General features: G+C 33.4%; 61 protein-coding genes (2 of these 61 only partly in view). 25 read left to right on the top strand and 36 right to left on the bottom strand.

Features of this window, described 5'->3' with window-relative positions:
* On the bottom strand, positions 1-410 hold the 5' portion of the coding sequence (locus tag JJQ60_RS15605; protein WP_201922265.1) for a metal-dependent transcriptional regulator. Its footprint begins 277 nt before the window's first position; only the first 410 of its 687 coding nucleotides appear in the window; its start codon is at positions 408-410; the stop codon falls past the left edge of the window.
* Between the two features lie 51 nt (positions 411-461).
* Here JJQ60_RS15605 and JJQ60_RS15600 point away from each other — a divergent pair, with 51 nt between their 5' ends.
* Genes JJQ60_RS15600 through JJQ60_RS15575 form a run of 6 tightly spaced genes read left to right on the top strand, consistent with a single transcriptional unit; the run spans position 462 to position 5,661 of the window.
* On the top strand, positions 462-1,256 hold the full coding sequence (locus JJQ60_RS15600; RefSeq protein ID WP_201922262.1) for a transporter: 795 nt from the start codon (positions 462-464) through the stop codon (positions 1,254-1,256).
* Positions 1,257-1,313: 57 nt separating this feature from the next.
* A complete protein-coding gene (locus JJQ60_RS15595; RefSeq protein WP_201922259.1) occupies positions 1,314-2,228 on the top strand; it encodes a metal ABC transporter solute-binding protein, Zn/Mn family in 915 nt (304 codons plus the stop codon).
* Complete coding sequence (locus tag JJQ60_RS15590; RefSeq protein ID WP_201922244.1) at positions 2,228-2,965, top strand: metal ABC transporter ATP-binding protein; 738 nt, start codon at positions 2,228-2,230, stop codon at positions 2,963-2,965. Before JJQ60_RS15595 ends, JJQ60_RS15590 begins: the two co-directional genes overlap by 1 nt.
* Positions 2,966-2,970: 5 nt before the next feature.
* Positions 2,971-4,101 carry a metal ABC transporter permease gene (locus JJQ60_RS15585; RefSeq protein ID WP_201922241.1) on the top strand — a complete coding sequence of 377 codons (1,131 nt, stop codon included), beginning with the start codon at positions 2,971-2,973 and terminating at the stop codon, positions 4,099-4,101.
* Positions 4,094-5,254 carry a metal ABC transporter permease gene (locus JJQ60_RS15580; RefSeq protein ID WP_201922238.1) on the top strand — a complete coding sequence of 387 codons (1,161 nt, stop codon included), beginning with the start codon at positions 4,094-4,096 and terminating at the stop codon, positions 5,252-5,254. The genes JJQ60_RS15585 and JJQ60_RS15580 overlap by 8 nt, the downstream gene beginning before the upstream one ends.
* A 38-nt stretch (positions 5,255-5,292) precedes the next feature.
* A complete protein-coding gene (locus tag JJQ60_RS15575) occupies positions 5,293-5,661 on the top strand; it encodes a hypothetical protein (RefSeq protein WP_201922235.1) in 369 nt (122 codons plus the stop codon).
* A gap of 29 nt (positions 5,662-5,690) precedes the next feature.
* Here the strand turns inward: JJQ60_RS15575 and JJQ60_RS15570 are convergent, their stop codons facing one another.
* The 5 genes from JJQ60_RS15570 to recR all read right to left on the bottom strand — a co-directional run bounded on the left by JJQ60_RS15570 (position 5,691) and on the right by recR (position 10,647).
* Positions 5,691-6,596: an SPL family radical SAM protein gene (locus tag JJQ60_RS15570; RefSeq protein WP_201922232.1), complete on the bottom strand. Its 906-nt coding sequence runs from the start codon at positions 6,594-6,596 to the stop codon at positions 5,691-5,693.
* Complete coding sequence (locus JJQ60_RS15565; RefSeq protein ID WP_201922229.1) at positions 6,580-7,275, bottom strand: DNA alkylation repair protein; 696 nt, start codon at positions 7,273-7,275, stop codon at positions 6,580-6,582. Before JJQ60_RS15565 ends, JJQ60_RS15570 begins: the two co-directional genes overlap by 17 nt.
* Before the next feature lie 167 nt (positions 7,276-7,442).
* The gene (locus tag JJQ60_RS15560) at positions 7,443-8,783 is read right to left on the bottom strand and encodes a dihydrolipoamide acetyltransferase family protein (RefSeq protein ID WP_201922226.1); all 1,341 of its coding nucleotides are present in this window, start codon (positions 8,781-8,783) and stop codon (positions 7,443-7,445) included.
* A 90-nt stretch (positions 8,784-8,873) separates the two neighbouring features.
* The gene (locus tag JJQ60_RS15555) at positions 8,874-9,944 is read right to left on the bottom strand and encodes a glycosyltransferase family 2 protein (protein WP_317194020.1); all 1,071 of its coding nucleotides are present in this window, start codon (positions 9,942-9,944) and stop codon (positions 8,874-8,876) included.
* A gap of 82 nt (positions 9,945-10,026) precedes the next feature.
* Entirely contained in the window at positions 10,027-10,647 is a 621-nt protein-coding gene (recR, locus tag JJQ60_RS15550; RefSeq protein WP_201922223.1) for a recombination mediator RecR, read from the bottom strand.
* Positions 10,648-10,928: 281 nt separating this feature from the next.
* Here recR and JJQ60_RS15545 point away from each other — a divergent pair, with 281 nt between their 5' ends.
* From JJQ60_RS15545 to secA, 4 genes are all read left to right on the top strand, one after another.
* Positions 10,929-11,369, top strand: a complete 441-nt coding sequence (locus tag JJQ60_RS15545) for a GNAT family N-acetyltransferase (protein ID WP_201922219.1) — start codon at positions 10,929-10,931, stop codon at positions 11,367-11,369.
* Between the two features lie 48 nt (positions 11,370-11,417).
* Positions 11,418-11,993 (top strand): cob(I)yrinic acid a,c-diamide adenosyltransferase, encoded by a 576-nt coding sequence (locus tag JJQ60_RS15540; protein ID WP_201922215.1) that lies wholly within the window; start codon positions 11,418-11,420, stop codon positions 11,991-11,993.
* 137 nt (positions 11,994-12,130) lie between these two features.
* Positions 12,131-12,352, top strand: coding sequence for a DUF2795 domain-containing protein (locus tag JJQ60_RS15535; RefSeq protein ID WP_008272287.1), 222 nt, complete (start codon positions 12,131-12,133; stop codon positions 12,350-12,352).
* A 244-nt stretch (positions 12,353-12,596) separates the two neighbouring features.
* The gene (gene secA / locus JJQ60_RS15530; protein WP_201922598.1) at positions 12,597-15,953 is read left to right on the top strand and encodes a preprotein translocase subunit SecA; all 3,357 of its coding nucleotides are present in this window, start codon (positions 12,597-12,599) and stop codon (positions 15,951-15,953) included.
* Between the two features lie 99 nt (positions 15,954-16,052).
* On the opposite strand, the gene JJQ60_RS15525 is transcribed toward secA, so the two are convergent.
* From JJQ60_RS15525 to JJQ60_RS15505, 5 genes are all read right to left on the bottom strand, one after another.
* Positions 16,053-16,715 (bottom strand): hypothetical protein, encoded by a 663-nt coding sequence (locus JJQ60_RS15525; RefSeq protein ID WP_201922212.1) that lies wholly within the window; start codon positions 16,713-16,715, stop codon positions 16,053-16,055.
* Between the two features lie 347 nt (positions 16,716-17,062).
* Positions 17,063-17,743, bottom strand: coding sequence for a peptidoglycan DD-metalloendopeptidase family protein (locus JJQ60_RS15520; RefSeq protein WP_201922209.1), 681 nt, complete (start codon positions 17,741-17,743; stop codon positions 17,063-17,065).
* Complete coding sequence (locus JJQ60_RS15515) at positions 17,743-19,071, bottom strand: flavin-containing monooxygenase (protein ID WP_201922206.1); 1,329 nt, start codon at positions 19,069-19,071, stop codon at positions 17,743-17,745. Before JJQ60_RS15515 ends, JJQ60_RS15520 begins: the two co-directional genes overlap by 1 nt.
* Positions 19,072-19,147: 76 nt before the next feature.
* On the bottom strand, positions 19,148-19,543 hold the full coding sequence (locus JJQ60_RS15510) for a hypothetical protein (protein WP_201922203.1): 396 nt from the start codon (positions 19,541-19,543) through the stop codon (positions 19,148-19,150).
* Entirely contained in the window at positions 19,527-20,114 is a 588-nt protein-coding gene (locus JJQ60_RS15505) for an RNA polymerase sigma factor (protein ID WP_201922200.1), read from the bottom strand. Before JJQ60_RS15505 ends, JJQ60_RS15510 begins: the two co-directional genes overlap by 17 nt.
* A gap of 148 nt (positions 20,115-20,262) precedes the next feature.
* On the opposite strand from JJQ60_RS15505, the gene JJQ60_RS15500 reads away from it, so the two are divergent.
* A complete protein-coding gene (locus JJQ60_RS15500) occupies positions 20,263-20,613 on the top strand; it encodes a DUF6249 domain-containing protein (protein ID WP_201922197.1) in 351 nt (116 codons plus the stop codon).
* A gap of 72 nt (positions 20,614-20,685) precedes the next feature.
* On the opposite strand, the gene JJQ60_RS15495 is transcribed toward JJQ60_RS15500, so the two are convergent.
* The 5 genes from JJQ60_RS15495 to JJQ60_RS15475 all read right to left on the bottom strand — a co-directional run bounded on the left by JJQ60_RS15495 (position 20,686) and on the right by JJQ60_RS15475 (position 25,944).
* Entirely contained in the window at positions 20,686-22,242 is a 1,557-nt protein-coding gene (locus JJQ60_RS15495; protein WP_201922193.1) for a DUF5018 domain-containing protein, read from the bottom strand.
* Between the two features lie 199 nt (positions 22,243-22,441).
* Positions 22,442-23,080 (bottom strand): hypothetical protein, encoded by a 639-nt coding sequence (locus JJQ60_RS15490; RefSeq protein WP_201922191.1) that lies wholly within the window; start codon positions 23,078-23,080, stop codon positions 22,442-22,444.
* A gap of 375 nt (positions 23,081-23,455) precedes the next feature.
* Positions 23,456-24,826 (bottom strand): hypothetical protein, encoded by a 1,371-nt coding sequence (locus JJQ60_RS15485; protein ID WP_201922189.1) that lies wholly within the window; start codon positions 24,824-24,826, stop codon positions 23,456-23,458.
* Entirely contained in the window at positions 24,807-25,415 is a 609-nt protein-coding gene (locus tag JJQ60_RS15480; protein ID WP_201922186.1) for a hypothetical protein, read from the bottom strand. Before JJQ60_RS15480 ends, JJQ60_RS15485 begins: the two co-directional genes overlap by 20 nt.
* Positions 25,399-25,944 (bottom strand): RNA polymerase sigma factor, encoded by a 546-nt coding sequence (locus JJQ60_RS15475; protein ID WP_236669145.1) that lies wholly within the window; start codon positions 25,942-25,944, stop codon positions 25,399-25,401. The genes JJQ60_RS15480 and JJQ60_RS15475 overlap by 17 nt, the downstream gene beginning before the upstream one ends.
* A 223-nt stretch (positions 25,945-26,167) precedes the next feature.
* Between JJQ60_RS15475 and JJQ60_RS15470 the strand changes: the two genes are divergently transcribed.
* The 4 genes from JJQ60_RS15470 to meaB all read left to right on the top strand — a co-directional run bounded on the left by JJQ60_RS15470 (position 26,168) and on the right by meaB (position 28,983).
* Positions 26,168-26,389: a hypothetical protein gene (locus JJQ60_RS15470; RefSeq protein ID WP_201922183.1), complete on the top strand. Its 222-nt coding sequence runs from the start codon at positions 26,168-26,170 to the stop codon at positions 26,387-26,389.
* Between the two features lie 83 nt (positions 26,390-26,472).
* Positions 26,473-27,027: a DUF2911 domain-containing protein gene (locus tag JJQ60_RS15465; RefSeq protein WP_201922180.1), complete on the top strand. Its 555-nt coding sequence runs from the start codon at positions 26,473-26,475 to the stop codon at positions 27,025-27,027.
* Positions 27,028-27,096: 69 nt separating this feature from the next.
* On the top strand, positions 27,097-27,810 hold the full coding sequence (locus tag JJQ60_RS15460) for a DUF6090 family protein (RefSeq protein ID WP_201922177.1): 714 nt from the start codon (positions 27,097-27,099) through the stop codon (positions 27,808-27,810).
* 102 nt (positions 27,811-27,912) lie between these two features.
* Complete coding sequence (gene meaB, locus JJQ60_RS15455; protein ID WP_201922174.1) at positions 27,913-28,983, top strand: methylmalonyl Co-A mutase-associated GTPase MeaB; 1,071 nt, start codon at positions 27,913-27,915, stop codon at positions 28,981-28,983.
* Between the two features lie 24 nt (positions 28,984-29,007).
* Here the strand turns inward: meaB and JJQ60_RS15450 are convergent, their stop codons facing one another.
* Positions 29,008-29,286, bottom strand: coding sequence for a hypothetical protein (locus tag JJQ60_RS15450; protein ID WP_201922172.1), 279 nt, complete (start codon positions 29,284-29,286; stop codon positions 29,008-29,010).
* A gap of 338 nt (positions 29,287-29,624) precedes the next feature.
* Here JJQ60_RS15450 and JJQ60_RS15445 point away from each other — a divergent pair, with 338 nt between their 5' ends.
* Together JJQ60_RS15445 and JJQ60_RS15440 are read left to right on the top strand one after the other, a co-directional pair.
* The gene (locus JJQ60_RS15445; RefSeq protein ID WP_201922167.1) at positions 29,625-31,145 is read left to right on the top strand and encodes a BCCT family transporter; all 1,521 of its coding nucleotides are present in this window, start codon (positions 29,625-29,627) and stop codon (positions 31,143-31,145) included.
* Positions 31,146-31,322: 177 nt separating this feature from the next.
* Positions 31,323-33,434 (top strand): transglycosylase domain-containing protein, encoded by a 2,112-nt coding sequence (locus tag JJQ60_RS15440; RefSeq protein WP_317194018.1) that lies wholly within the window; start codon positions 31,323-31,325, stop codon positions 33,432-33,434.
* Between the two features lie 191 nt (positions 33,435-33,625).
* Here the strand turns inward: JJQ60_RS15440 and JJQ60_RS15435 are convergent, their stop codons facing one another.
* From JJQ60_RS15435 to JJQ60_RS15420, 4 genes are all read right to left on the bottom strand, one after another.
* Positions 33,626-34,201 (bottom strand): phosphatase PAP2 family protein, encoded by a 576-nt coding sequence (locus tag JJQ60_RS15435; protein ID WP_201922161.1) that lies wholly within the window; start codon positions 34,199-34,201, stop codon positions 33,626-33,628.
* A gap of 19 nt (positions 34,202-34,220) precedes the next feature.
* Entirely contained in the window at positions 34,221-34,448 is a 228-nt protein-coding gene (locus JJQ60_RS15430; protein WP_201922158.1) for a hypothetical protein, read from the bottom strand.
* A gap of 71 nt (positions 34,449-34,519) precedes the next feature.
* The gene (locus JJQ60_RS15425) at positions 34,520-35,605 is read right to left on the bottom strand and encodes an OmpA family protein (RefSeq protein ID WP_201922155.1); all 1,086 of its coding nucleotides are present in this window, start codon (positions 35,603-35,605) and stop codon (positions 34,520-34,522) included.
* A 100-nt stretch (positions 35,606-35,705) separates the two neighbouring features.
* On the bottom strand, positions 35,706-37,076 hold the full coding sequence (locus JJQ60_RS15420) for an MATE family efflux transporter (protein ID WP_201922152.1): 1,371 nt from the start codon (positions 37,074-37,076) through the stop codon (positions 35,706-35,708).
* Between the two features lie 86 nt (positions 37,077-37,162).
* Between JJQ60_RS15420 and JJQ60_RS15415 the strand changes: the two genes are divergently transcribed.
* Both JJQ60_RS15415 and JJQ60_RS15410 read left to right on the top strand, forming a co-directional pair.
* On the top strand, positions 37,163-37,528 hold the full coding sequence (locus JJQ60_RS15415) for a hypothetical protein (protein ID WP_201922149.1): 366 nt from the start codon (positions 37,163-37,165) through the stop codon (positions 37,526-37,528).
* 184 nt (positions 37,529-37,712) lie between these two features.
* Positions 37,713-38,498, top strand: coding sequence for a hypothetical protein (locus tag JJQ60_RS15410; protein WP_201922146.1), 786 nt, complete (start codon positions 37,713-37,715; stop codon positions 38,496-38,498).
* Between the two features lie 43 nt (positions 38,499-38,541).
* Here the strand turns inward: JJQ60_RS15410 and JJQ60_RS15405 are convergent, their stop codons facing one another.
* From JJQ60_RS15405 to JJQ60_RS15355, 11 genes are all read right to left on the bottom strand, one after another.
* Entirely contained in the window at positions 38,542-38,949 is a 408-nt protein-coding gene (locus JJQ60_RS15405; protein ID WP_201922143.1) for a hypothetical protein, read from the bottom strand.
* The gene (locus tag JJQ60_RS15400; RefSeq protein WP_201922140.1) at positions 38,946-40,334 is read right to left on the bottom strand and encodes a M20/M25/M40 family metallo-hydrolase; all 1,389 of its coding nucleotides are present in this window, start codon (positions 40,332-40,334) and stop codon (positions 38,946-38,948) included. The genes JJQ60_RS15405 and JJQ60_RS15400 overlap by 4 nt, the downstream gene beginning before the upstream one ends.
* A gap of 69 nt (positions 40,335-40,403) precedes the next feature.
* Positions 40,404-41,282 (bottom strand): PPK2 family polyphosphate kinase, encoded by an 879-nt coding sequence (locus tag JJQ60_RS15395; RefSeq protein WP_201922136.1) that lies wholly within the window; start codon positions 41,280-41,282, stop codon positions 40,404-40,406.
* Positions 41,283-41,396: 114 nt separating this feature from the next.
* Positions 41,397-41,918, bottom strand: a complete 522-nt coding sequence (locus JJQ60_RS15390; protein ID WP_201922133.1) for a hypothetical protein — start codon at positions 41,916-41,918, stop codon at positions 41,397-41,399.
* A 210-nt stretch (positions 41,919-42,128) separates the two neighbouring features.
* On the bottom strand, positions 42,129-43,292 hold the full coding sequence (locus JJQ60_RS15385) for a sigma-54-dependent transcriptional regulator (protein ID WP_201922129.1): 1,164 nt from the start codon (positions 43,290-43,292) through the stop codon (positions 42,129-42,131).
* Positions 43,292-44,191, bottom strand: coding sequence for a DUF6268 family outer membrane beta-barrel protein (locus JJQ60_RS15380; protein ID WP_201922126.1), 900 nt, complete (start codon positions 44,189-44,191; stop codon positions 43,292-43,294). Before JJQ60_RS15380 ends, JJQ60_RS15385 begins: the two co-directional genes overlap by 1 nt.
* Before the next feature lie 37 nt (positions 44,192-44,228).
* A complete protein-coding gene (locus tag JJQ60_RS15375; RefSeq protein ID WP_236669144.1) occupies positions 44,229-45,119 on the bottom strand; it encodes a mechanosensitive ion channel family protein in 891 nt (296 codons plus the stop codon).
* Between the two features lie 4 nt (positions 45,120-45,123).
* Positions 45,124-46,422, bottom strand: coding sequence for an ABC transporter permease (locus JJQ60_RS15370; RefSeq protein WP_201922124.1), 1,299 nt, complete (start codon positions 46,420-46,422; stop codon positions 45,124-45,126).
* A complete protein-coding gene (locus JJQ60_RS15365; RefSeq protein WP_201922122.1) occupies positions 46,415-47,344 on the bottom strand; it encodes an ABC transporter ATP-binding protein in 930 nt (309 codons plus the stop codon). Before JJQ60_RS15365 ends, JJQ60_RS15370 begins: the two co-directional genes overlap by 8 nt.
* Before the next feature lie 343 nt (positions 47,345-47,687).
* Positions 47,688-48,794 (bottom strand): molecular chaperone DnaJ, encoded by a 1,107-nt coding sequence (gene dnaJ, locus JJQ60_RS15360; protein WP_201922119.1) that lies wholly within the window; start codon positions 48,792-48,794, stop codon positions 47,688-47,690.
* A gap of 106 nt (positions 48,795-48,900) precedes the next feature.
* The gene (locus JJQ60_RS15355; RefSeq protein ID WP_201922116.1) at positions 48,901-49,443 is read right to left on the bottom strand and encodes a nucleotide exchange factor GrpE; all 543 of its coding nucleotides are present in this window, start codon (positions 49,441-49,443) and stop codon (positions 48,901-48,903) included.
* A 163-nt stretch (positions 49,444-49,606) separates the two neighbouring features.
* Between JJQ60_RS15355 and JJQ60_RS15350 the strand changes: the two genes are divergently transcribed.
* Entirely contained in the window at positions 49,607-50,278 is a 672-nt protein-coding gene (locus JJQ60_RS15350) for a YceI family protein (protein ID WP_201922113.1), read from the top strand.
* A gap of 59 nt (positions 50,279-50,337) precedes the next feature.
* On the opposite strand, the gene JJQ60_RS15345 is transcribed toward JJQ60_RS15350, so the two are convergent.
* The 3 genes from JJQ60_RS15345 to JJQ60_RS15335 all read right to left on the bottom strand — a co-directional run bounded on the left by JJQ60_RS15345 (position 50,338) and on the right by JJQ60_RS15335 (position 52,558).
* The gene (locus JJQ60_RS15345) at positions 50,338-51,252 is read right to left on the bottom strand and encodes a TIGR01777 family oxidoreductase (protein WP_201922110.1); all 915 of its coding nucleotides are present in this window, start codon (positions 51,250-51,252) and stop codon (positions 50,338-50,340) included.
* Between the two features lie 116 nt (positions 51,253-51,368).
* The gene (mnmD, locus tag JJQ60_RS15340) at positions 51,369-52,055 is read right to left on the bottom strand and encodes a tRNA (5-methylaminomethyl-2-thiouridine)(34)-methyltransferase MnmD (protein ID WP_201922107.1); all 687 of its coding nucleotides are present in this window, start codon (positions 52,053-52,055) and stop codon (positions 51,369-51,371) included.
* Complete coding sequence (locus JJQ60_RS15335) at positions 52,052-52,558, bottom strand: DUF4920 domain-containing protein (protein ID WP_201922104.1); 507 nt, start codon at positions 52,556-52,558, stop codon at positions 52,052-52,054. Before JJQ60_RS15335 ends, mnmD begins: the two co-directional genes overlap by 4 nt.
* Positions 52,559-52,737: 179 nt before the next feature.
* Between JJQ60_RS15335 and JJQ60_RS15330 the strand changes: the two genes are divergently transcribed.
* The gene (locus JJQ60_RS15330) at positions 52,738-53,805 is read left to right on the top strand and encodes a branched-chain amino acid aminotransferase (protein ID WP_201922102.1); all 1,068 of its coding nucleotides are present in this window, start codon (positions 52,738-52,740) and stop codon (positions 53,803-53,805) included.
* Positions 53,806-53,878: 73 nt separating this feature from the next.
* Here the strand turns inward: JJQ60_RS15330 and JJQ60_RS15325 are convergent, their stop codons facing one another.
* Positions 53,879-54,265 (bottom strand): pyrophosphohydrolase domain-containing protein, encoded by a 387-nt coding sequence (locus tag JJQ60_RS15325; protein WP_201922099.1) that lies wholly within the window; start codon positions 54,263-54,265, stop codon positions 53,879-53,881.
* 422 nt (positions 54,266-54,687) lie between these two features.
* Here JJQ60_RS15325 and JJQ60_RS15320 point away from each other — a divergent pair, with 422 nt between their 5' ends.
* The 4 genes from JJQ60_RS15320 to JJQ60_RS15305 all read left to right on the top strand — a co-directional run.
* Positions 54,688-55,107, top strand: coding sequence for a hypothetical protein (locus tag JJQ60_RS15320; RefSeq protein ID WP_201922097.1), 420 nt, complete (start codon positions 54,688-54,690; stop codon positions 55,105-55,107).
* Positions 55,107-56,900, top strand: a complete 1,794-nt coding sequence (locus JJQ60_RS15315) for a tetratricopeptide repeat-containing sensor histidine kinase (protein ID WP_201922094.1) — start codon at positions 55,107-55,109, stop codon at positions 56,898-56,900. Before JJQ60_RS15320 ends, JJQ60_RS15315 begins: the two co-directional genes overlap by 1 nt.
* Complete coding sequence (locus JJQ60_RS15310) at positions 56,897-57,523, top strand: response regulator transcription factor (RefSeq protein ID WP_201922092.1); 627 nt, start codon at positions 56,897-56,899, stop codon at positions 57,521-57,523. Before JJQ60_RS15315 ends, JJQ60_RS15310 begins: the two co-directional genes overlap by 4 nt.
* A gap of 106 nt (positions 57,524-57,629) precedes the next feature.
* On the top strand, positions 57,630-57,671 hold the 5' end (the start) of the coding sequence (locus tag JJQ60_RS15305) for a hypothetical protein (protein ID WP_201922089.1). The gene runs 429 nt beyond the window's last position; 42 of the gene's 471 nt are visible here — the first part of the coding sequence; the start codon lies at positions 57,630-57,632; its stop codon lies off the right edge, out of view.

The following is a 57,671-nucleotide window of genomic DNA, read 5'->3' as shown; positions in this document are numbered from 1 at the left end:
CCATGAGGGTCTTTTTTAGGATAATCCATAAATCGATCCAACTCATTGACCAATTTGCGAGATTTAACATGCTCCAATTGTTCTGCGACTTCATGAACCTCATCCCACGTAAAGTTTAAATAATTACAAAGAAAAGTTTCCCATAACCTATGCTTCCGAATTAAGCGTACAGCAATAGACTTCCCTTCTTCGGTTAAATCGAGCTTACCATACTTTTCGCTTACCACATATGCTTTAGCCTTCAACTTTTTAATCATGTTATTCGTTGATGCCGGAGATACTTTAAGATATTCGGCCAATTGGTTATTACCAACCTTAGGAGAATTCCCTTCTATAAGCAGTTGAAAAAGAGCTTTTAAATAGTCTTCTTCACTCTTTGTTAAATTATTCAAATTTAATTTGTTAGTCATAACTAACTTTTTTAGTTTTGCGTCAATAATTAAACAAAATTAATAAACCTAATGCAATTAAGAAGAATCATCTTACTTACTTTTTTAAGTTACCTAACTTTTAACAGTATCTTTTCTCAAGAAAAAACAAACCCCGGAACGCTCGTAACAGATAGACCAGATCAGACAGAGTCTCCGACAGTAGTACCAAAAGGATACTTACAAATTGAAACTGGAGCGTTTTATGAAGATTTGGGAGAAGACATAGTAAAAGAAAAAGCAACCACATTTAACACTACACTTCTACGATACGGTTTGTTAGACAACTTAGAACTAAGAGTAGGCTGGGATTTTACTGAAATCAAGACTGAGAGGAATGGAATAGAAGATGCTAATGTTGCCAGTGGTTTATCACCATTATTATTAGGAGCAAAAATTGGCATTACCGAAGAAAAAGGATTACTACCAGAAATTGGATTTCTAGGTCATTTATATTTACCATTTAGTGCGAGTGGTGATTTTAAGCCAGAAACTACAGGAGTTGATTTTAGATTTTCTTTTGCACATACTTTGAGTGAAAAATCGAGTTTATCATATAATTTGGGTGCAGCCTGGGGTGATGATTCTCCCGAAGCTGCCTATGTATACACATTTGTATATGGGTACAGTATTACCAATAATTTCGGAATCTATGCCGAATTGTATGGAGATCTGCCCGAAGACAGTAGTGCAAATCATCTTTGGGATGCGGGATTCACTTATTTATTAAGTGACTCAATTCAGTTAGATGCAACCGTAGGATCTGGTATAACCGAAGGCCAAAATTTATTATTAAGTGCCGGAATTAGTATACGATTACCTAATTAGTCATTCATTTTAGAGTCATAAAATAAAAAAACATTTTAAATCACAATAAGAAACAAAATGAAAAAAATAATAACAATCCTCATAGTCGCTTTAGCCCTATTTTCCTGCAAAAAAGGAGTTAAGAACGAAAATCAAAAACTCAATGTAGTAACCACCACTTCTATGATCACGGATTTGGTTAAAAATATTGGCGGTGATGCTATCGAAGTTCAGGGGTTAATGGGCAGTGGTATTGATCCACACTTATATAAAGCTAGTGAAGGCGATGTAACTAAATTAGTGAATGCCGATGTAATCTTCTATAACGGTTTGCATCTTGAAGGTAAATTAGTTGAAGTATTCGAAAAAATGGAGCATCAGGACATTAAAACGATAGCCATTGGCGAGAGTTTGGACAAAAGCACGCTAATAGGATCTGATTATTTTGCTTCAAATTATGATCCGCATATTTGGTTTAATGTTGAAAATTGGAAATTAATAACAACATTTATAACCAATCAACTTGTCACTATAGATCCAAAAAATGCCAATGTTTTTAAAGCTAATAGTGAAACCTATTTAGCAAAACTTAGCAAATTAGAAGATCGATTGCAAAAAACAATTGCCACACTGGCAAAAGAAAAACGAATCTTAGTTACCGCACATGATGCATTTAGTTATTTCGGACAAGCCTATGAATTTAACGTGGTAGGCCTACAAGGATTATCTACTGCAACCGAAGCCGGAGTGCAAGATGTGCAGAAATTAGCTAATTTTATTATTGAAAAAGAGGTAAAGGCCATTTTTGTAGAAAGCTCGGTACCAAAAAGAACTATTGAAGCTCTACAAGCTGCGGTAAAATCAAAAGATCATGAAGTAGCAATCGGGGGAACTCTATTCTCAGATGCTCTAGGAAACATAGGGTCTAAGGAAGGCACTTATATCGGTATGTTTGAATATAATGTAAACACTATTGTTAACGCACTTAAGTGATGGAAGATAAAATTGCGGTTCAGATAGACGATCTTACTGTAGCTTATAACTACAAACCTGTTTTATGGGATATTGATCTTGCTATTCCAGAAGGGGTTTTAATGGCAATCGTAGGTCCAAATGGGGCCGGAAAATCCACTCTGATTAAATCGATTTTGGATATCATCAACCCTATTGCCGGTAGTATACAAATCTATGGAAAACCATACAAAAAACAACGATCACTAGTGGCATACGTTCCTCAAAAAGGAAGTGTGGATTGGGATTTCCCTACCACTGCCCTGGATGTCGTTACAATGGGTACCTATGGAAGTTTAGGGTGGATCAAAAGACCCGGTCAAAAAGAAAAAAAAGCTGCTCTTGAAGCTTTAGAAAAAGTGGGAATGCTCGCTTTTAAAAACAGGCAAATCAGCCAGCTTTCCGGAGGACAGCAACAACGTATTTTTTTAGCTAGGGCTTTAGTACAAAATGCCGCTATTTATTTTATGGATGAGCCATTTCAAGGAGTAGATGCCACTACAGAAAAAGCGATTATTAATATTCTTAAGGAGCTTAGGAAAGCAGGAAAAACAGTGATTGTTGTGCATCATGATCTACAAACCGTACCAGAATATTTTGATTGGGTAACCTTCCTAAATGTAAAAAAGATTGCTACAGGACCGGTTAAAGACATTTTTAACGATGATAATCTTACCAAAACTTATGGAATCAATTATAAAGTAGCCGTAAATCAATAGTAGTTATGAATTTACAAGAATACATAGAGCTTGTTTTTACCGATTATACGCTACGTACTATAACACTAGGTACCGCTGTGCTCGGTGCAATCTGCGGTATGTTGGGTAGTTTTGCTGTATTACGAAAACAAAGCCTGTTAGGAGATGCAATTTCGCACGCTGCTTTGCCGGGTATAGCCATTGCTTTTTTGATTATTGGCACAAAAAACAGTTCTATTTTTTTATTAGGCGCTTTAATAAGCGGATTAGTCGGTACCTTTTGGATCAGAGGAATAATAAGAAACACTCATCTTAAATCTGATACTGCCCTTGGACTTATCTTATCCCTATTTTTTGGATTTGGAATGCTATTGCTTACTTATATTCAGAAAATACCAAATGCCAATCAAGCAGGTTTAGAAAGTTATCTTTTTGGACAAGCCGCAACTCTTTTAGAAAGTGATGTATGGCTTATGGTAATTGTTACCAGTATTAGTTTAGCAATTTTATTATTATTCTGGAAAGAACTTAAAATACTTTTATTTGATGCAGACTATACCAAAACACTAGGATTTAACACTAGGTTTCTAGATATTCTAATTACATCATTTATTGTTATTGCCATTGTTCTTGGATTACAAACCGTGGGAGTAGTACTAATGAGCGCTATGCTATTAGCACCTGCTGCGGCAGCAAGACAATGGACTAATAGCCTTGGTATTATGGTGATTTTGGCCGCTATATTTGGAGCATTATCAGGTGTTGTAGGTACCGCAATTAGTGCCAGTCATAACAATTTATCAACTGGACCAGTAATTGTTTTGGTTGCAGGTGTTTTTGTACTGTTCTCTTTTATCTTCTCTCCCGGACGGGGATTATTGTTTAGAGAAATACGTTTCAGAAAAAACAGGAATGATCTTCAACTGCATAAGACCTTATCATTTATGTACAACATTGCGAAAACACATGAAGACATTGCTCATCCTCATGCCATTAAAATTTTAAATAATTTCCAAGGTTTTACCAGAAAATCGCTTCAAAAACTTGAAGATAAGGATTACATAAAAATACAGGGCAATATGTGGTCTATGACCGAATCAGGATATCAAACCGCAGCAAACCTATACAATCAATTAACGAATAACGAAGATGAGTAATGCACAGATAGAAATACAACTGATTGCAAGTTTGGTAGCTATAGCTTGTGCTATTCCTGGGACGTTTTTAGTATTACGCAAAATGGCCTTAATAACTGATGCTATAAGTCATTCTATTTTACCAGGGATTGTCATAGGATTTTTCATCACTCATGATTTATCATCTCCTTTGCTTATCGTTATGGCCGCAGCCAGTGGAGTACTCACGGTTGTTCTGGTAGAATTTATTCAAAAAACAGGATTAGTAAAAGAAGACACTGCTATTGGGCTTGTTTTTCCTGCACTTTTTAGCATAGGTATTATTCTAATTGCACAAAATGCTAATGATGTACATTTAGATATTGATGCTGTTCTACTAGGTGAACTAGCCTTTGCTCCTTTTGACAGACTTATGATACAAGGAACAGATTTAGGTCCAAAATCTTTATGGATTATTGGTGTTATTTTAGTAATAACCCTAGGATTATTAATAGCATTTTTCAAAGAGCTTAAGATAAGTACATTTGATGCTGGTCTTGCATCTGCTTTAGGATTATCACCAGTTGTAGTACACTATGGATTAATGACTGTCTCTTCTATCACTACTGTAGGTGCCTTTGATGCAGTGGGGGCTATTTTAGTTATTGCATTGATGATAGCGCCAGCAGCTACGGCATATTTACTAACCAACAACCTCAAAAAAATGCTTTTGTTAGCCGTTTTGTTTGGTGTATGTAGTGCTATTGCTGGATATTGGTTAGCTCACGGATTAGATACGTCTATTTCAGGATCTATGACATCTGTTTTAGGTTTGGTATTTTTGCTGGTTTATCTATTTGCTCCAAACAGAGGTTTTTTCTCTGTACTTTATCGTCAAAAACAACAGCGTATAGAAGTCTCTCTGCTAACATTTCTTCTTCACCTTGGAAATCATCACGAAGAGGAAGAACGACATGTAAAGCATTTAAACGAACATATAAACTGGCAAAAAGTACGATCGAAATCTGTATTAGATTTAGCCCTAAAAAATAATATGATCACCATTGAAAAAGACATTGTTTCTTTAACTGATAAAGGCAAAAAATTTACAACAGAAGCCATAGATTATATTGTAACCAATAAGAATTCAGAAATTGAAAACATGAAAGATCGGTTCTTTTTGTTCAGAGGATAAAACGTGTATCTTTATAAAACAAAACAATTGAATTTTCTGTGAAGAATCGAAATACACTTATTATATATCTTTGCACCATTTTATTTGGTTTTATTTCGTATTCTCAAGAAAAATCACTTCGTCTGATTGAAGATAAACAGAAAAAACGAACAATACTCTACATCCAAAACGATACCGATACCGAAAAAAGTGTGTTTTTAAAGATTAACCCTATAGGATATCGACGCAGTGCAAACAAACCTATGATCAAAATTATCCCTGCAAAAAGCAAGGTACAAATGCTCATTCTTATCCCGTTAGCAGATGTAGAATCACATTATACGTATAACCTTATTGTTAATGACAAACTTGAAACTATTGACGTAAAACGCAGTAAGGAATTAAAAAAGAAGGATAGTATAGAATAGATATTCGCAAAACAGTTTTATATTATTTCTCACCCCCTTTTTTGAGCTGCTTCTAGTATTGTATTATTTAATTTATAGTCAACACAAAGCTCTCCCATTTTCTTATAAAATGCAGTACTGTAATACTTTGGCATGTTTGAGCTATTATTAAAGAATTTATAGTATTTAGGTAAGAGTTCTGGATAGTGTTTTTTGACCGCATTTAACATCAGTGTTTTACTATCAGAATTTCCATTTCCAAATAAGGTAATGGTCGCCGGAAGTATGTAATCTATATTTTTATTTTTTAGTGTAGAAAACATAAAATCTAATTGCTCCTTAGTATCCGTAATATATGGTAATAACGGCATTAAGCTAACACCTGTCAAGAAACCATGATGTACTGATTTTTCCAAGACCAACAATCGCATAGAAGGTTTTGTGGCACCAGGTTCAAATATTCTAGCCACCTTATCATCAAGAGACGAAAACGAAAACGAAACAATAACTCCTCTATTCAATTCTAGCAAGTCTTTGGGCAGAATTGCTTGTTGATCAATCTCCTTGAGAATATCAAAATCTCTCTCAATTAAATCAGATTTAGTTATGATATGAACCGGAAACCTATGTTTGAGAATTACTTTTAACGCTTTTCTGGTTAACTCATATTTCTCTTCAATTTGTAAATAAGGATCAGTGGCTGAGGATAACACAATTACCCCGTATTGATTTTTCTTAGCTCTATTTGCCAATTGCCGATCTAATACTTCTATCGCGTTAATTTTAACTGATAAACTATTCTCGAGGTTCATTCCGTACTTACTACCACGGATATAGCAATACAGACAATTAAACGAACAACTGCTATACGGATTAAATGTATAATCATCTAAAAACCAATCATCTCTCCTTTTGGTTTTGTTTAAAACGGATTTAACTTCAATCTCTTTTGGCATAATCATTCCTATTTAAACCAATACTTATTTTTGTTCTAAACCAATGAGCAACTCGTTCTTTATTATCAATCTCTTTCTGAAAAAAATCAATGACATCCGGATGAAATTTTGCCGTAGTTTTGGCTGCCCAACCTATCCCTTGTCTTATTTCTTTATCTTTTGTATTTGCCATGGATAGCAAAAGTCTAAAAACAGTTTTAACACTATTTTGATCCAAACCTTTTTTAATCGCATAATGAACTCCTGCTCCTAAAGAGCGAATCACCCAATTACTTGAATGACTAGATAATCTTTTTATTTCTGGAATCGTTTTAGAGGGCCAGTGTAGTAATGCATACCCAAATACGCGCTCTCCTATAATATCACAAACGTACCAAATGTCTGCATTGGATACATATTCCGTAGCTTTTTCAATAGATTGTTTAAAACTATCTTTCAATCGAATTTGCAACATTATTCCTAGAATAACATTTCCTCCTTCGGTATGCAATGCTTCAATCTGATCACAAAAATCAATATGTTCATCTTCAAAAATTTCTTGATAGAGTGTTTTCGCACAAAATTCTAAAAGAGGAAACCTTACTTTTCTATTTAAAACTAAATCATGTAACTCATTTACACACTCTGTTAACCCCTTGCTCTGATACACCAATACACATTGATCAACGTATTTTTTCACTTCAGATTTTCTGGTAACAATGTGCACTTCTATATTTTATAAAATGAGTAGTAGTAACTATTAACGTCGAGTAATACATTAAATTAACACAAAAATCCTTAAATAAAAAAACCACGACTAGCAAGGCATGTCGTGGTTTACATCTTATTTATAAATTTATCTAGCTTTTAAAACTCTCTATTGGCATCAAATGCCTCTAAGTAGTCTTTTACTCGCTGTACAAACTGTCCTCCTAGCGCTCCATTTACTACTCTATGATCATATGAATGTGAAAGAAACATCTTGTACCTGATACCTATAAAATCTCCTTCTGGTGTTTCGATAACGGCAGGAACTTTTCTAATCGCTCCTAAAGCCAATATTCCAACCTGAGGTTGATTGATTATAGGGGTTCCCATAATACTACCAAATGTACCTACATTGGTTACAGTATATGTACCGCCTTGTATATCATCTGGTTTTAAAGCATTATTACGTGCACGATTAGCTAAATCGTTAACTGCTTTGGTCATACCCACAAGGTTTAACTGGTCGGCATTTTTTATAACAGGCACAATAAGGTTACCATCAGGTAAAGCTGCTGCCATACCCAGATTTATATTTTTCTTTTTGATTATAGTATCTCCAGAAACAGAAATATTAATCATCGGAAAATCTTTAATTGCTTTTGCAACTGCCTCCATAAAAATTGGAGTAAATGTCAGATTTTCTCCTTCACGCTTCATGAAATCTGCTTTCACTTTTTTCCTCCAATTCCATATATTGGTAACATCTGCTTCGATAAATGATTGAACATGTGCTGAAGTCTGCACTGATTCTACCATATGATGAGCAATAAGTTTACCCATTCTGGTCATTTCAATAATCTCATCTTCTCCTGATGCAACCACTGGCGTGGGCTTGGAAGCTTCTTTTTTGGCTGGTGTAGCCACAACTGGTGCTTTTTTAACCTCTTCTTTAGTAGTTTGAGTAACTACTTTACCATTTTTTCTATCTTCAATAAATTGAAGAATATCATTTTTGGTAACTCGGCCATCTTTACCGGTTCCAGAAATCCCTTCAAGCTCTTCTAATGAAACTCCTTCGGTTGAGGCAATATTCTTTACTAAAGGTGAATAAAATCTACTCCCTTCAGAAAAATCTGAAGTAGCTGTAGTTACAGTTTCGGTTGCTTCAGTAATTTGTGTTTCGATGACCACCGCTTCTTTAGGAGGTTCTTCGGTTTCAATTGTTGTCCCTGTCGATGCTGCTTCTACTCCACCTTCTCCTTCGGTCTCTATAATAGCAATAGTTTGGCCTACTTGCACCACATCATCAACTTCAAATAGTTTTTCTAATAGCACACCTTCTACCTCACTAGGCACTTCACTATCCACTTTATCTGTTGCTATCTCTACAACTGCATCATCTAGTTCGATAGTTTCTCCAACTTCTTTTAACCAAGTCGTTATTGTTGCTTCTGCAACACTTTCACCCATCTTTGGAAGTTTAAGCTCAAATTTTGCCATATCCGTAATTAAAAGTGTTTGTATGTTAGTTTTTTTGCGAATTTAATTAAAATTAAGCTTAAAAATTAGTTTTTCTATACTAAATTTTAATTAAAATATTTTTATTTCACCTTTCCCATCTTTAAAATCACTACCTAAAATATAATTACAATTTTTAGGTCTAATTTTAAACGTTACTGTATTTCTTTTCAAGAATTGCATTTGTTCAATGATCTCCCCAAAAGTCATACAATTATTGTCAAAGATAATCTCGATATTTTGATCTCCCAAATCTTCTTGATTCACAGTTCTATATATTTCTATATTCTTATCCAATATTTTGGATAAATCTTCACACAAACCCATATCTGAAGATACTAAATAGTATTGGTCTATTTTTCTTTTTTCTTTATCAAAATTTCGTAATGACTGTACAAGAGATATAATTCGTATTGCAGTAGAAACCATAAAATCCAACACCACGTTACTCTTAAAGTGTTTCCTATAAAACACGCGCATTGCTCCATAAAAACGCCGAACGTATTTGGCATTCCGATCTGTACTTTCTCCCTTATAATGAACAGATACCAGATTTCCTAAGTAATAGTTTTGATATCCATTTTTTTTAATTTTATAAGATAGATCAATATCCTCTCCATACATAAAATAATCCTCATCAAATCCATTGATAGACCTATACAGCTCTCTTTTCACAACAAAAAAAGCTCCAACCAAAATATCGACATCTCCTACTTCTGTTTCTGAAACATGATCGGCATAGTAATTTTTGACTTTACTTAATTTGATTCCAAAAAGCCTTCTGAATGAGGTTAGAGGTGATGGGATATTACGTTTACTCTCAGGAAGAAAATTTCCGGTACCATCTATCAATCTCGGTCCAACTAGTCCAGCGTTAGGTAAACTCTCTGCCTGATTTATAATATCAATAAAGGTGTCTGATGCAACAACAACATCAGGATTTAAGATGCATAAATATTCTCCTTTAGCTATAGAAGCTGCCTGGTTATTTGCTTTTGCAAAACCTACATTTTCTTCATTCTTTACAAAAATAACTTCTGGAAATTTACTATTGAGTATCGTATAACTTTGATCAGAAGAGTTATTGTCTATAACTATAATCTCTGCATCAATAGCACGTATAGCATCTTGTACACTTAATATACATTGTTCTAAAAAATATCGAACATTATAACTTACTATGATTACAGATAATTTCAGAAGCAGTTTATTTACAGCTGGTCAATTAAGAATTCTTTAATGCATTTTCAAAAGGAATTCTATTTACAATACTTCTACCCAGTGTAATTTCATCAGCATATTCTAATTCATCATTAACCCCAATCCCACGAGCAATAGTGGATGTCTTAATTTCTACTCCTTCTAACTGTTTATAAATGTAAAAATTTGTGGTATCACCTTCCATAGTCGCGCTTAAGGCAAATATTAACTCTTTCACTTCTCCTGATTTGACTTTTTCAATTAACGAGCTAATATTTAAATTTTGAGGACCAATACCATCCATAGGACTTATTTTACCTCCTAATACATGATACAAGCCTCTATATTGACCCGTACTCTCGATTGCCATTACATCACGAATATCTTCTACAATACAAATCATGTCTCGAACCCGATTTGGGTTGCTACAGATATCACAAATATTTACATCACTTATACTATGGCAATTTTGACAAAATTTAATTTCATTTCGCAATGTTCCTAAAGCCATTACTAAATGTTCGGTTTGTGTTTTGGGTTGTCGCAACAGATGTAGTACTAATCGCAAAGCAGTTCGTTTTCCTATACCAGGAAGCTGCGACATTTCATAAACTGCTTTTTCTAATAATTTTGATGAAAATTCCATAGCACAGCAAATTTAATGTTTTTAATATACTTCACTCTGCAAATACTGAGTTAATCTTATGAAACAATTAAAACCATTTTTCTACTTTTACTCTAAAAGTTAAAAGATAATGTTTGATGCTCTTTCTGAAGAAACCCAGCTTATTTTAATGATTATAGGCATTGCTCTATTATTTATTCTTGTTTCATGGAATACTAAAAGAAATAAAAGCAAACTGTACGGTCGTAAAAAACGTAATTTTAAAAAAAATTACTTTGACAAAAAAGAAAAGAAATGATGCGATGAAAAAAATAACAATCAGAAAGGCAATTCCAGAAGAACTTGAATGGGTTAACGAAAAATACAAAGCCATAGGTTTTACTTCATCAAATTATAATACAGAATATATAGCACTTGCAGAGATCAAAAACACAAAATGTGGATTAGGAAGAGTAGTGGTTATTGATGCTCAAAACGTAGAGTTAGGAGGTATTTATGTTTTTGATGAATTTCAAGGATTAGGAATTGCACAAAAAATAATTCATCATTTATTAGAAAACACGATTCAAAATAAAAAGATATGGTGCTTACCATTTAAAAATCTTGAACATTTTTATAAAAAATTTGGTTTTTTTGATGAGAAAATAGATCATTCAAAAATTCCGAATAAAATTTATGAAAAATATGCATGGTGCAATCAAAACCAGAATTATAAGGAAGAAGTTCTCTTATTATCGAAATAGCTTATTATAAATAAAAGAATCAAAAACTCAAAATACACATAAAACTTAATGAAAATATATACAAAAACCGGGGATAAAGGTACTACAGCTCTTTTTGGGGGCACTAGGGTTCCTAAACACCATATTCGTATTGACAGTTATGGCACTGTTGATGAATTAAATTCACATATTGGATTGATCAGAGACCAAAACATTGATGAAATCAGCAAACAAGTGTTAATCAAAATACAAGATAGACTATTTACTGTTGGCGCTGTACTGGCAACCGACCCAGAGAAAGCCGTTCTTAAAAGTGGTCAGAAAAGACTAAATATCCCTACTATTGTTGAGGGAGACATTGAGCTACTAGAAAAAGAAATTGATCGAATGAACGAATCTTTGCCTCCGATGACACATTTTGTATTACCTGGGGGGCACCAAACTGTGTCATTCTGTCACATTGCCCGCTGTGTATGCAGACGTGCAGAACGTTTGGCTACTGCATTATACGAATTAGAACCCTTTGAAGAAGCTAATTTGAAGTATTTAAACCGACTATCTGACTATCTTTTTGTACTGGCACGAAAGTTGACCCACGATCTTAAAGCAGATGAAATTAAGTGGATTCCTTCAAAGAATTCTTAATAATTTTAGAGCTGCAAAATTAGTAAGGGAAACCCCCGGAAAATCACGTTCTTATAATTATTGTCTAAATAATTAATTTTTTACTTGACTTTTTAAACTAAAAAATTATTTTTGCAAAAAATTAAACCAGTAAACATATGTATTGGACTTTAGAATTAGCATCTTATTTAAGTGATGCACCTTGGCCAGCTACAAAAGACGAGTTAATAGATTATGCAATTCGTACTGGAGCACCCCTGGAGGTTGTAGAAAATTTACAAGCAATTGAAGATGAAGGAGATTCTTACGACTCTATAGAAGAAATATGGCCTGATTATCCTACAGATGAAGATTATCTTTGGAATGAGGATGAATATTAAATATTTAATATAGTATTAAAAGTCTCGAAAGAGGCTTTTTTTTTGCGTAAATTACGCCACCAATATGCTATTAGCCATATAGCATGTTAAGAGTATTGTATAATAAGGCTTTTCATAGCCAGAGATAACATAATCCCTAAATTTAGGGCTCATACAGCTATATACCAATAGCTCAAAACAACCAGGTTAAACTATGAACAATAGTATAACTTGGAAAATCTCGATAAAATATATATCCATAATTATGGGAATTTTAGATTCTGTATTAAAAGTATTTGTTGGGGACAAATCCCAAAAAGACATAAAAGAAATTCAGCCAAAGGTTGAATTAGTAAAAAAAGCCGAAAAAACACTCGAGGGCCTTTCGCATGATGAGTTACGTGCTAAAACTATTGAATTCAAAAATAAAATAGATCAAGTTCGCTCTGAGATTAATTCTAAAATTGAAAAGCTTAAAGAAGAGGCAAATACTGTTGACGATATAGATAAGAAAGAGGATATTTATGTTGAAATCGATAAACTCAAAGATGAAGCATACGAAGCAACAGAAAAAACCTTAGATGAAATTCTACCCGAAGCCTTTGCAGTGGTAAAAGAAACTGCTAAACGTTTTACAAATAATGATACAATTGAAGTTACCGCTTCAACGTATGACCGTGAGCTTTCAGGAACAAAAGATTATATAACACTTAATGAAGATAAAGCCGTTTGGGCTACTAGCTGGGATGCCGCTGGTAAAGAAGTAAAGTGGGATATGGTACACTATGATGTACAGCTTATTGGTGGTATTGCGATGCATCAAGGTAAAATAGCCGAAATGCAAACTGGTGAGGGTAAAACACTAGTTGCTACCTTACCTGTATATCTAAATGCCTTATCAGGCAATGGTGTACACTTAGTTACAGTAAACGACTATCTTGCTCGTCGAGATAGCGAATGGATGGCCCCTATTTTTCAATTCCATGGTTTTACTATAGATTGTATTGACAATCATAGACCAAACTCAGCAGAACGAAGAGCGGCATACAATGCAGATATTACCTATGGTACCAATAACGAGTTTGGTTTTGATTACCTGCGTGATAATATGTCTCATGCGCCAGAAGATTTAGTACAACGCCCGCATAATTATGCCATTATAGATGAGGTAGACTCTGTATTAATTGATGACGCTCGTACACCTTTAATTATTTCTGGGCCTATTCCAAAAGGAGATGTACATGAATTTGATGAGTTGAAACCAAAAATTGCAGATATCGTTTCTGTACAGCAAAAATATCTTACTACAGTTCTTGCTGAAGCTAAAAAACTGATTAAAGAAGGAGATACCAAAGAAGGAGGTTTCAAGTTATTGCAAGTATTCAGAGGAATACCAAAGAATAAAGCATTAATCAAGTTCTTAAGTGAAGAGGGAGTAAAATTACTACTTCAAAAGACTGAAAACTTCTATATGCAAGATAATAATCGTGAGATGCATAAAATTGATGCAGATCTGTATTATGTAATAGAAGAAAAAAATAATCAAATAGATCTTACCGATAAAGGGGTAGAATATTTATCTGGTAAAGATGATCCTGATTTCTTTGTACTACCACAAATCGGGATGGAAATTGCCAAAATTGAAGATTTAGGATTATCTAAAGAAGAAGAAGCTGAAAAGAAAGAAGATCTTTTTAGAGAATATAGCGTAAAAAGTGAGCGCATACATACACTACGTCAATTATTAAAAGCGTATTCGTTATTCGAAAAAGACGTAGAGTATGTAGTGATGGATAACAAGGTAAAAATCGTTGACGAACAAACCGGACGTATCATGGATGGTCGTCGTTATAGCGATGGATTACACCAGGCAATTGAAGCTAAAGAGAACGTAAAAATCGAAGATGCCACACAAACTTTTGCTACAGTTACATTACAGAACTATTTTAGAATGTACCGCAAGTTATCGGGTATGACCGGTACTGCTGTTACTGAAGCTGGAGAACTTTGGGAAATCTATAAGTTAGATGTAGTTGAAATCCCTACAAACCGGCCGATTGCCAGACATGATAGAGAAGATTTAGTATACAAAACCAAACGTGAGAAATATAATGCCGTAATAGAAGAAGTAACCGAACTTTCTCGTGCAGGAAGACCTGTACTTATTGGTACTACTTCGGTAGAGATTTCTGAGTTATTGAGTCGTATGCTTACCATTCGTAAAGTACCACATAATGTCTTGAATGCCAAACTACATAAAAAAGAAGCAGATATTGTTGCCGAAGCGGGTAATACCGGAATGGTAACCATAGCAACGAACATGGCAGGTCGTGGTACCGATATTAAATTGTCTGATGAAGTAAAGGCTGCTGGTGGTCTTGCCATTGTAGGTACCGAACGTCATGATTCTCGTCGTGTAGATAGACAGCTACGTGGACGTGCCGGTCGACAAGGAGATCCAGGAAGTTCGCAGTTCTATGTTTCTCTGGAAGATAATCTTATGCGTTTATTTGGATCAGAACGTATTGCCAAAATGATGGATAGAATGGGATTAAAAGAAGGTGAAGTAATCCAGCACTCAATGATTTCTAAATCCATTGAAAGAGCTCAGAAAAAAGTTGAAGAAAATAACTTTGGTGTTCGTAAGCGATTATTAGAATATGACGATGTAATGAATGCGCAGCGTGAAGTAGTTTATAAACGTCGTTATCATGCACTATTTGGAGAGCGTCTTAGAGTTGACATTGCCAACATGATCTATGATACTGCAGAGGTAATTACTGAAGGGAATAAAATCGCTCAAGATTTCAAAAATTTCGAGTTTGAATTGATTCGTTATTTTTCAATGAGTAGTCCTGTCTCTGAAGCTGACTTTGAAAAAATGGATCAGCAAAAAATTGCAGGTGAAATATACAAAGCAGCCTATCAGCACTATCAAGATAAGATGAAACGAAATGCCGAAGCTGCATATCCAGTAATCAAGCAAGTATACGAAGACCCTTCAAGCAAGTACGAAAGAATTCTTGTTCCGTTTACAGATGGTGTTAAAAGCCTTAATGTAGCTACCGACTTAGAAAAAGCCTATGAAACTGAAGGTAAACAGCTAATTACCGATTTCGAAAAAAATATTACACTCGCCATTATTGATGATGCATGGAAAACGCATCTCCGTAAAATGGATGAATTAAAACAAAGTGTACAGCTTGCCGTGCACGAACAAAAAGATCCTTTATTAATCTATAAGTTTGAAGCGTTTGAATTGTTTAAATCTATGATCCATGACGTTAATAAGGATGTAATTTCGTTCTTATTCAAAGGGGAATTACCAACGGGTAATACTCAGGATATTTCTGAAGCCCGTCAAGTGCGTAGAAAAGAAAAATTAGAAACGACCAAGGAAGAAATTCCGAATATGGATGAGCGTGCCGCACAAAACAGAGCTGCAGGACAAACTCAAGGGCGCCCTCAAGTAACAGAAACCATTGTTCGCGAACAACCTAAGATTGGTCGTAACGATAAAGTAACAATCAAACATGTAATGAGTGGCGAAAATAAAACCATGAAATACAAACAAGCCATCCCGTTAATCCAAAAAGGAGAATGGGTACTTGTCAATGAATAAGATTACATTGAACATCAAGAAGAATAAAAAAACCTGAAGCTATGCTTCAGGTTTTTTTATATTGTTTTAATCTTCAAAACCCGTTTAAGATATATTTTTTTACATTTCTGCAAGATTTTCCTCATACTCTATATCCAGATACTTCTCAACAACTACAGAATCACCATTATTATTTTCGAGCATATACACCCCAACCGGTAATTGACTCATATCAATTACGTTTGTAGTTTTTGATAACACATGAATAGTATCCTTAACTTCAAACAGTTTCAATTTATCTCCTTCTTCAAAATCAACAACAGTGATTATATCTCCTTCTCTTTTTATAGACAATAAATTTTTCTGAGAATCCACATAACTTTGAACAAATTCTTGTTCTACATTTACTTCTTCATTTATAGCTACCTCTTCAATCGGATAATTTTCCTCCCTACCTTCATCAGAAAGATAACTTTCTCCTGCTATAACAACTGCACCTTCTATTATAAGTTCCTCTTCCATACGGTCTATAATAACAGATTTTCCCTGATTGTTTTCTAATATGTAAGAACCAAGAGGCAATTGACTTAAGTCAATACTTGAGTAAGATTTAGACAAGATATGGTCTCCTGTTTCAGCTTCAAATAATTTTAACTTATCTCCTTCTTCAAAATCCACTACCTCAACGATAAGACCATCTTGTTCTACAATATGGCTGTTATCATCACTAGCAAAAACTGAAATTGATAAAAATAAACTGAATAATAGTGCTGTAGTTTTCATAATTTTGGGGCTTTTATGTTAAAAACTTACGGTTTTACCATACAATTATATTGCTTAATAATTACCCTAGCAACTAATAATCAGAGTTTTAGACCAAAAACTCTTAATTCTCGATGAAATACTTAAAAAAATGTTAAAAAAATATTAACTATCTGATTACCAATAATTTAGTTTGTTAAAAAATAAAAAACAACGACCAAATACATGTTTATCATGACCAAAAACACAAATTATGGTCATAATAACCTCGACTTGGTTAACTTGTACATAAAAGAGAGAGAAAGATTATTTTTTTCTTGTAAATCTAATTATAAAGTTATTGTAATGTTCTTCGATACATTATTTGTTTAACACATTTTCAATAACAAATTAGGATCAGGACAATTTTGAAGATAAAAATCTAAATCCTTTTTGTTAGACACTCCAGGATAATCTCCTACCTTTCCTTGCAAATCTTTAATAATTTGAAAATGCAAATGTGGTGCATAATCACCATTTACCGACGCATCCCCCAAATGTGCGATACAATCTCCTGCTTGTATACTTTGATTAATCTCTAAATTAGTTATAGAATCTAAAGTTAAATGTCCATAAAGAGTATAAAAAACAACGTCATTATAAGCATGCTCTAAAATAATTGTTGGTCCATAATCACCATAATTATTGTTGTTTTTAAAACTGTGTACCTTTCCATATAAAGGAGCATGTATTTCTGTTCCGGCATCACACCATATATCAATCCCTAAATGGATATTACGCTCGGTCTCGGGATTTTGTTGATTAAAATGTGTACTTCTGCGATAAATACCTCTAATTTCATTGTATCCACCATAGGCAACTTTTGCATTATTTCTCATTAAGTATTCGGTAATATACTTTTCAAATGCCTTTGAAGACGACACATCTATTTGGTTTAGGTCTTTATTATTTTCTGATAAATCAATAGAAACATACTCTTCTTTGGAGAGCTCTGAAGATATTATCGGTATAAAGTCTTCAGATAAATTTGAAATAAAATCATTCTTCATTATGCACTTTTTGAAATAGGTTTTGGCTCTTTAGACTTCCAGTTTTTAGGAAGTTGCTTTAGCAATGCTTTTCTAAAAGCGTGGTAGTCTACAGTTATAGTATGCCTAGGCGTATTGATCTGTTTATAATGAGGGTTTGTGATTTCTTTTTCGCACAGGCTCTTTATATTGGAAGGCAACTTCCATTCTCCGGTTAAATAATTGGCTACAATTTTGCTCTGCAATTCTGACCCCGGCCAAATACACCCTAATGGCTGAAACATTCCCACAAAAAACACATCGTGATACTCTGGATGAAACATTTTTAAATATAATGGTACGGGTCCATCACTATAATTAATAAAAGATTCATCAAAAAATGAATGTTTAAGAATATATCCTGTGCATGCAATAATTACATCAATACCTTCTTTAGTTCCATCTTTGAAATACACCGTATTTCCGTCCAGTTTTTCAATATCAACTTTTGGGTGCACTTTGCCATGCCTAATTTTATATAACAACTCATCATTAATCGTTGGGTGGGTTTGACCAAACTTTGTCTTCACCTCTTGCAAGCCATACAGCTTATTTTTACCGAGTAATATGTTAAGTAATCGATCATTTAACCAACTTCTAATTTTGATAGGTAACCAAGAAGAACGCGCCCCTACAATATCAGATGGTAATCCAAAGAAGAATTTTGGAATAATACGATATCCTCTCCTCCAACTTATACTCGTTTTTTTACTTACTCTACTAGTCTCTACAGCAACATCGCAGGCAGAATTACCACCACCAATGACTAAAACTCTTTGATCCGTAAAAGGAGCCGCCTTTTTATAGCTATGAGAATGAATAAAATCTCCAGTAAAATCTCCAGGATATTGTGGCATTCTTGGTACGGAGTGATGACCATTGCAAACTACTAAATCTGTAAAAATCTCCTCTCGTTGCTTTCCATTTTGCAGTATCGTTATATGCCATTGATTATCGCCCTTCCTTATGCAATCTTTGACTAATGTTTCAAACTCTATAAATGGGTACAGCTCAAAATGCTTAGCATATGCTTGAAAATATCTTCTAAGCTCATCGTGAGATGGGTAATCTGCTACAGTTTTATCAAAATCATCAAAAGTATAGTCCTCATATTGAGACAATGTTTTAGAACTTATGATATGGGTAGTTTCAAAAACACTAGAATGGCTTTCGTCTTCAGAAAAAATCCAATTACCTCCTACTTCGCTATTGCGATCATAACAAACTACTTCGAGGTTTTTATCTTTTAAATTTTTGAGTGCCGTAATTCCACTTGGCCCTGCTCCAATGATACATACTCTTTTTTGCATACAACAACTTCCCTATAAATTAATACGAATGTAAAATAGAGAATGTACCGCAGTTTAAAAAATATTTTTTATAGTCTTACATAGAAAAGCTTCTGTCAATTCTCTTCTTAAGCAAAGTAACCTGTACAAAAAATAGAAGACCCAAAAACAGAACTCCATAAATTGTAGCTTTTGTTAATACCATTCCAGAAAGTGGATTTTTAATGTTTATAGAGTTTAAAAAAGAAATATCAATACCCTTAGAAGTAGTTCCTGCTACATCTGGTAAAGAAACTAAAGCAAAAATAACTCCTATAGCAATTAAACTAACAACTAACCAAGCGCTTTTAGAAATAAGAGGTTTATATACAAATGCTCTATTAGATTGTGAAGCCTCAACTTGTTTCATTACTTGTTGCAAAAAATCAGGAGAGGGAGTATCCAATCCTGCCTCTCGTACTAATTTATCTATATCTTTATATTGCTCTTCCATTTTTACTACTTAGTTCAGGTGATATATGATGTTGTAATATCGAATATAGCTTTTTTCTACTTCGGTATAATTTTACTTTTACATTATCTATGGTTAAACCTACAATTTCAACTATTTCTTTTATACTTTTTTCTTCAAAATAATACAAAGTTACTATAACCGCTTCATCTTCGGGAAGCTTCAATATACTATCAGAGATAATTTCTTTCCTTTCTTTGGCTTGCAAATAGCTTAAGGCATCATTAACCAGTCCTATTTCTCCTTCATTTATATTGTCTATAAATTCTGAGGTCTTCATCCGCTTATTAGCCTTAATCGCATCCAAGCTTTTTCGATAGGCAATAGTATACAACCATGTCGAAAATTTAGCCTCTCCTCTATATTTACGTAAAGATTCATATGCTTTAACAAAACTATCCTGAGCGACTTCTTCTGCTTGTTCTTTATTTTTTAGCATACGATATACTACCGTATAAACTAAATTTTGATAGCGTTCTACAAGTACCGAAAAAGCATTTACATGCCCTTCAAGGACTTGATTAATATAATATTGATCTGATTGATGGTTCATTTATACATAAGACGACGCTATGTAAATATAGGTTACACAATTCTTTCTAAAAAAGTACATTTTTTTTGTCACTTATTTGTAACCTAATTTAACATGATACCGTCATAATAGAAAAACGAACAGTATTAATCAATAAAAATTAAAATTTATGAGAGCAGAAGGAATATTAATCCCATTAATTGTTTTTGGTTGTATTTTTGGAATCTTTTACCTTTTTGTTACTGCAAGAAATAAAGAACGCTTAGCATTAATAGAAAAAGGTGCTGATGCTTCCATTTTTTACAGCAATAAAGAAAAAAGAGTTACTCCTATTTGGAAAGTACTAATCTTAAATCTATCGTTATTATTAATGGGTATTGGAACAGGTATCTTTATAGCAGGAATTTTAAGTGAAGTTATCGGTGTTGAAGAAGACATCGCCTACCCGGGAACGATCTTTTTAATGGCAGGAGCCGGATTATTTGTAGGTTTCAATATGACCAAGAATTTGGATAAATAGAATTGCCCTAGATTTTCAAAAAAGAAAACACCGGTAGTAAACCGGTGTTTTTTTATTCAACATATTAATGTATTAATCTTCACAAATATCATCCTCATCCAATTTGAGGTTATTTGGATTAGCAAACAAATCGCAAACCTCTCTTGGAATGCGTGTAACGGGGTTATCTCTTAAATCGAGTGTAGCCAAGTTAGTAGTTCTTAAATCCCCTAATGCTCGTGGTACTTCAGAAATATTATTATCATTTAATCTTAAAGACGCTAGATTTACTAATTGTCTATATACTCCTACCTGTATTACTTCGATATTGTTCTGCCCCAAATCTAATAGTGTAAGTTGGTTCAATCCATCTAATATGAATGGTAGCGAAGTCAATTTATTATCTATTAGCGTTAAAAAGTTTAGATTACTCAAATTATTGATCCCATCAGGAAGTCTACTTAAATTTGAAGAAATGATTGATAACGATTGAAGCATAGATAACTTACCTATACTTTCAGGGAGTTCATAAACTGTTACAAGAGCAACAGCCGCAATATTAAATGAAACTACTCTTCCTGAGCTATTTAAGGTAATACCACTCCAATTATCAATTTCGGTAGCATTGAGATCCCAATTCCTAAGATACTCAACTGGTAAGTTTAGATTATCTAGCTTATGATTGGCTTTATAGAATTCTACTAATACGGCCCTATCACTTCTTGGACTATCAGCTTCAAAGATATCAAATCTGTATTCTTGTGTACTACCATCTCTTTTGGTAATTGTATATATACGTACTTCATTAAAATTTTGAACCTGACCACTTGCAGGACTAACAGTGATCCCATTAGAGGTTTCAATTATAGGAGTTAAATTATCAAGTGTAGTTCCTTTTGGTAATTCTAAAGTTACATCTTTACCATTTATTGAAGCACTGTATTCTTGGCCTCCAACAGTGAAAGTAACTGTGGTGATTGCATCCTTATAGCTTTCTATACGATACGATGTTTTTGTTATTCCATCTTGAGCCGTAACTGTGTATATCACAGGATTGGTAAAGTCCTGAGGCACATCAATTCCTGGATTTATTGTTGCATCGGGTGAAAGCTCGATACTAGGAAGTAATGCAGAAATGTTAGCGGTATTAGGAAACTCTACTGTTATGACATTATCTTCTATTATTCCCGGTATATCTTCGCCTAGGTTTGCCGAAGCGTTTCTATCGGTATTGAAACTAAAATTGATGATCTCACTTTCATTACTATCTTCTAATACAACGGTAACCGTATAGACTAACTCTGCAAAACCATCGCCAGTAATTTTATATGTTACAGGCTCAGTAAAGTTTTCTGGGAACCCTTCGTTCGGAAAAATTCTTGCTCCCTCTGAAACTTTAATAGTAGGCCTTAAAAACTCCAAAGATGTATTCGCCGGAAGTACTGCTGTGATCACCTTATTTGTTTGATCTATGATAGCTATTATATCCTCTTGTAAATCATCATTATTATTTGCCAAAAACTCAAACGACAATATTTTGAGCGATTCTTGTTGAATAGAATTGGTGTTACCTATATCATCATCGCTATTACAGCTCGATATCGTAAACCCAAAAAATAAAGCCCCTAAAATAAATAATTGTTTTTTCATTGTGTGATTGTTTTTTATTTCTATAGCATTAGGCAAACGTTATGCCAAAGCTTTAAAACAATCTATTATGCTACGAAAATCATTTCGAAAACTAGAAAAACAACACCTATCCAAACGATGGCCAATTATTATTTAAAGTAAGAGTATAAAAAAAGCCTATCAGAAATTTGATAGGCTTTTCATTATTTATTTTTTCTTATTACATATCTGCAACTTGATCGTTGTCAACAAATTTTTCAACAACTACAGATTCTCCTCTGTTATTCTCTAAAACATATACTCCAGCTGGTAACTGACTTAAATCAACGTAACCTTCAGTTTTAGATAAAATATGAACAGTATCCTTTACTTCAAATAATTTGATTTTATCACCTTCTTCGAAACCAACAACATTTACGATATCTCCTTCTCTAGTGATCTCTAATAAATCTGTTTGAGTATGCTCGTAGTAATTAGCAAATTCTTCTTCTACATCAATGTCATTAGATATATAAGATCTTTCGCTATCTCTTGTTAAAACAAAATCCTCTTCTACTGTATCTAAAACACCATCAATATTAATCTCATCCTCAAATCTTTGGATCACAATAGACTTTCCTTGACTGTTCTCAAGTAAATAAGATCCCATTGGCAATTGACTTAAATCAATTTGGTTATGAGTTTTAGATAAAATATGATCTCCTGTTTCAACTTCGAACAACTTAATCTTATCTCCTTCTTCAAAATCAACAACCACAACTACTAATCCTTCTTTCTCCACTTCAAGAGTTTGGTCATTGTCATTTGCATAACTAGTTACACATAAAAGAAAGCTAAATATATATGCAATTGATTTCATCTTCATAATGGTTTCTTGTTTCCTTATTACGGTTTTACCACACAATAATATTATATAATTACTGTTAAACAAACTAAAAACCAGACTTTTAGATCAAGTGTTTTCGATTTTCGACAAAAGACACAAAAACTGTTAATTTCAACCACATTTAAAGCCAAACAACTAATAATCAGTATTTTATTTTTAATAAATTATCAAAATAACAGACAAAAAGCATATTCTACAGATGAAATAACCACTTCAAATAGTTATTCTTACTTTTTATTCTTAATTAAATGTGAAAAATAGAAATACTAAAAAAGCCTCATTAGTTTATTAACCAATGAAGCTTTCTTATAATTAACACTATAATTATTATGAAAAACTATCTATTTCTTATTTATTGTTTAAAACAACCTCGCTGTATTTAGCATTAATCGTAATCATTTTATCTGTACTTCGAGTTTTCTGAAAACCATTTATGAATACATTACCAAAATTCTTTCTTGTATTTGTCTCAAGGCTCCTAGGTATAGAAATTAAGCTTTGTACTCCACTGTACGATATATTAAAAGCGGTTTGAGGCAATGTCAATTTAAAATCGCTATTCTGTACTGCTAAGTCTAAGGTCGAAAAGGACTCTCCTAAATTTTCTATAGTAATAATACCAAAACTACCTGAAATTGCTCCATTCTCATCTAACTGTTGAATATAGATATTACTTGAATCGGCATTTACTAAAAGATTCTTGGCATTCTGTATTCTACAATTCTTTACATAATTAACCACTAATCTTCCATTGTTCCATTGACGAACAAAAACCGGAGAATATGAAGCTTTTATAAAGGTTTGATTTCCATCTATAACATTAGCCGAAAGTTTGGTGTGCGATAAAGATGCCCTAATATTCTTAGATCGTTCTGCTAATTGTACATCACCATGGCGAATATTAAGTTTTAATTTAGCTCCAACTGGTATGCGCACCTTAATTATTTTATTAACCCCGCCATCAACATTCTTCTTTTTTGAGCTATACCGATATACGGTTACATTAGCGGTTCTCCTTTGTTGGTTTTCTATATCTTTTATTAATTGAGAAGCCCATGCTTCCATTTGTTTTCCATATTGTTGTCCCCATGTTTCTAAACGTATTTCTTTTTGAACAGATATCTTAGGGTTTTCCTCAAATTGTTTCGCCCACAGTTGTTTTTTCTGATCCTTATCATCACTAAACTTTTCGCGTATTTGATTTTCCCATTGTTTAATATATTTTGCTTCTCCAGGATTATTTTTGCGAGCATTAATACTAACATTCGAAAAATCATCAGACAGTGCATTAGGCATTGGATTGTTGGCAATATTTTCCATAATCGGGCCCAACATACTGGCGATAGCCGGTTCTAGCATTCTTAGCTCTTCTTTTGTAACTCTTACATTAGTAGCGGTAACACTTCTAGTCCATAAATTACCAGCAACAGAATTAATTAAGACATCATTACCGTTTCCTGATACATTTACTTTCCAGCTATCCAGAATACGTTGACTATTTTCATCTGTAAGATCATCACCTTCCAAAAAAGCTTCTACCTCAATAGTATTTCTATTCCATGTTTCAAAAACAACATTAGTATGACTTGTATTTAGATTAACCGTTACATCTTTATTAACATCAAATTTTTCTTTCAATTTATGCTGTCTTTCTTGCGCAAACAGGCTTACACAACATAACATACATGACGTAACAATACTAAGCTTGTATTTCATCATAACTTTCATTCGTAATTTTTTCTAATTCTTTTAATTTATCGTTTAATCTATTTAATAGACTTAGTCTTAATTTAAGGTTTTCTATCATCGCCTCTACGCTTTGCTGATTTGGACCAACTTCCATAAGTTCTTTATTAAGACTCTGGTATTCAATATCTAGGTTTTTTAATCGCACCATAAAACTTTCTACTAGCTCTCTATTTGTATCATCTATAGTGATCTGGGACAACTTGACTTTAATAAGTGTTAACACATTATTTTCCATCTCTTCATATTTTGGAGAAATCTCTGCCAAAGGAGAAGATTGTTTGTTTAACAATACGGTAGCGTTTTTGATTTCTGTATTATCAACTATATCTGTTGTATCAGGCACCTTATTTTGAAATTGGTTAAAGGTCATTAATGAAACTGAAAGAATAACAACAATACTAGCAGCTATCTTAAGCCATGAGTAATTAACGCTTTTTGTTGCCTTTATGGGAAGTTCTTTATCTAACCTATCCATAAAACGTTCTTGGTGGCCTTCATTAATACGTTCAGAAGGAAGCTGTTTATCCTGCTTTAATAGCTCTCTAATATCTTGTGCCATCTCTCAAATGTTTTAGTTGATCCTGAAGTTGTTTTTTACCTCGATGAACCAGTGTTCTTGATGCAACCGGGGTAATATCTAGTATTTCGCTTATTTCATTATGATCATACCCTTCTATTAAAAAGAGCATCACCGCATATTTATATTTTTCTGGCAATCGTTCAATTGCACTTTTCACTTCTTCTACTGTAACAGAATCAGACACTGACCAATCGTTTTGCTCCTCTACAGTAGTCATAACTTGCTCATTAATAGCAACCATATTCATTTTCTTGGCTTTTAGCATATCTATGCTTTTATTAATTACAATTCGTTTAAGCCAAGCTCCAAAAGTCACGTCGCCCGTAAATTGATGTAGTCTAGTAAATGCTTTAATGAAAGATTCTTGCATAGCCTCCTCTGCCTCAAAGGGATCTTTAAGGAAACGTAATGCTACATAATACATACCATCACAGTATTTATTATAAAGCTTCATTTGAGCCCTACGATCATTGGCTCTACATTGCTCTATTAGCTCGCTTTGTAACAAACTTTTTAAACTTTTGGTTAGTGATTCTTATTTAAATATTCATTCATCTATAGAGACGATATCGTATTTCTTATGTTGCAAAATTATACATAAAATTCGTTTACATCTAACAAATAACTGAATATCAAATAATTAATACGAAATTAACTTTTGTTAAAGTAAGTTTCCGAACCTAAAAACAACTAAGATAATGACTTATATTAACCATTAACCTGTATTAACCATGCGTAAATTAAAGAAAGATTACTATTGTGGTGATCATGAAGAAATCGAAGGTGTATTTAGTCTTTTAGAGAAAAATGTGGATTGTACCAACCAATTGATCAAACATATTGACAATCTGATTGAGAACAAATATTTTTCTGAACCAGTACACAAGGCACTAACGTTATTAAGAAACACTTGTGCAGTAAATGTAATGAACATTGCCCAACTCACTAATTAACGTTAAGACATTCGATTTTAAGAACACGTAAACATGTTTTTGATATCGAAAAGAACTATCTTTCGATATCAAAAACATGTATTATGCCTAAGCTATTAAAACGAGCCATTATAATTACCATTGGATTAGTAATCATTGGATTTGTAGGTATGTATTTTATGAAACAAAATACTAAAAAGCATAGCCCAGAAGAAACGATTACGCATACCGCCAAAGATGCAACCTTTACTGTATTTTACAATCGTCCATATAAAAAGAATAGAGAAATTTTTGGAAATCTGGTTCCATACAACGAAGTCTGGCGAACCGGTGCAAATGAGGCTACAACATTTACGACGGATAAAGATATACTTATAGATGGCACACCACTTAAAGCAGGAACATATACATTGTGGACCATTCCAAACCTTAGATCCTGGAAAGTTATCTTTAACAAAAAAAAGTATAGCTGGGGCGTACATATGGATGGAACACCACAAAGGGACCCCAGTTTTGACGCGCTAATTGTGGAAGTCCCAGTAATACCTTTACTAAATAGTAAGGAACAATTTTCTATTTATTTTGAGAATGCGAATGATTTTGCCATATTCTATATGGCATGGGATAGGACTGCTGTAGCGGTTCCTATTAAAGTATGATATATTATTTTGATAATTTACTCTAATTTATAATTTTATAACTTCTTAATTTTATTTCTTTCAACTAAAATGCTTCGGACATTAAGAAAAATCAGACAAAAACTCCTGAACGATGGAAGCATCAAAAAATACTTAGCTTATGCTATAGGAGAAATTTTGTTAGTGGTTATAGGAATATTAATTGCATTACAACTCAATAACTGGAATCAAAATAGAAGTAATAATAACGTAGAAATTCAATATTATAAAGCCATTAAAGATCAACTTAAAGAAGACCTTAATAGTTTAAAGTCAGAAATTGATTATAATAAAAATTACTTAGGTGAATTTTCGTACGCAAAAGACATAATCATAAATAATGATCAAAGTAAAATAAACACCCTGGGTACGATTACGTTAGAAATGATACGCTACTCTGACTTTAGACGAAAAAGTAATGTATATCAAACCCTTGTAAATAGTAGTGAAGTGAAACTACTAAAGAATAAAAATGTTGTTCAGAAACTTCAGAGTCTTGAAGAAATGTACATTTACATTAATAGGTTAGAAAGCACTCACCTTAGTGTCATTCTTTCCCAAATAGTACCTGAGATCAAAAAAACTATTAGAATAAGTCCGTTTAAAGTAGAGGATCATGAAGCTATCTATAGCTATCAATTTCAAAATAATTTTGATTTGTTAATTGGACTCATGAAAGAGAAAGAGGACCTGTACAAACAAGCTGAAAATGAAATTATTTCTACTATTTCGTTCATTGATCAAGAACTTACGGATAAAAAATAAACATTGATATTGCTAAATATTAGTTTTGATATTCTATAGGTTTTCATCTATCAAACACCTTATACATAAAAGGAATTTATAACTTTGTCATAAAGCCATTCTGTGTCTAAAGATATTAATCAAAATACTAATTCTTCGAAAACACCTTTGAGCACTAGCCGTCAAGCTATTGATCGATTCAAAAAATTACAACAAAAAGAGGTGTCAACAGACCACCTGCTCCAAGGCATACTAGCTAAGGATACCACAGCTTTAAGTAGAGGGATTACATTAATTGAAAGCACACAACAAAACCACGCCCAAAAGGCTCAACAACTTATAGAAAAGTGTTTACCGCATGCTAACAATTCAATTAGAATAGGTATCACTGGTGTTCCTGGAGTTGGGAAAAGCACTTTTATTGAAGCCCTCGGTAGCCTACTTATCAAAAAAGAAAAAAGAGTTGCAATTCTTGCTGTAGATCCTAGTAGTGCTATTTCGCATGGTAGTATTTTGGGAGATAAAACCCGGATGGAATCCTTAGTCAGATCACCCCAAGCTTTTATCAGACCTTCTTCATCAGGGAGTTCGTTAGGTGGAGTTGCCCAAAAGACCAGAGAGTCTATTATTCTTTGTGAAGCAGCCGGATACGATATCATTATCATAGAAACGGTTGGTGTCGGGCAAAGTGAAACTGCTGTACATAGTATGGTAGATTTCTTCTTACTGCTAAAGTTAGCGGGAGCCGGAGACGAGCTTCAAGGTATTAAACGAGGTATTATTGAAATGGCTGATGCTATTGTAATTAATAAAGCCGATGGAGATAACATAAAACGTGCTCGACAGGCAAAAAATCAATTTAGAAAAGCGTTGCACCTATACCCGCTTTCACAAAGTAGTTGGTCGCCAGAAGTTATGACTTGTAGCGCATTAGAAGATGACGGTATTGAAGAAGTTTGGGAATTGGTTCTAAAATATCTCGATATTACAGCTAAAAATGGTTTTTTTGAAGATAATCGAATTCAGCAAAACAAATTTTGGCTATTACAAACTATTGAAGAACAACTAAAAAGTAACTTCTATAGTCATCCTAAGGTACGTGCTGCGTTAGATTCACAAATTGATGCTGTTCAACAACATAAAATAACACCTTTTGCTGCTGCCAGGTATTTATTAGAATTGAGTAAGCAATAGAGAAAATATCAACCAGATAACAAGTTACTTATCTTCAATTTCCCCTACATCTTCTTTACTTACTCCTGTGGGCACTTCCATAGTTGGGTTTTCAAAGCTTTGCATCGAATCTGCTAATCTTTTACTTATTTTCACCAGATAAATGGTATCAGGAGTCTTTACTTCAACAGCTTCAATAGCTTCGTTATGATGATTTTTAAAAGAAATAATATCTCGATCGGCATAACCATCAGGAAACTTTTCTACAAGAAGGTTTAGAATGTTTCGATTTAATTTTTTGTAGTCAACAATTACTCTTCTCATGGGTTTGCAGGTTTAGTTAGTCATATATCTATCAAAAATGCGTTAAAAACACATTTTACAGTACAAACCTTGGGGTATTAATGTAACTAACCCCAAGTAATTTTCAATCCGGGTATAGTGCATAATCTGTTTGTTATGCTATTACAAGTTTATTTAAAAAAAATGAAACTTTTAAGAAATCAATCTTAAAAAATAAATTATTTTTTAGATTTTTTACTTGTTAAAAAACCCAAAATTTTTGAATCCATAACACTCTATTGTCAAAAGTTTTTTAGACATTTATAATAAATCAAAAGTTTGATGATGAAAACAATCGAACTTTATGAACATAGTATCTCATGAAACTAAACCCTAAGCAAAATGGCTTACTCTACATCTCATTAGGAATTTTGCTTTTTTTCTCATTTTTCTTGTATGTTTTCACCATAGAGACTTATAATGGAATTGAATCTTTTTCTGTATATATTCGACAGCGATTTGGTAAGTTTTATCTATGGTTGGGTTTACTATGCGTATTATTACTAGTAGTTTTAGCTTTTTCTCGTTGGGGAAAGCATCGTTTAGGAAAAGATACAGATAAACCACAGTTTTCACGTTTAGCTTGGATATCCATGCTATATAGTGCAGGAATGGGTGCAGGGATTCTGCTTCGGGCAGTACAAGAACCTGTTTTTATGATGCGCAACCCTCCTATTGATAATCAAACAGACTCAGGAACAATTGCTTTAGAATACACTTTCTATCAATGGGGCTTTACTGCGTGGGCATTTTATGCAGTATTTGCCATTGCCGTCGGGTATTATCTCTTTGTACAATCAAAAAAAGTATTGTCAAGTAGTGCTTTTTCTTCAGTAGAACGAATGGTACCTTCAAAAAAACCTCAACAGCTTATCTTTGGTAGTATCGATATTCTTGCGATTCTGACTACTGTATTTGGTCTTGTGGCTGCAATTGGATTGGGTACCACTCAAATTGAAGGTGGTCTCACCCATTTACTACAAGAAGATTTTGGTCTTCAGGGGACTATCGTTGTACTTCTAATTATTTCGATCCTGGCATTTTTATCTGTTTTTAGAGGTGTAAATAAAGGGATTAAAGTGATTTCTACCTGGAACATCTATATTACTTTAGGGTTACTTTTTTTTGTATTGGTTCAAAGTGATGTCCTCTCTGTATTTACACAATTTTCTACAGCTCTATTTCATTATATAGTTGATTTTATACCCTTAAGCATAGCATACGGACAATATAATCCTGGCGAAGAATTTCTAACCGACTGGACCTATTATTATTGGGCATTTTGGTTAGCCTGGGCTCCCTTTACAGGAATTTTTATTGCAAGGATATCAAAAGGGCGAACCATGCGCGAAGTTATATTGGGCGTTTTACTTGTCCCCTCTTTAGGGACCTTCTTTTGGTTTACAACCTTTGGCCAATCAGCATTTACAATTATAGAAAATTTTGGGAGCTATCAAGGGCAATTTGATAATGTCTTTAGTTCCATTTTTATCTTTTTTGAAAACTACCCTTTTCAAGGATTCATAAATACATTAACCATCTTACTACTCATTAGTTTTCTAGTCACTTCATTGGATTCAGCTATTTTTGTTCTAAGCATGTTTACAGACGATGGAAAACAGGAGCCTTCAAAAAAACATCGCCTTTTATGGAGTATTATTTTAACCATCTTTTCTATTGGAATTATTTTATTAGGAAATGCTAAAGCCGATATTAATGTACTTATTGCCATGCAAAAACTTCTTATCATTACTTCTCTCCCCTTTTCATTACTAATGGTTGTTATGATAGTTTTATTTATATATGATTTTAGAAAACAACAACAAACAATTTCTACTTAATAATATATTACTTTCGACGTTATGTATGTCGATATGATGATTATGATAAAAAAGTTATTACAAAACAAATGGATCAAATGGTCCCTTCTAGTATTGAGTGGAGTTATCTTTTTGTTTCTATGTTTTTATACAAGTATCTATTTTGGTTTTTTTGGAAAACTACCAAACAAAAATGAATTGAGCTCTCTAAAACAAGCCGAAGCTACTCAAGTACTAGATAAGGATGGAAACTTGATCGGTAAATACTATATCTACGATAGACAACCTATCACATATGAAGACTTACCACAACATCTGATTGATGCTCTGGTCGCTACTGAAGATGCCCGATTTTATGAGCACGATGGTGTGGATAATAAAAGTTTATTCCGAGTATTTTTTAAAACCATATTACTTAGAGATAAATCCTCAGGAGGTGGAAGTACAATAACTTTACAACTGGCCAAAAATCTATTTGGTAGGAAAAAGTATCGTATGTTCAGTACCGTTGTTAATAAGCTAAAAGAGTCTTTTATTGCGAAAAGAATGGAAGACATATATTCAAAAAAAGAAATTCTTACATTGTATTTCAATACGGTTCCATTTCCTGATAACACATTTGGAATTGAAAGTGCCTCTCAAAAATTTTTTAATAAACCAACGCATAAGCTAACGCTTTCTGAAGCTGCCATATTAATAGGAACACTAAAGGCAAATCATAGTTATAATCCAAGGCTTTTTCCTGAAAGAAGTCAATTGAGAAGAGATGTTGTATTACAACAAATGGTAAAATACAAATATCTAAGTCCAGATAGAGCGAATCAAACCATGAGCCAGAGCATCATTCTAGACTATCAGTATTTTAATCATGATTTAGGTCTGGCTCCTTACTTCAGAGCTGCAGTAAAAAAAGAGCTTAACGAGATCTTAAAAAAACATAAAAAACCAGATAGTACATTATATGATTTATATAATGATGGATTAATTATCCATACTACATTAGATTCTAAGATGCAATTTTTGGCAGAACAAGCTATGCAAGAGCATATGCAATCGTTACAAAGTGATTATGAAAAATCTTTTGGGAGTACCACCCCATGGAAAAACAATAAGGAACTTGTCGATAATGCAATGAAAGACTTGACTATTTATAAAAATTATAAAAGTCAAGGACTAACCGAAAACCAAATTAAAGACTCTCTCTCCAGAAAAAAGGATATAGAATTATTCGAATGGAAAGAAAACATCACCAAAAAAGCATCTTCATTAGATAGCCTGCAGCATTACCTTAAATTTCTTAATGCCGGGATGGTAGCCATAGAACCTTCTACAGGAGCGGTGCAAGCATATCTTGGCGGTATTGATTATCGATATTTTAAATATGATCATGTTTCGCAAAGTAAGAGGCAAGTAGGGTCAACCTTTAAACCCTTTGTATATACTACGGCAATTGAACAGGGCATGAAACCTTGTTCGTATTTTTCAACAAGAGAAATCACATACACCAACTTGGATAACTGGACCCCAAAAAATGCCTCGGAACAAGAAGATCCCTTCCTAAACTACACCTTAGAAAAAGCATTAAGCACTTCTGTCAATACTATTGCCGTCAAAGTTTTAAATGAAGTTGGTATCTCAAAAGTGGTTGATCAGGTTAGAAAACTAGGGATATCTGATTCCCTTTCAGAAAAACCAGCTATGGCTTTAGGGACAGATGGAATTAAAATAAAGGATTTGGCAGGAGCTTATGCCAGTTATGTTAACCAGGGAAAAGCTGTAAAACCATATTATATATCTAGAATTGAAGATAAAAATGGCAACCTTATTATTTCTTTCGAACCGGAAATTGCTGAAAATCCTGCATATACTGACTATACAAGGCAGGTGCTTTTAGAAATGATGAAATCTACCGTAGAACAAGGCACTGCTGCCCGCATAAGAAGCACCTATCAATTAGAAAATGACATTGCAGGAAAAACAGGAACTACCCAAGACAATAAAGATGGTTGGTTTGTAGGTATTACTCCTAATCTGGTCGCTATAACTTGGGTGGGAAATGATAATTATAATATTGGTTTTAAAACAACAGCTTTGGGTCAAGGTGCAAATACTGCATTACCTATTTTTGCCAAATTATATCAAAAAATGAATCAAGATGTTACTTTTGATCCTATTACAAAAAGTAAATTCGAAAAACCATCTGAAGAAGTCATCCAAGATTTAGATTGTAAGTCTGAAAAAAGAGACAATATCTTGAAGCGACTTTTTGGTAAAAAGAAGAAAAAGAAAAAATTTAAAAAAGGAACATAACCTATTGAGAAGTACCTAAAAGGTTAAAGTTTTAACCCCAAAGCTTCTTCGAAGAACCTCAGAGTTATTTCGGAGAATTTAAAAGGCACAAAAAAGAAGCAAAAAGGTTCTTATAATAACCTTTTGGGTATTAATATGCAGCCAAAAACATCTTCAAAGCACTTAGTAGGTTCTTTGTAATACCAAAAGGGTTAAATAGAGTTGTCACTATACTTCTGTATTAAAAAAGTATGCAATTTAAATGCTCCTAACCCCAATACTATACCAATAGCCATACCTGTGATAATATCGCCAGGATAATGTACTCCAACATAGATCCTACTGTAACTTACAACAACGGACCAAACCACCATAAACGGAAAAATATATTTTAAACGCTTTTGAAGAGCTAATCCAGTAAAAAAGGCTAGTGCCATAGAACTTGCCGCATGTGCAGAGAAATAACCATGACGGCCACAGCGTTCAGCAATAAAACGAGTAAAATCAGCCACACCATGAGCTCTGCAGGGCCTTGGTCTCATAAAAAGTACATTTTTAAACAAGTTTGATAACTGATCAGAAGCCGCAATTAGCGCTGCAACAACTAACAATGTTATTATCGTGCCTCGTATTCCAAAATATTTATAGAAAAAATATAGTAAAATCAAGTACAGTGGGATTTGATATAGTTTTTCGGTCATAAATAACCAAAACCAATCCCAAGAAGTATTTCCTAAATTATTGAGGTATAAGAAAAGATCTTTATCTAATTGTATAAGCTCTTCCATCTGTTAAAATCAACATTTTTTAATCTTCATATCGCTGTATCTCACGGTCGTAAAAATCGTTTGCCGCCTGAAAAAGATTCTCTGCTTCACTTTGTAACTCTTTTTCATCATGTTGATCAAACTCTTCTAACCATTCTACTTCATCATTTTCCAAATTAACAATAAATCTCGGAAACTCTGTATGTACAACGAAAATAGCTTCTGGATAATCTGTATTATCACCTAATAAGAATTTTGGAAAACCCATAAGAATACTTAAAATTAAAAGTTCAAAGGTACTATGTTTTTAGGGCAAACCAGCATATAATTGCCAAACTGTTACTTTATTTTAATCTCTACTCTATTGTTAGAATCAGGGTCTAAGTCAGAACCAGTACTAACAACTGGTGATGTATCACCAGCAGCAACAATTTCAATCAACGATTCGTCAACTCCTTTTTCAATCATATATTGCTTCACGTTACTGGCACGCATAGCAGACATAATTTCATTTTCAAATTTGGAGCCTGCATCATCAGCATGACCAATAATCTTAACAGAATTCACTTTAAATATGGTAGCATACTCAATATAAGAATCTAATGCCTTTTTAATTTCGGTATATGCTTCACTTTCGCCAATTAAAAACTCTATTGGTGAAAACTTAAGAGCCATATTACAAACCTGGTTCGCTACAAGATTTTTAGGATCTCTCATCTCCATAAGAAGCACATCGTCAACAAAATAATATCCTGTGTCATACTTTCCTCCTTTTACTGATTTTCCAATAGGATTATCTGCAAAATATCCAAGTGAAATATACTTTTCAGTACCTTTGGCTTTATACACCCCACAAACACGGGTCCACCCTTTGGTATTACATACCATCTTTGAAGATTTTACATGCAGTGGAAGTTTTGACGTAGTCGTAATTTTTGGAACTCTTGCACTAAAATAAGATCCAATCGATGAAGTACAAGAATTAGATATACCTTCTCCTAACGAAACATACATATGAAAATAGTAGAATTTTCCTGCACCTAAAGGACGTTTTAGTTTAACTGTCACTCCTTCTTTGTGCATTCCGCCAGCTATATACATCCCTACTTTTCCTTCACCAGTTCTTGGTTCTTGGGCTCCAAACTGTTTTAAAAAATTAGGAGACCTATGAATAAATCTAACCGATTCTAATCCAGGATGGTATACATCTGGAGTATTAATTGAAGGTTTCCAATCCTTCATTATTCCAAAATTCTGCATTTCCATATCCAAACGTTTAATCGTTGTATTGATTTTTTCAAAACTAGGGTTTGGAATTAAATTTTGCGCTTTGCTGTGTTCGAAGTTTTGACCTCTACCGCTATGCGAAATTGCTAAAATAAATACAATAAGCAGTAGACAAAATTTAGAATTTGGGACTCTCATTTTTGTAGTTCTGTTTTTTTGGAAAGATAGTTAATTATTCGTTAATACCAAACAAACATTTACCACTGTAAAGCATATTCTTGTTGGAGATATAGAAAAATTAGCCTTTCCGAATTAAACCATTTGTTAATTTATTAAATCTCAAACACAATAACAATGCCGAAGCCGTTAAACCCGCTAATAAACCAATCCAAATCCCTGAACTTTTATACTCGGTATGCAGCCCTAAATGATAACTTATAGGAAACCCAATTACCCAATACGCAATAAATGTGATAACCGTAGGGATTTTTACATCTTGTAACCCACGAAGTGCACCAAGCACAGTAACCTGTATAGCATCAGATATCTGAAATAAGGCCGCTATAATCAAAAGTTTTGCTGCAATACTAATTACCTCGGTATTATCGACCAAATTCTGTGTATCATCAACATCCAAATAAATCATTGGTAGCATCTCATTGCAAATAATAAATATGAGAGCAAAAATGGTCGCTATTATAAAGGATAATAAAAATATTGAAATGGCAATTCTTCGTAAATCTTCAAATTTTTGAAGGCCTTTTTGATTTCCGACTCGCACCATAGCCGCCACACTTAACCCCATAGCCACCATAAAGGTCATTGACGAGAGATTTAACGCAATTTGGTTTGCTGCTTGCGGGTTTTTACCTAAAATCCCAGACAACCAAATTGCAGCTGTAAATATGGCTACCTCAAAAAACATTTGTAATGAGGACGGAAAACCTAACTCAATAATTTTTTTGATCATTTTATTTTCTAGAACGAAAATTTTAATGTGAGTAACATATCCCTTAGACTTTTCTTTCTTTTTTAAGAAAATCCACAAAAACACGACCATTATAAATCGAGAAGCTAATGTTCCTATCGCGGCACCAACTATCCCCATTTGTGGGAACCCAAGCTTTCCAAAAATCAATATATAATTCAATACTACATTAACAACATTAGCTACCAGAGTAGCATACATAGGATATCTGGTCATCGATAATCCATCAGAAAACTGTTTCAATGCCTGAAAGATGATCAATGGTATTAAAGAAAAAGCAACCAAATCCAGATAAGGTATAGCTAATTCTACAACCTCAATAGGTTGTTTCATTAAATACATCAATGGTTTCGCCAACAAAATCATTAAAAACAATACAACCCCTAATGTAGTACATAGAAATAATCCATGTTTGAAAGCCGATTTTCCGTTTCTAAAATTATTTTCGGCGTCTGCTTCTGCTACCAAGGGTGTAATCGCTGTAGAAAACCCAATACCCAAAGACATTGCGATAAACATGAAGCTATTTCCTAATGATACTGCTGCCAATTCGGCCGTACCCAATTGTCCAACCATGATATTATCCACCAAAGCCACAAGCGTATGCCCTAACATCCCCATCATTACAGGTGCCGCTAATTCTAAATTATATCGAAACTCTTTGGTGTACTGGTATAGCATTTTTTAATATTGAAGACGCAAAGGTATTAGAACCAAAATAAACTAAAATATTCTTATCGTATATTTAACGTTCTTAATTCAAAACTATGTCTAAAACCATCATTGAGGAAAAAGAAATCAAAAAACGAAATAGCACCAAAATTTATCTTATCGTCGCAAGTATTATTTTTGGAATTCTAATATTACCATCTTTACCTATGATTATGATGTCTGCAATGATGTTTGACAGCCCAGGTTCTGAAGATAGTATTTCTACAATTACGATAGTAATAAGCATGGTTTCTTATCCATTTATTACATGTATTGGCATTACCATTGGCTGGATATTGTTTTCAAAAAGAAAATATCTTCTGGCAATATTATTTGCTAGCATCCCAGCTCTAAATATATGTATAGGAATAATTGCTATTATATATATGATGATATTTTGTGGCGGTAATTTTGCCTGTTAATGTACATATTCAGGTATGTCTTTTTATTTCTAAAAATTCTAATATAACTTTATATTCTAATCAACCCTTAGTTATGTATATTTTGCACAACCAAAAAACATCGATGCGACTTAAATTCTATATCTCTTTTCTCTTATGCGTACTTTTATTTTCGTGTAAATTTAATTCTACAAATGGACAAGATGTGAAAAAAACTTTTACTACAAAAAGTGAAGGTATACAATGCGAAAAAATCTACACAACCGTAAGTGATTTTCCTGCAATAAGAAATCAGTTTACTTATAAAGAACAGTTAGAATTTCATTTTGATAGTATTCAGGGGTTTGCAGAAGACGAAGGAAAAGTTTTTCCTGCTATAGATCTTTTTATACTTGATAAAAATAATGACACCCTAGTAACAAAAAATATTCTTGATGGTAAACAAGCGTATCGTCCTTCTTTACTAAAATTAACCGTAAAACACATCCTGGAAGATCCTTTGCATACGGGTAATGCATATACCATGAATATCATTGTTAAGGATACTAAAGGACCGGGGGTATTTTTTACAGAATTTCCTTTTGAAATCATTAAAAATGAACATATCAACACCAAGGAAACTTTAGTAAAGTATAAGGAAATATATTTATTTCAGAAAGAGTGGAATGGTAATGAAGTAACTGTCCATCCTAAAAGAGTTATGTCTGGTCAGGAAATTTATTTAGCCATTATTGATGCAAAAGGGTTCTCTGAACAAAACGGACAAACTACTCTCAAATTTTTATTAAAAGCAAAAGATGCATCTGGTAAAGAGATTTTAAATTTTCCTCTTGATAACTTTACTATAGATTCGCGTATGGTGCAATCGAGACTTTATGTCAATTTCAGCTTGCCCGGGGGACATCAAAACCCTATTTCTTTAGATATTGCTATAAATGATGTCAACAGTGGTGCAAAAATTGAAGCAAAGGTAGATCTAAATGTACGTTAACAAACTGAAAATAAATAAATTAACACACCACCTTTTGATTATTTTATTTTTCAATAGTAAGCTTTAAAATATTTTTTGAAAAACCTTTTGTTTCAGCGGATATCATTTCTGAAATTGTATCTTTATTCGTATAGCCAAATATGGTATCTGATGATTTAGAATAAATGACGACTTTTCTAATTGATGTTTTAATTACATCTAATTCTTGTTGTCGCCAACCTCCAAATCCATAGATAAACTTTTTAGATTTTTTACCGTCTTCAGCTAGTCTATACTTTGTTACTAAAGTTCCTTCAACATCAGGCAAGTCCTTTTCATTGCTAACAATTTCAAGATCTACATTTTTCTTTGTACTATTTTGTATGATTAATATCTTGGCTGGATCGCAAGCTAGTATTACCAATAAAATTAAAAGGCATAATAGTATGTTTTTAGGGTTTTCGGATATCACTTCACCCCATATTTATCAAAAAGATAAACCAAACTAGCCATAGTAGCTGCACCTAATTCTAGCTCACGCTTATTGACTGCATCAAAAGTATCGTTCTTGGCATGATGATAATCAAAATAACGTTGCGAATCTGGTCGTAAACCTGCAAGGACAATCCCATCTTTTTTGAGTGGACCGATATCGGCTCCGCTTCCTCCTTTTGCAAAATAATGTATCAAATATGGTTCAAAAAGTGATTTCCAACCTTCTACTTGCTTAAAGTTTGCATCATCACAATCAAAAGAGAATCCTCTTGGAGTGAACCCTCCTGCATCACTTTCTAACGCAAAGACATGGTTCTCCCCTTTATTTTTAGCAACCTTTGCATATTTCTTTCCTCCTCTTAATCCATTTTCTTCATTCATAAACAACACCACTCTAATAGAGCGCTTAGGCTTATATCCTATTTCCTTAAATAATCGCAATACTTCCATAGATTGCACCACTCCTGCCCCATCGTCATGAGAACCATCTCCCAAATCCCATGAATCCAGATGACCACCGACCACCATATATTCATTAGGATATTCGCTACCTGTTATTTGTCCTATTACATTAAATGATTCTACATCTTTCCAGGTACGGCAATTCATATTCATATGAAATTTAATCTTGGGATTCAATTTCAGAATAGAGCTTAATAGGTCTGCTCCATTTGTACTTATTGCAGCAGCCGGGATTTTATCCATATCAGACAGGTCACCGTAGCTCATTGAACCGGTATGCGGAAAATCGTCTAATCGCAAGTTCATTGAACGTACAATCACTCCTATAGCTCCAAATTTAGAAGCTTCAGCAGCTCCAGAATAGCGTTGATCTACACAACCTCCATAGGCTTTAAAGGTTTCGATCAAGTCTGCTTGCATTGGTCGATTGAAGAATACTATTTTTCCTGTGATTTTCTCACTTCCCAGTTTTTTTAAATCATCAATACCTTGCACTTCAACAATAGAAGCTTTAATCCCCCCGATAGGTGTAGGCACAGATCCACCTAATGCGCAAATAGGTACATTTGTTGTTTTACCTGGCTCTGTTTCTATAAAGGCAAATTCAGTTACTCCACGAGTCCATTTAGGCACCATAACAGATTGCAACCAAACTTTATCAATCCCTAATTCTTTCAATTCTTTTTCTCCCCACTCAACCGCTTTTTGAGCATTAACAGAACCAGATAACCTTGCTCCAATTTGATTTGATAAATGGTCTAGCCATGCATAACTTTTACCATTCAATAATGAGGTCTTATATATCTTTTTTAGTGTTATCGAATCTTCTTTTATCTCATTTTGAGCTAGGCAATTCAATGATAAAATTGCAAATAGAAAAGGGAGTAAGTTTTTTGACATTGTGTTCTTATAATTGTGAATTGCAATGAGCCTCATAAGGGTCTTGGGGGTTTTTAAAATTTAATATCATTATTCGTTTTCCAATTGTTGTTTATACAACTCCAAATTGGCCTTAGTCTTTTCGTCTAGCTCTGGTTCTTGTATATCATCATATTTTTTTAACGTATCATACAATGTTTTGGCTACAATATATCTTGCTGTAGGTTTATCATCTGCCGGAATAATATACCAAGGTGCATGCTGAAAAGAAGTTCTATTTATAGCATCTTGATAACAATCCTGGTATTGATCCCAAAGCTTTCGTTCTTTAAGGTCTCCTGCAGAGAATTTCCAGTTTTTTTCTTTCTTTTCTAATCTACGCAAGAGTCTGTTTTTTTGTTCATCTTTAGATAAGTGCAAATAAAACTTATAGATTAATGTTCCGTTTTGTGAAATATGCTTTTCAAAATTTCTTATCTGGTCAAAACGTTTATCCCAGAATTCATTATTAATATCTTCTATACTATTTACACCAGGTATGTTTTCGCCCATTATATATTCTGGATGCACACGTGTTACCAAAACATTTTCATAATGTGTTCTATTAAAGACGCTGAATTTACCGCGCTGTGGCAAGGCAATATAATGTCGCCATAAATAATCATGACCTAACTCACGCTCTGTAGGAACCTTAAAACTATGAACCACAATTCCTCGAGCATTAAAATCTTTAAATACTTCTCGAATTAAACTATCCTTCCCAGAAGTATCCATCCCCTGTAAGCATACTAAAACTGCATATTTACCATGAGCATAAAGCGTATCCTGAAGTTTTCCCAGTTTTTCACGAACTTCTTCTAACTCATTTTCTATTTTCTTCTCGCTAGCATCTAGATCGTATGTTGTTGCTATTTTAGATAATTCTATAGTTGAAGAGACTTTAAAGTCTTCGTGATTGATTGTGTTCATAATATGATCTGTGTTACACTTCGAAAGATACTAAAGTTTTGTATTTACATGAAAATAGTTAGCATATAAATCTATAATCATGAAAAATCAAAAATTGTTATCAAGTACACAACACTACCTTGCATTAAAATCATAGCTAAATCCTATGAGGAAAGTATCATAAGGTCGACCTAAACTTTTGACATTAAGTTCTGCAAAAACATGTACCGGTGTCGATACCTGATGCAATGCCCTGATTTTAATTTGGGCTCCATGGTTAAAGTTACCCGTTCTAAAACCAAGAAAAGCTTCGTCTTCGATATCTTCAAAAATACTAGAATCATTACCTATGTATCCCATTCCGGCAGTAATGGTTGTAGGATACCAATTGAATAAGATTAAATTAACCCCAATAGCCAATTCATTATACCCCTCATATGCATCATCTGCTGCTATAGCAAACGATCGATTATATTCTCCTAAAAAAGTAGTGTAACAATTGAAGGCATATTCCACTCGAACACCTAGCCCAACTTCGTTTTCGAGACCAAAATTCTTGATTGCCACGGCACCATAATTTACTGCTCCAGGGTCATATTGAGCAGAAATTTGCACAGCAAAAAACAACATATACGTCAAAAACAAAAACTTCTTCATCGGTGGGGCTTATCTTACTTTTGGTCGCAATATAATATTTAAATTACAAGCAGATATAAAAAAAGGCAGCCATATACAGATGATAAACTGCCTATACTACTATAATTTGTTCTTTTTACACGATAATTGAGATTCGAATGCTTAGGGGGTTTGCCTCGAAATCTAAATCATTTTCCCATCTAATGCCTCATGGACTTGCCCTGAGATCCTTTACTTTGCAGCAAAAAGCTTTACATCTTCTTCACTTACTTCTTTTCCACCAAGAATAATCAAACGTTCTACCACATTTCTTAATTCTCGAATATTACCTGTCCAGTCATATTGCTGCAGTTGTTTAACTGCTTTTGCAGAAAATGTCTTTACCGGGGATCCTTGTTCTCCCGATATTTTTTTGGCAAAATAATCCACTAATAGAGGAATATCTTCTCTTCTATCATTAAGTGCAGGTACTTTTACTAATATTACTGCAAGTCTATGATATAGATCTTCTCTAAATTTATTATCAGCAATTTCTTTTTTCAGATCTTTATTTGTAGCAGCTACAACCCGTACATTTACTTTGATATCTTTATCGCTACCCACTCGTTGTATTTTATTTTCCTGAAGTGCCCTCAATACTTTTGCTTGAGCCGAAAGACTCATATCTCCAATCTCATCTAAAAAAATGGTTCCACCATTAGCCGCTTCAAATTTACCTGCTCGATCTTTATTAGCTGATGTAAATGCTCCTTTTACATGCCCAAAAAGTTCACTTTCTATTAGTTCTCCAGGAATTGCAGCACAATTCACTTCTATCATAGGACCCGTCGAACGTTCACTTTTCTGATGAATCCAATGTGCCACTAGTTCTTTTCCCGTACCATTAGGCCCTGTAATCAAAACTCGGGCATCTGTGGCTGCAACTTTTTCGATAATATCTTTGATATCAGAGATCGCTTTGGATTCTCCAATCATATCATAATTTTTAGAGACTTTTTTCTTAAGTCTTTTATTTTCTACGACAAGCTCTTTTCTATCCAAAGCATTACGTACCGTATTAAGCAAACGATTTAAATCTGGTGGTTTTGAAATATAATCAAATGCTCCAAGTCGCATTGTATTTACTGCTGTATCGAGGTCTCCATGTCCAGAAATCATCACAATTGGAATTTCTGGTTTTATTTTCTTTATCGCCTCTAGTACTTCTACCCCATCCATTTTTGGCATTTTGATATCACAAAGTACCAGGTCATATTCGTCATTTTTAATTTTCTCAATTCCTAAAAGACCATCTTCAGCCTCAAAAACTTCGTACTTATCGTTCTCTTCAGATAAAATTTTAACTAAAACTCTTCGGATTGCTGCTTCGTCTTCTATTACTAATATTTTTGCCATTATATTTTTAGTTTAATTCCACTACGGAAATAGAATGTATTTTTTTCATTAATAGTATATACATTTTCCTGATTTGCATCCCGTAAACGAATTTCATTACTTAATGTATATCCTGCATATGTATAGAACAATAAGTGTTCCGTAAAATAATATTCATACCCCAATGCTCCCATAATATTAAGCATGGATGCATTTTCTGCTACTTTTACTTCTCCGTTTTCATCTATAAACGCTCTGTTATTCTGCAAATTACCATAAAAACGATCTAGACCTACAAAAGCTTGAAGTGTATTTTTTTCGTTAAAAAAATACTTGATACTTGTTTTGGGTGTACCAACAGAATACGACCAACTTGGATGAAATCTTTTAAAATAGTTAATAATAGGTAGCGGAAAATTGATACTAGCTGGTGTAGCATATCGCAATCCCATTATTAATCGCGATGTTTTAGGTGCGTTCTTATTTTTATAACTTTTTACAAAGTATAAGGATACACTATATCTAAAATCATCACTTTCTATACCTGAAGCTTCAAAGTTAGATGAGATTTGAGACCCTATCTTGGTTCCAAACCTCCAGTTATTTTTCATTTTAAAAGTATAGCCCAATTCCAATCCCAGGGTTTGGAAAGCATTCAAATCTCCTCCTTCATCAAATATCAATTCATCACCTATCTGTAAACTATTATAACGATACTGAGTTGCAATAACTAGATACGTTCCGTCTTTATTCATTTTAATCGGATAGTTGGCAGAAATTCTAAAGCGACTATATACATTCTCGCTATTCGCCTGAGGGATATATGCGTACTCTATTCTTGCTAAGTCAGTGTCCTGAGCACTTACACTACACAAAGTTTGTAAAAGAATACCTATTAAGACTATGTAGTTGTTTTTCATCGTAGGGGCATATATCTTATATTTTTTAAAGTATTTATTATTCTTTCAAAATAGTTACCTCTCTTTGCGGGAAAGGAATACTTATATCATGCTCCCTAAACAATCGATCTATCTCGAATCGTATTTCGCTTTTAGGAATCCCAGCTTGAAAACTATCACTCATTGTAAAAATCAATCTAAAATTTAATGAGCTATCGGCAAAATCAGTAAATAATACTAATGGAGCGGGTTCTTTTAAAATATTATCATTGGATAATGCCGCCTTAATCAACAAATCTTTTACCAGCTGAGTATCACTACCATAAGCCACACCAATATCAATCGACTCTTTTGTCATGCTTCCATTTTGAGTCCAGTTATAAAGTGAGGATGTCATAAACTTGTGATTAGGAATAATAAGTACTTTATTATCTATTGTAACCGCTCTTGTGGTTCTCAGTTTAATTTCTTCTACGCGTCCAACTTTATCATCGATTTCTATAATATCACCTACATGTACTGTCTGATCCATAAAGATAAATATTCCAGACAAGATATCTTGAATAAATGTTTGCAATGCCAGACCAACACCAACTAATAAAGCCGCTGATGCCGCAAAAATCGCTGTAATATTAAACCCGATACTATCTAAAGCTCCGAAGATTACAATGATATAAACAAAATATTTTAAGAATGAGAATATCGATTCAAACTTTAATTTGTCTTCGTTTCTTAGCTTTCTGGTTATAATCCTTTTAAAAACTCTTAATGCATATGAAGTAATTAAAAGAACAATAATTACAAATAGTAATAATTGCACTGTGAGTACAATGGGGTGTTCATCTCCAAAATGGAAAATTTCATAACTTAGAAAGTCTCTGATCGCTCCCCAAACATCTTTTTGGATCACATCTTTTACTTGCTCAGTAATCTCTTCTTGAACCATCATAGTATTAATACTTTAACCACTTAAACAATTCCTTGTAGGTTGGTTTTTTTCCGTACATTAATATCCCAACTCTGTAGATTCTTCCTGCCAACCATGTTATAAATATAATACTTCCAATCAATAGAATGATAGAGATTAAAACCTCCCACCAATTCACTCCAAATGGAATTCGCATGAGCATTACAATCGGTGATGTTAATGGTATCATTGAAAACACCGTTGAAACTGTACCATGTGGATTTTCGATTACCGAAAAGAATCCCACATAAATCCCTAACATCAGTGGTAAAATAACTGGCAACATAAACTGCTGAGAATCGGTCTCGCTATCAACGGCCGCGCCAATGGCTGCATAAATTGAGCTGTATAAGAAATATCCCCCAATAAAATATATCAAAAATGATAACACCAAAGTTGCTAATGGAAGTTTTAAGATATCTTGAAGGACTAATTGTATCTCTTCTTGATTACTTTCCTGCATTGCCAATGATGCATCCATCCCTACAGGTTGCGCTTCTACTCCAAAAATTGAGGTAGCAACCGTTAACAAAACAGCACCTAAAAGCATCCATATAACAAATTGAAGAATTCCAGCAAAAGAGGTTCCTAAAATTTTACCCATCATTAATTGTAAAGGTTTTACCGAGGAGATAATAATCTCGATAATACGATTTGCTTTTTCTTCTATTACTGAACGCATTACCATATTACCATATATTATAATAAACATCATCAAAAAATATCCTGCAGCGCCTCCAAAGATCATTTTTACATAATTAGACATTTTAGACGTTTTCTCTCCAGAAAAATTTTCGATTTGAATATTGACTTTGGCTTTAGAGTTCTCTATTACATCAAGATCTAAGCCTTTTTCTTCAAAATTTTGGTTTGTCAACTTACCCGCGATTACCTTTTCTATGTCATTGAGAATAGAAATATTAGGAGCTTCTTCTGCATAAAATTGTATTGATCTTGCTAATTCGGCGTTCGATTGTTTTTTAGGAATATACAACAACCCATATAGTTTTTTAAGTACTACAGAGTCTTTAGCACCATTTAGTGTTAGGTCACTATAATTGATGTAATTTATTTGATCTGAACTCTTAAAATCTGCAATAAACGATCCAGTTTCATCAAAAAAACCTATTTCACGAATTTCATCATTATTAAGAGTAGCCAGCCAAGTGATTAACGAAATCATCCCCACAAAAATCAAAGGGCTTAAAAAAGTCATTACCACAAATGTTCTGTTGCGTACACGGGCTATGAACTCTCTTTTTATAATTAACTTTAGATTATTCATTGTCTGTGATCGTTTTAATAAATATTTCGTTTACACCCGGTATTACTTCATTAAATCGCATAACTTGCGCCTTATCTGATAAAAATGACAGCAAATCATTTGAAGACATATTTTGATCTAGGGTTATTTTCACTTTTAATTGATCATCTATTGTTTTAAAATCTGCAGGCATAACTTTAAACTTCTCTTCAAGAGTTTGATAGAGACCAATAGTATTCTCGGTTAAAAGTCCGACCTCAAACGTATTTGATTTATATGCTCTTTTAATATCAGAAAGCTTCCCATCTAATATCTTTTTAGATTTATTAATTAACGCAATGTGATCGCATAATTCTTCTACGCTTTCCATACGATGGGTAGAAAATATTACCGTAGCTCCTTCGTTTCGTAATTGTAGGATTTCGTCTTTAATCACATTTGCATTGATAGGATCAAAACCACTAAATGGCTCATCAAATATTAAAAGTTTAGGTCTGTGAAGTACTGTAACAATAAACTGTACTTTTTGTGCCATTCCTTTAGAAAGTTCTTGTATTTTTTTGTTCCACCAATGTGTAATTTCGAATTTATCAAACCAATATTTGAGACGCTCTTTGGCTTCTTTTTTACTCAACCCTTTTAATTGTGCTAAGTACAGGGCCTGCTCACCTACTTTCATAGATTTATAAAGCCCTCTTTCTTCTGGCAGGTATCCAATATCTTTAATATGTTCTGGTTTTAATAACTCATTATCCAATAGTACATTTCCTTCATCGGGTAATGTAATCTGATTGATAATTCTGATTAATGTAGTTTTACCAGCTCCGTTAGGCCCTAACAATCCAAAAATACTGCCTTTTGGCACCTGTATAGATACATCGTTAAGGGCAGTAAAGGTTCCAAATCGTTTTGTGGCTTGTTTGACCTCTAAAAGATTAGTCATAAATACTAATGATATTGTTATAATTTATATGAAACCCGAATGATACGAAAACTTAAAAACTTATGCTAATAATGTTAAAATAATAATTGAGATAAAATTATATATGCTATCCTATTTAAACATATCAGTCAAATTAGAAAAACTGAACTCAAGATATAGAAATATGATCCTAGTAAAAAACAAAACCCACCCTGAATACATGTATTAAGGATGGGAAAAAAATTGCTATGAAAAAGAAAAATTATCACTAAATAAATTAGTGATGTTTCAAATATACGAATTTTTCTTAATCAAAAGTTAATAAAACCAAATGATTAATGATCTAAAAAATCATCTAATTTCATTAAGAAAACATGTCTTTAACTTTCTCAAAAAATGACTTTTCTCCACTATCAGGATTTGGCATGAAGTGATCGTCTTTAGCCATTTTCTCAAAAAACTCTCTTTGTTCTTTACTTAATGTTTTAGGCGTCCAAACATTTACATGAACTAAAAGGTCTCCTTTCCCATATCCATTAATACTAGGAATACCTTTACCTCTTAGCCTTAAAATCTTACCACTTTGCACCCCTTCTTCAATCTTGATACGAACTTTACCTGTTACGGTATCAATCTCTCTGGACGCGCCTAAAGCCGCTTCGGAAAAGCTTATATATAAATCATAATGCAAGTTGTTGCCTTCTCGCTGTAACAATGGATGATCTTGTTCTTCTATTGCAACAAGAAGATCTCCGGCGATTCCATTACCTGGAGCTTCATTACCTTTTCCTGTTACTTTTAACTGCATTCCTTCTTCTACTCCTGCAGGAATTTTGATACTTACAGTTTCTTCGGTTACTTTTAAACCTTGAGCATCAGCTCCAGCAGGTTGATGATCAATAGACTGCCCAGCACCTCCACAAGTCGAACATGTAGTTGCTGTTTGCATTCTACCTAGAATCGTATTCGTAATCCTTGTTACCTGACCCGTACCATTACAAGTACCGCACGTTTTGTATGTTGTTCCAGGAGCTTGGATTTTTCGCTTTACTTTGATTTTCTTTTCTACACCGGTTGCAATCTCTTCTAAGGTAAGTTTTACTCTAATACGAAGGTTACTTCCTTTAGTTCTGCGTTGTCTACCACCTCCGCCAAAACCGCCAAAACCACCAAAACCTCCTCCAAAGATGTCTCCAAACTGGCTAAAAATATCATCCATATTCATACCACCACCGCCAAAGCCACCGCCTTCAAATGCCTGGTGACCATATTGATCATATCGCGCTTTTTTATCCGGGTCACTTAAGATTTCATAGGCTTCGGCTGCCTTTTTAAACTTTTCTTCGGCAGTTTTATCTCCAGGATTCTTATCGGGGTGATACTCAATAGCCTTCTTGCGATATGCTTTTTTGATTTCTGCATCACTTGCACCCTTGCTTACACCCAATATGTCGTAAAAATCTTCTTTCATCTGTTCTTTTAATTTCGTTTTAGTCGTCATACTTCGACATAGCTCAGTACGAAAATGAAATTTGCCAAATTATCAACTTCATTAACATGGCTTATTTCATGATATATTATTGACCAGTCACTACCTTAGGAAAACGAATCACTTTATCTCCTAATTTGTAGCCTTTTTCTATTACATCTACGATTTTGCCTTTTAAATCATCGCTTGGTGCAGGTATTTGTGTTATTGCTTCATGATCATCTGCATTAAAAGCATCACCAGCAGTAACTTCTACCTGAGATAACCCCTTACTCTTTAGAGTTTCTTTTAATTTATTATGAATTAACTCAACTCCTTTGATTAAGTCTTTATCTTCAGACTTTTCTATTTCTTTTAATGCTCTATCAAAATCATCCAATACCGGCAACATCGACTGAATAACATCCTGACTTGCTGTCTTGAATAATTCTATACGTTCTTTAGAAGTACGTTTTTTATAATTTTCGAACTCAGCAAAAAGTCTCAAGAATTTATCTTTTTCTTTTTCAAGTTCTTTTTTCAGCTGTGTCTCAGCATCAACCTCTTCTGTCTGCGTTTCTTCAACAGGCGAATCAAGTACTTCTTCTACTTGATCTTTTACATCTTCAGTATTTTTATTTTTCTTACTCATGTAACTTGTACCTTTTATAAGTTTTCATTTTGAAGTAGCAAAAGTACTGCCATTTTTGAATTAATGTCATAATGTCACAGGAATATTTTAGTATATATTTAAGAGTGTTTCTTTTGCAAAAAAATAATTTTGACCCGTTTAAAAACCCATAAAACTATTATTTATGAAAATCAGATTATTTAATATCCTAGCTATAACAGCTTTAACTGTTACAGTTTTTTCTTGTAAAAGCGAAAAAAAGAACGAAACTGAGGCAGCAGCTGCAGAAGAAGTAAAAGAAGCTACAGTAGATGCAGTCTCTTATAATGTAGACCCGGCATCAAGTACGATAGAATGGATTGGATCTAAGCCAGCAGGAAAACATACTGGAACCATCAAACTTGCGAAAGGGACAATCAAAACTCAAGAAGGAAAAATAGAGAGTGGATCCTTTGTTATTGATATGACTTCTATTGTCGTTACTGATCTTGAAGGTGATGAAAAAGCGGGACTTGAAGGACATCTTAGAGGTGAAGGCGAAGGAAAAGAAGACCACTTCTTTAATGTTGCCAAATTCCCTGAAGCTTCATTTGAAGTTACCGGAGTTACGCAAAAAGAAGGAAAAACTCACCTGGAAGGAAACCTTACCATAAAAGGAATTAAAAAGAATATTTCGTTTCCGGCAACTACTTCTGTAGAAGGAAACACAATGACATTAAGTACTGAAGTATTTACCATTAACAGAACAGAATGGGGTGTAAATTATGCTTCAAAATCGATGTTTGAAAATCTTGGAGATAAATTTATCAATGATGATATTGAGCTAAAAATTAGTGTTAAAGCTAATAAAGCTTAACATTCATAACATATACCATTTAAAACCGATGTTGCTAATGTCTTCATCGGTTTTTTTTATTACGATTTTTCAGGAATGAGATCATCCAGGGCTGAAACGATATTATCGTATTCAAACTCAAACCCTGAAGAAGAAATTCTATTACTACATACACGTTGGCTGGAGAATAAAAGGGTATGCATTTCGCCTAAAAACAGTTTTAAAGTAAGCCTTGGCACATTAGGAAGGACTATTTTCTTGTTTACTTTTTCTGCTATAGCATACGTCAATTTTTTATTAGAAACAGGGTTAGGCCCCACAGCATTAAAAACCCCTGTTAATTCTTCTTGCATTACGAAAATGAACATTCTAGCAAGATCTTGAATATGAATCCAACTTTGCCATTGTTTACCATTACCAAAAATTGCTCCAAGACCGTACTGAATTGGTTTTGCAATTTTTGGAAACGCCCCTCCTTCATTAGATAAAACAAGTCCTATTCGTAAAACACTAACATTGATCCCAATAGTTTTAAACTGCTGTATTGCATCTTCCCATTTGGTTACGACTTCTCCCAAAAAACCAGCATCACGCTCTTCAGAATCTTCCATATAATAATTTTGAAAAGAATCAGGATAAATACCTATGGCACTTGCCGAAATAATATGTCGAACACTATGCTTTGCATTTCTTAAATTTTCTAATAGTAAATTTGCTGTGTTTATTCTGCTTTCTATGATTTCTTGTTTATATGCAGATGTCCATCTTTTTGCAACTGTTGCTCCAACAAGGTTGATAATTACCTCAATATTTTCAAAGCATTTTATATCAATTTCTCCTTTTTCAGGATTCCAATAGTAACCTGTATAATTTGATGAATCGCTTATCTTATTTTTACTGGTTGTAAGATAATTGACATCAATATCTGATTGATGACATAGCCTCACAATTTGCTGGCCTACTAATCCTGTCGCACCAGTGATTAAAACCTTCATTTTATTACATTTTGATGCAAAATACCATCACATTATAACAAAAACAATCGCTTTATTATAGGTTTAACAGTCGTTTATCGTTCTATAATTATAGAGAAATCAGTATACATGGTACATTACAGTTTTGTAGCTCTTAGCATTTCTCTTTTACCTGGGGGACCTGGAAGTCGTTCTACCTCAAAACCTACTTCTTGCATCGCTCGTCGAACACTACCTTTAGCAGAATAGGTCACTAATACTCCATGAGGACGAAGAGCAGCATACATTTTTTGAAAGATATCTACAGTCCAGAGTTCAGGTTGCACTCTGGCTCCAAAGGCATCAAAATATATAAGATTAAAGGCATCTTTATCTTGAATATCGCTAAAAAATTGTTTTCGTTTAGTAAGCATAAAACCTGGAGTAATCTCATGCGGTACTTCCCAATCAGATTCGTGTAACCGTCTGAAAATCGATTCCTTTTTTTGATTAGAAAGTGCATCGGAGTAATTCATAAGAATCGCTTCATCAAAAGCTACCGGGTAGGCTTCTACTCCAACATAATTAATTCTTTGATCTTTTGTTTCAGCCTCAAGAAAGGTAACAAAAGCATTTAATCCAGTTCCGAACCCAATTTCCAGAACATCTAACTCTTTTACATCTTGCTGGTCCAGAATATGACGAAACCCATTTTTAATAAATACGTGTTGTGCTTCGTTAATAGCGCCATGTTTAGAATGATACTGTTCATTCAATTCTGGCAGATGAATCGTTGTAGAGCCATCGGCAGTTGTTATGATTTCGCGTTTTAATTCTGGTTTCATTGTTTTTTGATCAAAACCCCATCAGATATAAATGAATATGTTTTCTTAGGAGCTGTAATGGCCATGATTTCATCTTCCGATTTTCCAGCATCTCGTGCATAATGACGTTGTTCTTCAACCGATACTTCGCTCACAAATGCTCTACCCTGTACGATAACGGTATCATTTTCTATATCCTTTGGAACAAAAAAACCATAATCTTTAAACTTTACCATTGTTTCTTTATCCTCTTTAAGTGCTACTCTCATCCAACACCCTTTAGCTTTGCAAACAGCATTAACGGTACTGATAAAAGCTATATCAATGGTATCACTTGTATCCAGGTTTTTGTATTTATCATCTAGACTAACTTTGTCATACACTTCTTTTACAGATATTTTTTCTCCATAAGAATCATAATTTTCTATCATAATCTCATCTATAGGTATAGAAACTTCATTTTTATTCTTACAGCTAGTCACTATAAATAACAATCCCACTAAAAAAAGTATGTATTTATTCATTATTCTATAATTATTGTTCTAACATGGCAAAATTACGTATTTTAAGAATTCTTATTTTATAAGAAAAGGGTATTTTTGTGTACTATTAGGATAAGTTGTTAGTATTCTTACATTTTTTTGACAAAATGTAATACCATACTGTAGCAACAGATAATTATGATCACCTTAAAAAAAGTCAAATGAAAAATACAATTTCGCAGACCTTAGAAGTTAATAAAGTTAGTGAGTCCAAAATTGGACAAGTGGATTTTGAAAACCTTAATTTCGGAAAGATATTTACTGATCATATGTTTGTCTGTGATTATATCAATGGAGAATGGCAAACACCAAAGATTATCCCCTATGGACCTTTGAGTATGGATCCATCTGCACGTGTTTTTCATTATGGCCAAGCTGTTTTTGAAGGCATGAAAGCCTACAAAGATGATAACGGTGATACTTTTTTGTTTAGACCTGATGAAAATTATAATCGTATCAATAAATCTGCTGAGCGTTTGGCTATGCCAGAATTCCCAGAGGATTATTTTTTTGAAGGATTAAACACACTACTTAAATTGGATAACGAGTGGATCAAACCTGGTTTTGGTAACTCTTTATACATAAGACCATTTGTTATTGCTACTCAAGCTAGTGTTTCTGCATCAGAAGCTGATGAGTATAAATTCTTAATCATTTGCTCACCTGCGCAGTCTTATTATAGTGGCGAAGTAAGTGTATTAGTTGAAGAACGATATAGCCGTTCTGCTAATGGAGGGTTTGGATACGCTAAAGCAGCTGGTAATTATGCCGGACAATTTTATCCAACTAAACTTGCTAAAGAAAAAGGATACCAACAAATTATATGGACAGATGCTGATACCCATCAATATATGGAAGAAGCTGGCACAATGAATGTTTTCTTTAGAATAAATGACACATTACTTACTGCACCTGTTAGTGATCGTATTCTAGATGGGGTTACACGCAAAAGTCTTATAACCCTTGCCGAAAAACAAGGTATAACTGTTGATGTAAGACCTGTAAAAGTTAGTGAGATTGTTGAAGCCGCAAAAAATGGTAGTTTAAAAGAAATTTTTGGAGCAGGAACCGCTGCTGTAGTAAGCCCAGTAAAAGCTTTTGGATATCAAGGCGAGCATTACGAATTAGCAAAACAGGAAAACTCATATGCATCGCATTTCAAAAAAGCATTGATGGATATCCAGTATAATAAAGCCGAAGATGCTTTTGGATGGAGATATAAGGTTTAATTTTTGAATTACGAATTCAGAATTACGAATCTTTCAAATAAAAAAATCCCGAAGAGTGTTCTTCGGGATTTTTTTATTTGTCTAAAATATCTTTGATATTGGGTTTAAAGTAATTAGGGCCTTTAAGCACTTTACCGTCCTCTCTATAGATTGGGTTACCATCTTCTCCCAATTTACTCATATTACTACGTTGAATTTCATTAAACACCTCTTCTATTTTATGTTGCATACCATGTTCAATAATAGTACCACACAAAATATACAACATATCTCCTAATGCATCAGCAACCTCTACCAGATCATTATTCTGAGCTGCTTCAAAATATTCTTCATTTTCTTCTTTCATTAAGTTAAACCGAAGCGTATTTTTTGCTTCACCCAGATCAGCAATAGGTTCATTTTTATATCCAATTTCAAACGCAGTATGAAATTCTTGTACCGCAGCAATTTTATCCTTCATCAATATATTTTTATAGATTATCTTTGCTGTAAAAATAACAATTTATGTTTAGTCAGGGCCAGTTAGTATTTGCCATTTTTTTTGTAATCGCCTTTATCATTTTAATGATTTTTAGCTACCGAAAAGATCTTAAGCTACATCGCAAATATTACAAAGGCAGCCTGTTTATTTTGATTGGTTTTATTATCTTTATTATATTATTGTTTGCGTTAAAAACGTATTTACAACCCGAGTAAACCATAAAAACCCCTAGTTTTAATCACGCATTTGCTGCATAGCTATACCCCTATTTAGACTTTTAGTCTAATTATTTCATGTAAACATGTATCGTCAATAAAGCAATATACCCTGTATTGGGTATGGATTGATGTACTCTTTTTTGAGAGTTTTGAATTTAACTAAATAACCTAAAATCCCATTTTATGAAACATAAAGAATATAAAGTAAAAATTGGCAGAAAAAAGTATCAACTAATTTTTAAAGATAATGAAGTCCAAATAAAAGGAAGATTTTATTGGGATAATAAAAAGGTTTTGAAAGGAGATTTTAAATTAAGAAACTATGATAATACTGGAAAAAATAAATTTAAACTTCATAGAGTTTTATTTTGTCATGAGAGAACACAATTAGAAGCCTTCTTATCTAATCACTCCAGCTTCGAAAGAAAAACGTACAAATGTCACGATGAACCTACAGGTAAAATGAGTTTTGAAGAAATCGACCAGATTGGTTTCTTGATAAGAGTTGCTGAAAATAGCACTTCCAATAATTACAAGCTATGTGATGATACCAAACCTGGGGACAAAGATGGATCTATCCTCATAGGAACAGAACTTATTTGATGAAAAAAATTAAGTGTCATTTTTTAATACCGGTTTCTATATTATTAACCAGTATTATGTTTTCGCAAAAAAAAGAACTTGATAACGCAGATTTCTTTTTAAAAACACGAAAAATTGATAGTGCTACCATATCTATAAAAAAAATAGACACCAATACTTTAAATACATATAATAAAGGACGCTTTCATTTTATCCAAGGAAAAATTCTACGTTCCAAAGACATACATCATAAAGCATTTGAGGAATTTTTAACCGCAAAAAGAAATCTCGAACTATCAGACAGTATTTCATTAATAGCTCAAATTAATTTACATATAGTTGACCTACTAAATGATCAAAAAAACTTAAAAGTTTCAAACAAACCATTTCTTGATGAATATATCGCGTACTCAAAAAAAACAGAAAACTCTATTGATGTAAGCAAAGCATACGGAAAAATAGCAGCCTCATTTTTAAATGCAGATGATTCTGATAAAGCTATAATATACTTTGACAAAGCTATACTTGAAGCAAACAAGGCTAAGGATACACTACTAAGCGCTAGCTTTCTATTCAATAAAGGAGTTGTATACAATACTGTTGCTAAAAAATACGACTCCGCTTTGTATTTTTTTAAGAAAGTCTTACCTGTATTTAAAAAGCATAAGAGAATAGAATACCTAGCATATAATTACAATAATCAGGCCGAGGCATATAAGAAATTAAATAATTTCAATAGAGCCATTTTTTTTTATATGAAAGCGGACTCTCTGAAGCTTAGAACATATTCTTTAAAAACTAAAAAAATTTTTTATCAAAACATTTCAGATTTGTATAGTAAATCTGGAAATTTTGAAAATGCATTTATTTACGCAAAAAAACAAATCCAAATAATTGACTCAATAGATAATCAATCTCAAAACAATGCTATTGTTGAAGCAGAAAACAAATATCGAGCTGCGCAGAAAGAAAAACTAAATTTGATTTTACAAACTGAAATTGAGAAAAAGAAGCAAGAACAACAACTTTTATGGATTGGTTCCTTTTCACTATTAATTCTAGGTAGTAGTATTGGTTTTCTGATATACAAAAACACCAAACGTAAACAACATATCGCCGAACAACAACGAGAAATCGAAATTCAAAAAACAGAAAAACTCTTAAAAGAGCAAGAATTAGCTAGTATAGATGCCATGATCGCTGGGCAAGAAAAAGAGCGGCAACGTCTAGCCAATGATCTACATGATAATTTAGGGAGCACACTGGCCACGGTTAAGCTCCATTTTCAGCATTTAAAGAATAATAAAGATAATCCCAACATTGAAAATACAACAGAACTATACACTAAAACAGATAATCTACTCGAAGAAGCCTACCAAAAAGTTCGCACGATTGCTCATGAAAAAAATAGCGGAGTTATGGCTAATCAAGGCTTGTTACCTGCGATTAAGAAACTAGCTAAAAAAGTATCTAACTCTAATCAATTAGTAGTGGAGGTACAAGACTATGGATTAGACAAGCGGTTGGACAATGCCTTAGAAATCTCAATTTTTAGAATCACTCAAGAGTTGATTACAAATGCTATTAAGCATGCCCATGCATCTGAAATACATATTTCTCTTACAAATCATGAAGGGCTTCTAAACATTATTATCGAAGATAACGGGAACGGGTTTGACGCTAAAGTATTACCAAAAAAAGATGGTATGGGATTAGCAACAATAGAAAAACGCATTGAACATCTAGAGGGGACTTTTGAGATTGATTCAACAATAGGAAAAGGAACCCATATTATTATAAATATACCAATATGATTACTGTAGCTATAGCCGAAGATCATCAATCTTTAATTGACGGAGTAGAACTTCTTCTGAAATATGAAGATGAAATCAGCATTGTAGGGATGGCTAATGATGGAGAAGAGTTATTGAAAATCGTAAGGCTCAAACAACCCAAAGTAGTTCTCATGGATATACGCATGCCTAAAATAGATGGGATTGTAGCGACTAACATTATTAAAAAAGAAGTACCCCATACCAAAATCATTGCCTTTTCTATGTTTGACCAGGAAGATGCCGTTCGACAAATGGTTGAAGCAGGGGCATCTGGGTATCTTCTTAAAAACTCTCCATTAGAAGAAGTTCTAACCGCTATACGAGAAGTAGCCAAAGGAGGAACCTATTTTGATGCTGCAATAGATCCTTCATTGTTTACAAAAGATGCAAAACAACCTTCTAAGAAACAAGTATTGTCAAAAAGCGAACGTGAAATCTTAAAACTTATCGGACAAGGTAAAACCTCTTCTGAAATTGCTGCTATTCGTTTCAACTCTGTCTCAACGATAGAAACACATCGTAAAAATATCATACGCAAATTAGACCTACATGGCAAAGGCGAATTATTGCGCTATGCCATCGAGAAAAAGTATGATTTTTAGATAGTTAAACCACATAAGTGTATTCAAATATACCCTGCTACGGGTATTTTTTTGTGCTCTTTTTAAAAGTAATTTAAACACATATTAATCAAAAAATTAAACTATCATGAAAAAATCATTTATCTTTTTTTTAACTCTACTTACAATA

The sequence above is a fragment of the Aquimarina mytili genome (assembly GCF_016735115.1).
Classification (GTDB): Bacteria; Bacteroidota; Bacteroidia; order Flavobacteriales; family Flavobacteriaceae; genus Aquimarina; species Aquimarina mytili.
This window is presented reverse-complemented; position numbering and strand designations above follow the sequence as displayed.

Coding starts and splice junctions, on each gene's coding strand:
- JJQ60_RS15600 (WP_201922262.1), top strand. CDS start 462: ATGCAATTAAGAAGAATCATCTTACTTACTTTTTTAAGTTACCTAACT.
- JJQ60_RS15595 (WP_201922259.1), top strand. CDS start 1,314: ATGAAAAAAATAATAACAATCCTCATAGTCGCTTTAGCCCTATTTTCC.
- JJQ60_RS15590 (WP_201922244.1), top strand. CDS start 2,228: ATGGAAGATAAAATTGCGGTTCAGATAGACGATCTTACTGTAGCTTAT.
- JJQ60_RS15585 (WP_201922241.1), top strand. CDS start 2,971: ATGAATTTACAAGAATACATAGAGCTTGTTTTTACCGATTATACGCTA.
- JJQ60_RS15580 (WP_201922238.1), top strand. CDS start 4,094: ATGAGTAATGCACAGATAGAAATACAACTGATTGCAAGTTTGGTAGCT.
- JJQ60_RS15570 (WP_201922232.1), bottom strand. CDS start 6,596: ATGCCAAAAGAGATTGAAGTTAAATCCGTTTTAAACAAAACCAAAAGG.
- JJQ60_RS15560 (WP_201922226.1), bottom strand. CDS start 8,783: ATGGCAAAATTTGAGCTTAAACTTCCAAAGATGGGTGAAAGTGTTGCA.
- recR (WP_201922223.1), bottom strand. CDS start 10,647: ATGGAATTTTCATCAAAATTATTAGAAAAAGCAGTTTATGAAATGTCG.
- JJQ60_RS15545 (WP_201922219.1), top strand. CDS start 10,929: ATGAAAAAAATAACAATCAGAAAGGCAATTCCAGAAGAACTTGAATGG.
- JJQ60_RS15540 (WP_201922215.1), top strand. CDS start 11,418: ATGAAAATATATACAAAAACCGGGGATAAAGGTACTACAGCTCTTTTT.
- JJQ60_RS15535 (WP_008272287.1), top strand. CDS start 12,131: ATGTATTGGACTTTAGAATTAGCATCTTATTTAAGTGATGCACCTTGG.
- secA (WP_201922598.1), top strand. CDS start 12,597: ATGGGAATTTTAGATTCTGTATTAAAAGTATTTGTTGGGGACAAATCC.
- JJQ60_RS15525 (WP_201922212.1), bottom strand. CDS start 16,715: ATGAAAACTACAGCACTATTATTCAGTTTATTTTTATCAATTTCAGTT.
- JJQ60_RS15520 (WP_201922209.1), bottom strand. CDS start 17,743: ATGAAGAATGATTTTATTTCAAATTTATCTGAAGACTTTATACCGATA.
- JJQ60_RS15515 (WP_201922206.1), bottom strand. CDS start 19,071: ATGCAAAAAAGAGTATGTATCATTGGAGCAGGGCCAAGTGGAATTACG.
- JJQ60_RS15510 (WP_201922203.1), bottom strand. CDS start 19,543: ATGGAAGAGCAATATAAAGATATAGATAAATTAGTACGAGAGGCAGGA.
- JJQ60_RS15505 (WP_201922200.1), bottom strand. CDS start 20,114: ATGAACCATCAATCAGATCAATATTATATTAATCAAGTCCTTGAAGGG.
- JJQ60_RS15500 (WP_201922197.1), top strand. CDS start 20,263: ATGAGAGCAGAAGGAATATTAATCCCATTAATTGTTTTTGGTTGTATT.
- JJQ60_RS15495 (WP_201922193.1), bottom strand. CDS start 22,242: ATGAAAAAACAATTATTTATTTTAGGGGCTTTATTTTTTGGGTTTACG.
- JJQ60_RS15490 (WP_201922191.1), bottom strand. CDS start 23,080: ATGAAATCAATTGCATATATATTTAGCTTTCTTTTATGTGTAACTAGT.
- JJQ60_RS15485 (WP_201922189.1), bottom strand. CDS start 24,826: ATGATGAAATACAAGCTTAGTATTGTTACGTCATGTATGTTATGTTGT.
- JJQ60_RS15480 (WP_201922186.1), bottom strand. CDS start 25,415: ATGGCACAAGATATTAGAGAGCTATTAAAGCAGGATAAACAGCTTCCT.
- JJQ60_RS15470 (WP_201922183.1), top strand. CDS start 26,168: ATGCGTAAATTAAAGAAAGATTACTATTGTGGTGATCATGAAGAAATC.
- JJQ60_RS15465 (WP_201922180.1), top strand. CDS start 26,473: ATGCCTAAGCTATTAAAACGAGCCATTATAATTACCATTGGATTAGTA.
- JJQ60_RS15460 (WP_201922177.1), top strand. CDS start 27,097: ATGCTTCGGACATTAAGAAAAATCAGACAAAAACTCCTGAACGATGGA.
- JJQ60_RS15450 (WP_201922172.1), bottom strand. CDS start 29,286: ATGAGAAGAGTAATTGTTGACTACAAAAAATTAAATCGAAACATTCTA.
- JJQ60_RS15445 (WP_201922167.1), top strand. CDS start 29,625: ATGAAACTAAACCCTAAGCAAAATGGCTTACTCTACATCTCATTAGGA.
- JJQ60_RS15435 (WP_201922161.1), bottom strand. CDS start 34,201: ATGGAAGAGCTTATACAATTAGATAAAGATCTTTTCTTATACCTCAAT.
- JJQ60_RS15430 (WP_201922158.1), bottom strand. CDS start 34,448: ATGGGTTTTCCAAAATTCTTATTAGGTGATAATACAGATTATCCAGAA.
- JJQ60_RS15425 (WP_201922155.1), bottom strand. CDS start 35,605: ATGAGAGTCCCAAATTCTAAATTTTGTCTACTGCTTATTGTATTTATT.
- JJQ60_RS15420 (WP_201922152.1), bottom strand. CDS start 37,076: ATGCTATACCAGTACACCAAAGAGTTTCGATATAATTTAGAATTAGCG.
- JJQ60_RS15415 (WP_201922149.1), top strand. CDS start 37,163: ATGTCTAAAACCATCATTGAGGAAAAAGAAATCAAAAAACGAAATAGC.
- JJQ60_RS15400 (WP_201922140.1), bottom strand. CDS start 40,334: ATGTCAAAAAACTTACTCCCTTTTCTATTTGCAATTTTATCATTGAAT.
- JJQ60_RS15395 (WP_201922136.1), bottom strand. CDS start 41,282: ATGAACACAATCAATCACGAAGACTTTAAAGTCTCTTCAACTATAGAA.
- JJQ60_RS15390 (WP_201922133.1), bottom strand. CDS start 41,918: ATGAAGAAGTTTTTGTTTTTGACGTATATGTTGTTTTTTGCTGTGCAA.
- JJQ60_RS15385 (WP_201922129.1), bottom strand. CDS start 43,292: ATGGCAAAAATATTAGTAATAGAAGACGAAGCAGCAATCCGAAGAGTT.
- JJQ60_RS15380 (WP_201922126.1), bottom strand. CDS start 44,191: ATGAAAAACAACTACATAGTCTTAATAGGTATTCTTTTACAAACTTTG.
- JJQ60_RS15375 (WP_236669144.1), bottom strand. CDS start 45,119: ATGATGGTTCAAGAAGAGATTACTGAGCAAGTAAAAGATGTGATCCAA.
- JJQ60_RS15370 (WP_201922124.1), bottom strand. CDS start 46,422: ATGAATAATCTAAAGTTAATTATAAAAAGAGAGTTCATAGCCCGTGTA.
- JJQ60_RS15365 (WP_201922122.1), bottom strand. CDS start 47,344: ATGACTAATCTTTTAGAGGTCAAACAAGCCACAAAACGATTTGGAACC.
- dnaJ (WP_201922119.1), bottom strand. CDS start 48,794: ATGAAAGAAGATTTTTACGACATATTGGGTGTAAGCAAGGGTGCAAGT.
- JJQ60_RS15355 (WP_201922116.1), bottom strand. CDS start 49,443: ATGAGTAAGAAAAATAAAAATACTGAAGATGTAAAAGATCAAGTAGAA.
- JJQ60_RS15350 (WP_201922113.1), top strand. CDS start 49,607: ATGAAAATCAGATTATTTAATATCCTAGCTATAACAGCTTTAACTGTT.
- JJQ60_RS15345 (WP_201922110.1), bottom strand. CDS start 51,252: ATGAAGGTTTTAATCACTGGTGCGACAGGATTAGTAGGCCAGCAAATT.
- mnmD (WP_201922107.1), bottom strand. CDS start 52,055: ATGAAACCAGAATTAAAACGCGAAATCATAACAACTGCCGATGGCTCT.
- JJQ60_RS15335 (WP_201922104.1), bottom strand. CDS start 52,558: ATGAATAAATACATACTTTTTTTAGTGGGATTGTTATTTATAGTGACT.
- JJQ60_RS15330 (WP_201922102.1), top strand. CDS start 52,738: ATGAAAAATACAATTTCGCAGACCTTAGAAGTTAATAAAGTTAGTGAG.
- JJQ60_RS15325 (WP_201922099.1), bottom strand. CDS start 54,265: ATGAAGGATAAAATTGCTGCGGTACAAGAATTTCATACTGCGTTTGAA.
- JJQ60_RS15320 (WP_201922097.1), top strand. CDS start 54,688: ATGAAACATAAAGAATATAAAGTAAAAATTGGCAGAAAAAAGTATCAA.
- JJQ60_RS15315 (WP_201922094.1), top strand. CDS start 55,107: ATGAAAAAAATTAAGTGTCATTTTTTAATACCGGTTTCTATATTATTA.
- JJQ60_RS15310 (WP_201922092.1), top strand. CDS start 56,897: ATGATTACTGTAGCTATAGCCGAAGATCATCAATCTTTAATTGACGGA.